Source organism: SAR324 cluster bacterium, assembly GCA_029245725.1.
Taxonomy (GTDB): domain Bacteria; phylum SAR324; class SAR324; order SAR324; family NAC60-12; genus JCVI-SCAAA005.
Window position 1 is genome coordinate 1 of sequence record JAQWOT010000018.1, and the last position, 49,261, is coordinate 49,261.

General features: G+C 49.8%; 43 protein-coding genes. 16 read left to right on the forward strand and 27 right to left on the reverse strand.

The genetic code is table 11. The annotated features are described in order from the left end of the window. Nucleotides 1–559: DUF4384 domain-containing protein (locus P8O70_00455; GenBank protein ID MDG2195353.1), on the forward strand; the 559-nt coding region annotated here is incomplete at its 5' end. A gap of 98 nt (nucleotides 560–657) precedes the next feature. Here the strand turns inward: P8O70_00455 and P8O70_00460 are convergent. The 5 genes from P8O70_00460 to P8O70_00480 all read right to left on the reverse strand — a co-directional run bounded on the left by P8O70_00460 (nucleotide 658) and on the right by P8O70_00480 (nucleotide 4,778). Then, nucleotides 658–831, reverse strand: coding sequence for a hypothetical protein (locus tag P8O70_00460; protein MDG2195354.1), 174 nt, complete (start codon nucleotides 829–831; stop codon nucleotides 658–660). Then, on the reverse strand, nucleotides 828–1,970 hold the full coding sequence (locus P8O70_00465) for a YeeE/YedE family protein (GenBank protein MDG2195355.1): 1,143 nt from the start codon (nucleotides 1,968–1,970) through the stop codon (nucleotides 828–830). Before P8O70_00465 ends, P8O70_00460 begins: the two co-directional genes overlap by 4 nt. A 13-nt stretch (nucleotides 1,971–1,983) precedes the next feature. Then, the gene (locus tag P8O70_00470) at nucleotides 1,984–2,961 is read right to left on the reverse strand and encodes a rhodanese-like domain-containing protein (protein ID MDG2195356.1); all 978 of its coding nucleotides are present in this window, start codon (nucleotides 2,959–2,961) and stop codon (nucleotides 1,984–1,986) included. Between the two features lie 78 nt (nucleotides 2,962–3,039). Further along, nucleotides 3,040–3,639, reverse strand: coding sequence for a gamma-glutamylcyclotransferase (locus tag P8O70_00475; protein ID MDG2195357.1), 600 nt, complete (start codon nucleotides 3,637–3,639; stop codon nucleotides 3,040–3,042). A 161-nt stretch (nucleotides 3,640–3,800) separates the two neighbouring features. Beyond that, nucleotides 3,801–4,778: a rhodanese-like domain-containing protein gene (locus tag P8O70_00480; GenBank protein ID MDG2195358.1), complete on the reverse strand. Its 978-nt coding sequence runs from the start codon at nucleotides 4,776–4,778 to the stop codon at nucleotides 3,801–3,803. Nucleotides 4,779–4,990: 212 nt separating this feature from the next. Here P8O70_00480 and P8O70_00485 point away from each other — a divergent pair, with 212 nt between their 5' ends. The 6 genes from P8O70_00485 (at nucleotide 4,991) to meaB (ending at nucleotide 10,473) form a co-directional block, all read left to right on the forward strand. Next, nucleotides 4,991–5,323 carry a hypothetical protein gene (locus P8O70_00485; protein ID MDG2195359.1) on the forward strand — a complete coding sequence of 111 codons (333 nt, stop codon included), beginning with the start codon at nucleotides 4,991–4,993 and terminating at the stop codon, nucleotides 5,321–5,323. Between the two features lie 195 nt (nucleotides 5,324–5,518). Beyond that, entirely contained in the window at nucleotides 5,519–6,511 is a 993-nt protein-coding gene (locus tag P8O70_00490; GenBank protein MDG2195360.1) for an aldo/keto reductase, read from the forward strand. A gap of 86 nt (nucleotides 6,512–6,597) precedes the next feature. Next, complete coding sequence (scpA, locus tag P8O70_00495) at nucleotides 6,598–8,748, forward strand: methylmalonyl-CoA mutase (GenBank protein MDG2195361.1); 2,151 nt, start codon at nucleotides 6,598–6,600, stop codon at nucleotides 8,746–8,748. Between the two features lie 73 nt (nucleotides 8,749–8,821). Beyond that, nucleotides 8,822–9,043: a hypothetical protein gene (locus P8O70_00500; GenBank protein MDG2195362.1), complete on the forward strand. Its 222-nt coding sequence runs from the start codon at nucleotides 8,822–8,824 to the stop codon at nucleotides 9,041–9,043. A 173-nt stretch (nucleotides 9,044–9,216) separates the two neighbouring features. Next, complete coding sequence (locus P8O70_00505; protein MDG2195363.1) at nucleotides 9,217–9,429, forward strand: type II toxin-antitoxin system VapC family toxin; 213 nt, start codon at nucleotides 9,217–9,219, stop codon at nucleotides 9,427–9,429. A 57-nt stretch (nucleotides 9,430–9,486) separates the two neighbouring features. Continuing rightward, nucleotides 9,487–10,473: a methylmalonyl Co-A mutase-associated GTPase MeaB gene (gene meaB / locus P8O70_00510; protein MDG2195364.1), complete on the forward strand. Its 987-nt coding sequence runs from the start codon at nucleotides 9,487–9,489 to the stop codon at nucleotides 10,471–10,473. Between the two features lie 114 nt (nucleotides 10,474–10,587). Here meaB and mutL read toward each other — a convergent pair whose 3' ends face one another. From mutL to pnp, 3 genes are all read right to left on the reverse strand, one after another. Next, nucleotides 10,588–12,510 (reverse strand): DNA mismatch repair endonuclease MutL, encoded by a 1,923-nt coding sequence (mutL, locus tag P8O70_00515; protein ID MDG2195365.1) that lies wholly within the window; start codon nucleotides 12,508–12,510, stop codon nucleotides 10,588–10,590. Between the two features lie 95 nt (nucleotides 12,511–12,605). Next, on the reverse strand, nucleotides 12,606–13,454 hold the full coding sequence (locus tag P8O70_00520; protein MDG2195366.1) for a hypothetical protein: 849 nt from the start codon (nucleotides 13,452–13,454) through the stop codon (nucleotides 12,606–12,608). An 88-nt stretch (nucleotides 13,455–13,542) separates the two neighbouring features. Continuing rightward, nucleotides 13,543–15,621, reverse strand: a complete 2,079-nt coding sequence (gene pnp / locus P8O70_00525; protein MDG2195367.1) for a polyribonucleotide nucleotidyltransferase — start codon at nucleotides 15,619–15,621, stop codon at nucleotides 13,543–13,545. A gap of 59 nt (nucleotides 15,622–15,680) precedes the next feature. On the opposite strand from pnp, the gene P8O70_00530 reads away from it, so the two are divergent. Further along, the gene (locus P8O70_00530) at nucleotides 15,681–15,869 is read left to right on the forward strand and encodes a hypothetical protein (protein ID MDG2195368.1); all 189 of its coding nucleotides are present in this window, start codon (nucleotides 15,681–15,683) and stop codon (nucleotides 15,867–15,869) included. On the opposite strand, the gene rpsO is transcribed toward P8O70_00530, so the two are convergent. The 9 genes from rpsO to P8O70_00575 form a co-directional block, all read right to left on the reverse strand. Next, the gene (rpsO, locus tag P8O70_00535) at nucleotides 15,852–16,118 is read right to left on the reverse strand and encodes a 30S ribosomal protein S15 (GenBank protein ID MDG2195369.1); all 267 of its coding nucleotides are present in this window, start codon (nucleotides 16,116–16,118) and stop codon (nucleotides 15,852–15,854) included. The two genes, P8O70_00530 and rpsO, sit on opposite strands and share 18 nt — an antisense overlap. A 13-nt stretch (nucleotides 16,119–16,131) precedes the next feature. Beyond that, complete coding sequence (gene truB, locus P8O70_00540; GenBank protein ID MDG2195370.1) at nucleotides 16,132–17,025, reverse strand: tRNA pseudouridine(55) synthase TruB; 894 nt, start codon at nucleotides 17,023–17,025, stop codon at nucleotides 16,132–16,134. Beyond that, nucleotides 17,003–17,371, reverse strand: a complete 369-nt coding sequence (gene rbfA, locus P8O70_00545) for a 30S ribosome-binding factor RbfA (GenBank protein ID MDG2195371.1) — start codon at nucleotides 17,369–17,371, stop codon at nucleotides 17,003–17,005. Before rbfA ends, truB begins: the two co-directional genes overlap by 23 nt. Next, on the reverse strand, nucleotides 17,372–19,987 hold the full coding sequence (infB, locus tag P8O70_00550) for a translation initiation factor IF-2 (protein ID MDG2195372.1): 2,616 nt from the start codon (nucleotides 19,985–19,987) through the stop codon (nucleotides 17,372–17,374). It abuts the gene before it with no gap. 23 nt (nucleotides 19,988–20,010) lie between these two features. Then, nucleotides 20,011–21,372 (reverse strand): transcription termination factor NusA, encoded by a 1,362-nt coding sequence (nusA, locus tag P8O70_00555; GenBank protein MDG2195373.1) that lies wholly within the window; start codon nucleotides 21,370–21,372, stop codon nucleotides 20,011–20,013. Nucleotides 21,373–21,420: 48 nt separating this feature from the next. Next, nucleotides 21,421–21,885, reverse strand: coding sequence for a ribosome maturation factor RimP (gene rimP / locus P8O70_00560; protein MDG2195374.1), 465 nt, complete (start codon nucleotides 21,883–21,885; stop codon nucleotides 21,421–21,423). An 82-nt stretch (nucleotides 21,886–21,967) separates the two neighbouring features. Next, on the reverse strand, nucleotides 21,968–23,989 hold the full coding sequence (locus tag P8O70_00565; protein ID MDG2195375.1) for an ATP-dependent helicase: 2,022 nt from the start codon (nucleotides 23,987–23,989) through the stop codon (nucleotides 21,968–21,970). A 316-nt stretch (nucleotides 23,990–24,305) separates the two neighbouring features. Beyond that, nucleotides 24,306–25,046, reverse strand: a complete 741-nt coding sequence (locus P8O70_00570) for a YdcF family protein (GenBank protein MDG2195376.1) — start codon at nucleotides 25,044–25,046, stop codon at nucleotides 24,306–24,308. A 94-nt stretch (nucleotides 25,047–25,140) separates the two neighbouring features. Then, the gene (locus P8O70_00575; GenBank protein MDG2195377.1) at nucleotides 25,141–26,343 is read right to left on the reverse strand and encodes an ATP-binding protein; all 1,203 of its coding nucleotides are present in this window, start codon (nucleotides 26,341–26,343) and stop codon (nucleotides 25,141–25,143) included. 658 nt (nucleotides 26,344–27,001) lie between these two features. On the opposite strand from P8O70_00575, the gene P8O70_00580 reads away from it, so the two are divergent. Beyond that, complete coding sequence (locus P8O70_00580) at nucleotides 27,002–27,466, forward strand: CYTH domain-containing protein (protein MDG2195378.1); 465 nt, start codon at nucleotides 27,002–27,004, stop codon at nucleotides 27,464–27,466. An 11-nt stretch (nucleotides 27,467–27,477) separates the two neighbouring features. On the opposite strand, the gene P8O70_00585 is transcribed toward P8O70_00580, so the two are convergent. The 6 genes from P8O70_00585 to P8O70_00610 form a co-directional block, all read right to left on the reverse strand. Further along, nucleotides 27,478–27,699, reverse strand: a complete 222-nt coding sequence (locus tag P8O70_00585; protein ID MDG2195379.1) for a hypothetical protein — start codon at nucleotides 27,697–27,699, stop codon at nucleotides 27,478–27,480. Continuing rightward, nucleotides 27,696–28,748, reverse strand: a complete 1,053-nt coding sequence (gene rlmN / locus P8O70_00590) for a 23S rRNA (adenine(2503)-C(2))-methyltransferase RlmN (GenBank protein ID MDG2195380.1) — start codon at nucleotides 28,746–28,748, stop codon at nucleotides 27,696–27,698. Before rlmN ends, P8O70_00585 begins: the two co-directional genes overlap by 4 nt. A 76-nt stretch (nucleotides 28,749–28,824) precedes the next feature. Further along, on the reverse strand, nucleotides 28,825–29,217 hold the full coding sequence (gene gcvH, locus P8O70_00595; GenBank protein ID MDG2195381.1) for a glycine cleavage system protein GcvH: 393 nt from the start codon (nucleotides 29,215–29,217) through the stop codon (nucleotides 28,825–28,827). Between the two features lie 104 nt (nucleotides 29,218–29,321). Then, a complete protein-coding gene (gene gcvT / locus P8O70_00600; GenBank protein ID MDG2195382.1) occupies nucleotides 29,322–30,431 on the reverse strand; it encodes a glycine cleavage system aminomethyltransferase GcvT in 1,110 nt (369 codons plus the stop codon). A gap of 43 nt (nucleotides 30,432–30,474) precedes the next feature. After that, complete coding sequence (locus P8O70_00605) at nucleotides 30,475–32,121, reverse strand: carboxyl transferase domain-containing protein (protein MDG2195383.1); 1,647 nt, start codon at nucleotides 32,119–32,121, stop codon at nucleotides 30,475–30,477. An 88-nt stretch (nucleotides 32,122–32,209) separates the two neighbouring features. Then, nucleotides 32,210–33,265, reverse strand: coding sequence for an LptF/LptG family permease (locus tag P8O70_00610; protein ID MDG2195384.1), 1,056 nt, complete (start codon nucleotides 33,263–33,265; stop codon nucleotides 32,210–32,212). Nucleotides 33,266–33,526: 261 nt separating this feature from the next. Here P8O70_00610 and P8O70_00615 point away from each other — a divergent pair, with 261 nt between their 5' ends. Genes P8O70_00615 through ligA form a run of 3 tightly spaced genes read left to right on the forward strand, consistent with a single transcriptional unit; the run spans nucleotide 33,527 to nucleotide 38,673 of the window. Beyond that, a complete protein-coding gene (locus P8O70_00615; GenBank protein MDG2195385.1) occupies nucleotides 33,527–36,418 on the forward strand; it encodes a hypothetical protein in 2,892 nt (963 codons plus the stop codon). Between the two features lies 1 nt (nucleotide 36,419). Continuing rightward, nucleotides 36,420–36,623, forward strand: a complete 204-nt coding sequence (locus P8O70_00620; protein MDG2195386.1) for a hypothetical protein — start codon at nucleotides 36,420–36,422, stop codon at nucleotides 36,621–36,623. A gap of 49 nt (nucleotides 36,624–36,672) precedes the next feature. Then, on the forward strand, nucleotides 36,673–38,673 hold the full coding sequence (ligA, locus tag P8O70_00625; protein ID MDG2195387.1) for an NAD-dependent DNA ligase LigA: 2,001 nt from the start codon (nucleotides 36,673–36,675) through the stop codon (nucleotides 38,671–38,673). Here ligA and P8O70_00630 read toward each other — a convergent pair. The 4 genes from P8O70_00630 to P8O70_00645 all read right to left on the reverse strand — a co-directional run bounded on the left by P8O70_00630 (nucleotide 38,631) and on the right by P8O70_00645 (nucleotide 43,179). Continuing rightward, on the reverse strand, nucleotides 38,631–39,491 hold the full coding sequence (locus P8O70_00630; GenBank protein ID MDG2195388.1) for a hypothetical protein: 861 nt from the start codon (nucleotides 39,489–39,491) through the stop codon (nucleotides 38,631–38,633). The two genes, ligA and P8O70_00630, sit on opposite strands and share 43 nt — an antisense overlap. Before the next feature lie 5 nt (nucleotides 39,492–39,496). After that, a complete protein-coding gene (locus P8O70_00635; GenBank protein MDG2195389.1) occupies nucleotides 39,497–41,110 on the reverse strand; it encodes an FMN-binding glutamate synthase family protein in 1,614 nt (537 codons plus the stop codon). A gap of 30 nt (nucleotides 41,111–41,140) precedes the next feature. Further along, nucleotides 41,141–42,742 (reverse strand): PAS domain-containing protein, encoded by a 1,602-nt coding sequence (locus P8O70_00640; GenBank protein MDG2195390.1) that lies wholly within the window; start codon nucleotides 42,740–42,742, stop codon nucleotides 41,141–41,143. A gap of 62 nt (nucleotides 42,743–42,804) precedes the next feature. Then, nucleotides 42,805–43,179 carry a response regulator gene (locus P8O70_00645; GenBank protein ID MDG2195391.1) on the reverse strand — a complete coding sequence of 125 codons (375 nt, stop codon included), beginning with the start codon at nucleotides 43,177–43,179 and terminating at the stop codon, nucleotides 42,805–42,807. Nucleotides 43,180–43,548: 369 nt separating this feature from the next. Between P8O70_00645 and P8O70_00650 the strand changes: the two genes are divergently transcribed. The 4 genes from P8O70_00650 to P8O70_00665 all read left to right on the forward strand — a co-directional run. Further along, nucleotides 43,549–45,567: a sigma-54 dependent transcriptional regulator gene (locus P8O70_00650; protein MDG2195392.1), complete on the forward strand. Its 2,019-nt coding sequence runs from the start codon at nucleotides 43,549–43,551 to the stop codon at nucleotides 45,565–45,567. A gap of 114 nt (nucleotides 45,568–45,681) precedes the next feature. Then, nucleotides 45,682–47,073: a deoxyribodipyrimidine photo-lyase gene (locus tag P8O70_00655; protein MDG2195393.1), complete on the forward strand. Its 1,392-nt coding sequence runs from the start codon at nucleotides 45,682–45,684 to the stop codon at nucleotides 47,071–47,073. A gap of 2 nt (nucleotides 47,074–47,075) precedes the next feature. Further along, the gene (locus tag P8O70_00660; protein ID MDG2195394.1) at nucleotides 47,076–48,455 is read left to right on the forward strand and encodes an MFS transporter; all 1,380 of its coding nucleotides are present in this window, start codon (nucleotides 47,076–47,078) and stop codon (nucleotides 48,453–48,455) included. Between the two features lie 90 nt (nucleotides 48,456–48,545). Continuing rightward, nucleotides 48,546–49,261: hypothetical protein (locus P8O70_00665; protein ID MDG2195395.1), on the forward strand; the 716-nt coding region annotated here is incomplete at its 3' end.

The window sequence follows — 49,261 nt, forward strand, 5'->3', positions numbered from 1 at the left end:
CTACCAAGGTTTGAAGGCCGAACCGTCGCAGATCAGTTTTGAGGAGCAGCTCCAAAACAATCCAGATCTTTTGCGCAAGAGGGATTTTCGGGTATCGATCCGGAGCAATAAGGGACACCAAGATTTGATGTTTGAAGAGGGTGAGCTCATTGAGATCTATGTGAAAGTCAACAAGCCCGGTTACTTCTACATCGTTGGGCATACCTTTACTGGAGAAGAGCCTTTTTCGTATCTGCTGGAATTGCAGGAAGAAGCGGATCCACCACGGAGCTTTGTTCAATTTGTCAATGCGGATGACGTCAATCGATGGATGAGCTTGGGAGAGTTTGAAATTTACCCACCGCTGGGGTTGGAGCATCTTCAGGTGATTGCTTCAAAAGAAGACTTGGTTCAGCGGTTACCAGAATATCGTTTTGATGAGAGCTCTGAGTTTTACCTAGTAGGCAAAGGACCAGCAGATGGATTGGCCAAAACCCGAGCGGCTAAGCGTCCGAAAAAGAAAAAACCTGAAAACTATAGTGCTGAAGCAGTGCTGACCTATACTTCCATGTCAAAGTAATTGGTGGAGCCCTACCAGATCCGAGCTTCCCTAAAGTGATGTGCCTCAAGCAATGATATTAGCTGAACAAAGGAAACATCTGAGGGAATTGCCTAATTTTACTCCAAAGGAGTCGCACAAAAACTACCGGAGGCTTGGGTGCCTGAGCCAAAGGCCAGTGGAGGAGGTGCTCGGAAGGGGTCAATCGGGGCACTGAAGAGCAGGTCGAGGAACAGCAGACCAAACAGTCCAAGCAACAGCACACCGATGGTGTGGGAACGTTTGAGCGTCATCGACTTCCTCCGATCAGGTGGTTGCGCAGTCGTACTCCGATTATTGAGCCGGCAAAGGCCGCAGCAAACCAGACCCAACCATGCAGACTGCCGGTCGAGATGCCACTAAAGAAGGCTCCAACGTTACAGCCATAAGCCAGACGGGAGGCATAGCCCATCAGCAGGGCGGCTATTGCTCCAGCGATCCAAAGTCGAGTAGGCAGAGAAACCTGAGCGGCTAACGGCCCCTTCCAACGGGCAGCAATTCCAGCTCCCAACAATAAACCGAAGTCTGTCACCGAAGTGATGTCCAGCAGCAAGCTCTGAGTCAAGCGCTCAGCGTTGCTGGCAACGCTCCAGAAGGCAAAATTTGCCAACTCTATTCCTGACCAATGTGCCAGCTTGGCACCCCATAGTCCTAGACCATAGGCCACCCCCCAGGGCTGCCCAGCCACCAACAAATTGAGTACAGCCAGCCCCGCGAGGAAGCCAGCAGCCAATAAGAATTTACGTGGCAGAATACGATCGTTCGAAGGCATCCATTGACGGAACCACCAGGCGAGTCCTGCAAGCAATCCCAGGGTCAGGAGGATCGCGCCGAGTGTTCCTAGCCAATCACTCAGTGCTATCGGCTCCAGTTGTCCCAAGGCATGCCACTCCGGCAGATGCAAAGTACCAAGAAAACTCCCAGCGATGAAAAAAGGTAAGGCCCAGAGACCCATCAAGTTGCCGCTACCAGCGTTGACCAGGGTGCCAGAACCACAGCCCAGCACGACCTGCATTGCAGCTCCAAAGACAAAGGCCCCGAAGATCATCGCGACCCCCACCGGAGCTGTGGCTCCTGTCAATTCACCCGCTGCGATGTCCAAGAGCAGCAGGCTTGGTAGAGTTGCCAGCCCAAGGGCTAGTAGTTGTGCCTGAATGCCTTGGGTGTTGCGCTCCAAGATCGCTCTTCGCCAAGGACCAGCAAAACCAAAACCCAGGCCTTCCAAGGTAATGCCAAAGCCTAGCCCGATAGCCAGCAGAATTCCTTGTCGTATTCCAGCATAGATGGCCAGCAGCAGAATCAGCAGGACCATCCCGAAACTCAGCAAGATACGAAGTCGCCTTTGTCCTGCAGGGTTCGCAGACCCATCAGTGGTTGCCGTTGTGGAACTCATCAGAATCGTCAGCTCAGAAAGTGTTCGTAAACCACTGCTTGGTATTGAGCCAAGCCCACTTCAAGCGCCCTGGTACGTTATCCATTGGCAGACCAGCAGCAGACCACTCAACCATTGACTCTGGGTAGAGCTTGACGCCTTCCTGCCCAACCACTTCACTCAGCACGAACCAGTTGGTTGCTGCCCAGTGCCCGGTATTGCAAAAGGAAACAGTCACTTGCGCTTGATTCAAGCCATGTTGCTGCACCAGTGTCTGCAGTTGTTCTGGAGCTTCCAACAGCGGTCCTCCGGAGCGAAACCATTGCTTGTTGTCAAAGTCATCGGCTCCAGAAATTGTTCCTGGCTTTGCTGCGGCACCGTGCCACTTTTCTCCAAGAAAGAACGCTTCTGGGCGAGCGTCGAGTAACTTGGTGTTCGAGCGATTGAGTTGCTGTTCCACATCATTGGTTGAAGCTAGCCAGTCAGCTTGAATCATAGCTGGATAACTGCTGGGACTCACTTTCGTTACCTCTTTGGAGATAGTTAATCCTGCCTGTTTCCACGCAGTGAATCCACCATCCACCACTGCCAATTGCTGAAGGCCGGCTGTCTTCAGGGTCCAGTAAACCCGAGCTGCTGCGCCGAAGTCACTATAGGAATCGCCTTTGTGTAGGACTACCGTCGGGGTGTCTGCTGTCAGACCGAGGCCTTGAACGAGGGTAGTTAATTGGCTTTGAGAAAGGAATTTACCAGGATTCTCAGCAGGCCCCCGCCAATTTCCATAGGGTGAAGAGAGTGCACCAGGGATATGACCAGCATTGTAGGAACTATCTGGATCAGGTGCATTTGGCGGACGGATGTCAATGATGGTGACAGTTTCTGAGTAAGCTTGGAGTATTTGATTTAACTCATTGGCTGAGAGCAACGGCTTCCAGCCGGAGACCGAATTAGCAAAAGTGAAGCTACTAGCTAGAACCAGCAGTAGAGTAGAGAAAAGAGAGCGTATGTTCATGTTGGTTCTCAGTGAAAAAATCAAAAATAGACCAATTGATTATAGAAAAATTATGCATGGTTTGTAGGTAGATAGCCATCAGCCTCCAAGACCTCTTTGAGAAGCCTGCTGAGACTGAATTTCCCTGACGCATTGATAGAGATTTTCTAACTTGGAGTCATGAATTTGAGCTTTGTGAAGGTACTGAATCGTTTGCTTTAGGTACTCAACACATGGACCCCGTTTTCCTTTGGCTTCCAGAATTCGTTTTCCTTTGGCTTCCACCTGCATTGTGGGGCAGACGTATTTGGGATGATCCAGTCTGACGACGAAGGCAATCGCTTCCAAGCTCCCTATCGCTGATTCAACACGAACCCATTGTGGTTCATAGGCCTCCGTGATCATCTCCCTTTCCCAAATTTGGACCAGTTGGGTGTCCTTCAACTCCGGAGGAATCTGCAATGCCCGACCAATACAGGACCTACCTGGTTCAAGTCCGAGGACTAATCCTGGAAATTCCTTGGTTCCTCGATGCTCCGTGCTCCAAAGACAAAAACTCCGATGGAATCCTTGAATTGTAGCCAGAATTGATTGATCAAAGAAAATTTCTGGATTCCACATCAAGGACCCATAGGCAAAAATCCAGATTTCCTGGTCAGGAGGTCGTTGATTCAGAATGCTTTGGAGGGAGAAATTCACTGGAGTCACCACAAAAATTTATGAATAAGATAGGTTTTTCAGCATTGTCGATTAGGTGTCGTTTGAGCAAAATTTTTACTTTTGAAGGATATCTTAACTCCTGCTGAGTTGTCACTTTCATTGGCTGAAAAAAACTTTGCAGGAGTCTCCTTTTCGAGTGTTCAGTTGAACTTGGATACGAGCCATTGCTTGGTAGACAACCAGGCCCACTCCAGGCGATTGGGAACATTATCCATTGGCAGATTGGCGGTGGACCATTCAACTAATGATTCGGGATATAGTTTAACATTCTGCTTACCAGCGATTTCACTGAGCACAAACCAGTTGGTAGCAGCCCAGTGTCCTGTATTGCAGAAGGAAACAGTGATTTCAGCCTGGCCGAGCTTATTCTCCTGCACCAGATTCTGCAGTCGTTCCGGGGATTCGAGCAAGAGACCACCGGAGTGAAACCAGCGCTCGTTATCAAAAGCCACTGCTCCAGCGATGGTTCCAGGTTTGCTGGCGGCTGGATGCCAACTCAGGCCTTCGAAAAAGGAGTCGGGTCGGGCATCCAGTACTTGGACTCCAGGCTTGTTGAGGTAGGCTTCGACTTCAGCTGTCTGTGCCAGCCAGTGAGGTTGGATTTGGGCAGGAAAGTCACTTGGCAGTGAAGTTTCCAACTCCATCGAGATCGGTAGGCCCGCCTGTTTCCAGGCCTGGAAACCACCATTGAGGATTGCCAGGTTGGCCAATCCAGCGGTCTTGAGAGACCAGTAGACACGAGCTGCTGCGCCAAAGTCACTGTAGGAATCCCCACGGTGTACTACGACGACAGGGGTATCAACATCCGCCCCAAGTGCCTGGACGAGCCAGGTCAGCTTATCCTGGGTGATGAACTTGCCAGGATTGTCGGGTTGCCCGCGCCAAGTCGCATAGGGAGAAGAGGTCGCACCGGGGATGTGCCCAGCATTGTAGGAGGCGTCCGGTTCCTTGGCATCTAAGGCCCGGATGTCAACGACAGTTGCAGCAAAGGGATCTTCTTCGAGAAGTTCATGCAACTCGTCTACGGAGAGGAGAGGCTTCCAGTGGGAAAGTTCACTGGCAAAAGTCACATTGGCAATCAAGGTGAGCAGTCCGATGAGTAAAAGATGCAGTTTCATCAGTTTTCTCCTGGAGAGAAGTTGGCAAAGCAGGGCAAAAAGATGGCCCAGAACATTAGCAAATGTGGGGAAGCTTTCCCCAGTGGGGAACGTTCTCGGTCAACGGAAACAACAGGCGAGGAGCGTTTTGGAGAGGAACCTGCGGGAGGCTCTAGAGCAAACGCACTCGCGAAAAATTCAGTGAGTGATCAGAATCGGGAAACGAATCAGGAATGCGTGAACAGGGTGTTCAGCAACAGCAGGTAGGGCAGCAACAGCAGGGAGTGACAGAGGCAACAACGGCAGCAGTCTGGGAAAGTCTCGAACGCCTGGAGTGGGAAAGCGGTATATGGAGTAGAGAGTTCATCTTTCTATCTGATTTGAAAAAGTTTTTGGAGAAATTGGCGCTGGGGCCAAGGATGCGGCTAGGCCGCTGTGAAGAGGACCTGTATCAACAACAGGTCAAACGACAACAACAATCGGCCGGGGTACCGAATCGAATGTCTTTGCATGAGAAAGGCATTGCTGTTGTCCAAGAAGAAGGAATTTTAGAAAAAGAAATGTGATCATCTCGGAGGCCGAGCACAAAGGCAAGTATTTTTTGCAGGTGCTAGAATACTTAGGGCAATGTGTCCTCGGTTATCGGCTTTTTTCACCAATCTTTCTCAGGTGTTGAGAATGGTTTGATCTTCTACTGACTATTGTCGAAGATTAGAAGAAATCTGATCTTTCTTCTCAACCACACATGCTTTGAAGGACACATGCCTTACGATGCCGCTGATAAGCGTTACGAATCTGCTCACTATCGTCGCTGTGGGAAATCTGGACTACACTTGCCCGAGGTGTCCTTAGGACTCTGGTACAACTTTGGTGGAGTCGATCCTCTGGAAAATATGCGAGAGATGCTCCGACGTTCTTTTGACCTCGGAATTACGCACTTTGATCTTGCCAACAACTATGGTCCCCCTCCTGGTTCAGCTGAAACCAATTTTGGACGAATCTTTGCCGAGGACTTCAAGCCCTATCGTGATGAATTAGTGATCTCCAGTAAAGCTGGCTACTACATGTGGTCTGGGCCCTATGGAGAATGGGGCTCTCGCAAGTACCTGGTGGCAAGCTGCGACCAGAGCCTCAAACGGATGGGACTCGACTATGTAGACATTTTCTACAGCCATCGGCCTGACCCGAATACCCCCTTGGAAGAGACGATGGGAGCGCTGGACTACATCGTTCGTAGCGGACGAGCGCTCTATGCTGGCATCTCAACCTATTCCCCGGAGCAGACACGCGAAGCTTCACGCCTCCTGAGAGAATTGGGAACTCCCTGTTTAATTCATCAGCCACGCTACAACATGTTTGATCGTTGGATTGAAGATGGCCTGCTTGATGTACTCAAGGACGAAGGGATTGGCTGCATTGCGTTCTCACCTCTTTGTCAGGGAATTCTCACCAACAAGTATCTATCTGAAGACTGGAGTGGAACTCGCGCTGACAAACTGAAGAGCGCTTTCCACTGGGGTGATGAAGTGACCCAGAAGCGCCTTGCGCGTGTACGTGAGCTACAGACGATGGCCGATGAACGTGGACAGACGATGGCCCAACTCGCGATCGCCTGGGTATTGCGTCAGCCACAGATGACCTCGGCACTGATTGGTACCAGCAAGGTCTCACAAATCGAAGACGCTGTGGGTGCACTCAGCAACACGCGACTCAGCGAAGAAGAACTATCCAGGATAGAAACTATTCTCAGCTAGTCTGTTGAACGGAGGTACTATGAGGTACCTCATCTGTCTCAATGAAGTTGGCAGCAAGGACTGTCAACGCTTCTGAGGGAGCAGCCATGGGAGAAGCATTACCAACGCTAAAAGATTGGGAAGAACTGGCACGCAAGGAACTGAAGGGTCGGGAGGTATCGGAGTTGGACTGGCACACAGCTGAGGGTATCCGGCTGAAGCCACTCTATACCGCAGCTGATCTGGAAGAACTGGAGATGTCCAATACGCTGCCAGGCTTTTTCCCATTTCTGCGGGGCCCTAAAGCAACGATGTATGCGGGTCGGCCTTGGACCATTCGGCAATATGCAGGTTTCTCGACAGCTGAAGAATCAAATGCCTTCTACCGTAAGAACCTGGCTGCTGGACAAAAAGGACTGAGCGTAGCCTTCGACCTGGCAACCCATCGGGGCTACGATTCAGATCATCCACGGGTCGTCGGGGATGTAGGCAAGGCGGGCGTGGCAATCGACTCCGTCGAGGATATGAAGATCCTCTTCGACCAGATCCCACTGGACGAGATGTCGGTCTCGATGACCATGAATGGGGCGGTGTTGCCTGTTTTGGCAGCCTATGTCGTTGCTGCAGAAGAGCAGGGAGTCTCCCAGGAACGGCTGAGCGGAACCATTCAGAATGACATCCTCAAGGAGTTCATGGTCCGCAACACCTACATCTACCCTCCTACTCCTTCGATGCGGATCATTGGTGATATCATCGCCTACACTAGTGAACACATGCCCCGCTACAATTCGATCAGCATCAGTGGCTATCACATCCAGGAAGCTGGCGCAACGGCTGTACAGGAACTGGCCTTTACGCTAGGGGATGGCCTGGAGTACGTGCGTTCTGCACTGCAACGTGGAATGCCTATCGACCAATTTGCACCACGCCTCTCCTTCTTCTTTGGCATCGGCATGAACTTCTTTATGGAGATCGCCAAGCTACGAGCTGCCCGTTTCCTGTGGGCTGAACTGCTCAAGCCTTTCGCTCCCCAAAAACCCCAGTCAATGATGTTGCGAACCCACTGTCAGACCTCTGGCTGGAGCCTGACCGAGCAGGATCCTTTCAACAACATCGTACGGACCACAATTGAAGCAATGGCAGCCACCTTGGGTGGAACACAGTCACTGCACACTAACTCCTTCGATGAAGCCCTGGGATTACCGACAGAAACTTCAGCCCGGATTGCTCGTAGCACCCAACTGATTCTTCAGGAAGAAGCTGGCATTTCCAACATTGTTGACCCTTTTGGTGGTTCCTACTTCATGGAATCACTGACAAATGCACTCATCCAGGAAGCTCAGCAAACATTGCAGGAAGTCGAGGAACTCGGAGGCATGACCAAGGCTGTTGCCTCTGGGATGCCCAAGCAACGAATTGAAGAAGCAGCAGCTCGTCGGCAGGCTCAGATCGATCAGGGCAGGGAGGTCATTGTTGGTGTGAACAAGTACCGCTTGGAGCAGGAAGAGCGAGTTGAGGTGCGTGACATCGATAACTCCGCAGTACGAGAGGCGCAGATCCACAGGTTGAACCAAGTCCGACAGAATCGGGATAACACGGCTGTGAAGGAAATCCTGAGTCAGTTGCACGAAGCAGCTGCCAGTGATCAGGGCAACCTGTTGGCGCTTTCGATTGAAGCGATCCGTATCCGTGCTACAGTCGGTGAAATCTCAGATGCGATGGAAGAGGCCTGGGGGCGCTACAATGCGCCAATCCGTTCAATTGCTGGGGTGTACGGCAGTGAATATGCCGAAGATTCTGACTTTGCAGACGTACGTGAGGAGATCAATCAATTTGCAGTAGATGAAGGTCGTCGACCAAGAATCATGGTGGCCAAGATGGGTCAGGATGGGCACGATCGTGGAGCTAAAGTGATCTCCACTGCCTTTGCTGATCTAGGTTTTGATGTGGATATCGGGCCACTGTTTCAGACTCCAGAAGAAGTTGTTCGGCAGGCCATCGAAAATGATGTCCACGTGATTGGCATCTCCAGCCAGGCGGCCGGACACAAGACACTTGTACAGCAACTGATGCAGGTGTTGCTTGCAGAGAAGGTGGATGACATGGTTGTAGTGGTTGGGGGCGTCATTCCCCCGCAGGATTATGAGTACCTTTACCAGCAAGGGGTGGCCTGTATCTTTGGACCAGGTACCAAGATTCCACAGGCTGCTCATGAGGTCTTGAGCGCTGTCCGTGAAAAGACAAAGGTCGCTGCGTGAGAATCTCTGACTGATACAGACGATGTTTCGCCAAAGTAAACAAAACTGAACCTGATATGTTTGAGATTCAATAATGGGAACAATCATATTAGAGGCTCAAGTAGAACCAACTCGGTGGATGGAAGTTCACTTGCCTGAAACTATGCCTATAGGAAAAAGAGTCCGTGTGACTATTGAGCCCTTGCATCCCCTCGATTGGGAACTAACGGAAGAAGAGCAACAAGTTTGGGAGGATTTTCCTCAATTTTGTAAAGATCATCCCCTCCGATTGTATCCCGATGAGAACTCGAAGTGAACTTTCTTCTTGATACCAACATTATCAATTATCTTCTATGAGGGGACGGAACCGTTCGAGATCACTTTGATACCGCAGCTGGTAGATTTTTATTGAGCCCTGTTGTCGATTTCGAGATTCGACGCTATCTGCTGCTCAAACAGGCCACTCGCAACCTCTGACAATATGAGGCTTTGGTCGAATCATGGGTCAAGTTAGAGTTGAATCATTCTGACTGGGAACAAGCTGTGGTTTGGTGGGCTGAACTACACAAAAAAGGACATTCGATTGCTGACGCTGACTTACTAATTGCCGTTCATGCCTTTGCAAATCAGGCGACACTGGTTACCAAGAACCTAAGACACTTTGAATACTTGGATCTGATTCTGATCGATTGGACCGTCTAACTACTGCTCACCTGACTCAACGCTCCAAATCTATTTCTTCGAACAAATCCTGAGTTCATGAAGATTCCCTCCCTTTCTGCAATTCGTAATGGTGATCGTCGTGCAATGGCCAAGGCGATCACCCTACTGGAGAGTACACACCCAGAAAAACTTGATCAGGGCCAGGCACTGCTGGAGGAGTTGTTGCCGGGGACCGGCAAGTCCTTGCGAATTGGCATTACTGGGGTTCCAGGTGTGGGTAAGAGCACCTTCATTGAAGCCTTTGGAATGCGACTGATCGAAGCGGGATATCGGGTCGCTGTACTGGCTGTGGATCCAAGTAGCCCAATCACCGGTGGAAGCATCCTGGGAGATAAGACGCGGATGCAACAATTGTCCTCACACCCACAGGCATTTGTACGTCCTTCACCCTCATCCGGAATACTGGGTGGGGTCGCTCGTAAAACTCGGGAGACGATGTTGCTCTGTGAAGCAGCGGGCTATGACGTGATTATTGTTGAGACGGTAGGAGTTGGGCAGTCGGAGACCATGGTTGCTTCAATGGCTGATCTCTTCCTGGTGCTGATGCTACCCAATGCTGGAGATGAGTTGCAGGGAATCAAGAAGGGAATTCTGGAGTTGGCGGACCTGATCGTGATCAACAAGGCTGATGGTGATCAGAAGACCTTGGCTCAACGAGCTGTTCGAGAGTATCGAAACGCTCTCCATTTGCTCAAGCCGACCCAGGCTTCGCGGCAGGCAAAGGTGCTTCAGTGTAGTGCCCTGGAACAAACAGGGCTGGTTGAGCTATGGGAGACAATGCAAGACTTCCAAGAGATACTGAAGACCTCGGGAGAGTGGGAAGAGCACCGGAGTCATCAGGCTGTTCGCTGGATGTGGAGTCTGATTGATGAAGAGTTGCACCAAAGTTTTCGAAAGCATTCCCAGATCCAAGCTGATATTCCCAGAGTTGAGAAGGCCATTCGTCAAGGGAAGCAACTACCAACTCGAGCCGCCCGATCTTTATTGGAAGTTTGGCTCTCTGGTAATACCCAAGATAAATAGTCTAGAGGTCATCAAACCTACTGCTGGGATCGCTGATCAAGAATCGCTTGGTGGCTTCTTCTGCTATAAGCGAGGTACTACTTGTGAGAGAGAGCAGAAATTTTGGTGTGTTGCTCAAAAGCGCTGTCGAAATTTACGTTCCAGTTCAGCAGTGGGTAAGGAAAACCAGAGGGGAGACCCGTCAAGGGAGCGGTTGTCGAGATCTAACTGTTCAAATTGGTCTAGTAACAACTGCTGATCGCTTGCGGTAAGCAGTTGCATTTCTGGGAGAGCGGCTTGTGTGGCCAAGACAGTCCAGAGATCCTGCTGAAGTGCGTCTGGGCGACTACGTTTCCCTAAGAGAGCACTGCGGTTGAGCATCTCTCGCAAAAAAGCTTCTGCCCGAGACAAAGCCAGTAGTCTTGGTTGCTGTTGCAGGGCAAAGGTCCTTCCTCCAAAAGGTTCCCAGACAAACCCACCTTGACACATCAAAGCTTCCAATCCTGCCAATAATGTTACCTCCTGAGGTGCCAGGTGCAGCAGCAACGGGGTACTCCGCTCAGAAACTTCAATATTTTCAGCCAGGAAGTCGCTCCGGTAGCGTTCATAGAGTAACCGCTCGTGAACACGCTGGCTGTGAAAGAGTACTAATCCGTCTACATCTGTAGCCAGTAGATAACAACCCAATACTTGCCCATGTGGTTGCCATCGAGTTGGAGTTTCTGGAATAGGCCACAGCTGAAGGTTTTCTATGATAACCGGATCACTCGTGGTTTCAGCTTTAGTAAGAGCTTCTTCTTGCTTTGGTGATGGGGGGGCGGTCGTGGCAACAGGAGAAGCTTCTGGTTTGGAGTCAGTATTTTTGGTAGGTGGGGGAAGGGTTGGATTGTGCTTGGCTCGGGCGAGTCGCTCCTTAGCAACTCGTTGCACAGAGGATTGTTCCTGAACCTGTTGTTGCAGTGGTAGCTCATCTACTAGTGGCAATTCTGTCTGAGGATCCCGTATTGGTCGAGATGTCGTCTTTCCTTCCCGACCAAACAGGCGCAGCTCGGTTTGTTGCTTAAGGCTTCTGCTCAGCTGATCCTGGAGGATTGTATGCACAACCTGGCTGTTGCGTAGTCGAATCTCTGTTTTTGCAGGATGGACATTGACGTCCAACTCACCTGGATCAAGATGCAGCGAAAGGAAGAATGCTGGATGTTGTGATTTGCTTAGGAAGTTGCCATAGCCTTGGTAGATTGCCCGCTGTACTGCTGGACATCGTACAGAGCGGTCATTGACAAACAGGTATTGCCAACGCTTGCTGGTTCGTACTTTCTCTGGGATGGAGAGCCAACCTTGGTAATTTAGGTAATTTTCTCGATGTGAGACTTCCTGAAGGCTATCTCGAAACTCTTCACCAAAGAGTTGAAAGATTCGCTCTTCCAAGCTGTTGGCTGGTCCCAGGTTGAGCAATAGTTGCTGGTTATGAACGAGTTTGAACTGACGTTGGGGGTAGGCCAGTGCCTGATTGGTCAATCCTTGCTGAATGTGCTGTAACTCCGTAGTGGTTGTCTTCAGAAACTTAAGCCGAGCCGGTGTGTTGAAGAACAGCCGCTCGATCTTGATGCGTGTTCCTTGTGGAAATCCTACCTTGCCGATTTCATCCAGCTGTCCCCCCTGCATCAGCAAACGTGTCCCACTCTCCTGATCATCAGGACAGGTCAGCAACTCGAAGTGTGAGACTGCAGCAATTGAAGCCAAAGCTTCTCCACGAAAGCCAAGCGTGCCAATGCGGAACAAGTCTTCATCCGAATAAATCTTACTAGTGGCGTGACGTTCCACGGCAAAGCGAGCATCGGTCTCATTCATTCCGCAGCCGTTGTCGAGCACCTGAATCAGGTCTTTTCCTCCATTCTTGACGGTCACCTGAATCTGGGTAGCTCCAGCGTCCAACGCGTTTTCTACCAACTCCTTGACCACAGAAGCTGGTCGCTCAACCACTTCCCCTGCTGCAATCTTGTTGATCAGCGATTCAGGGAGAATGCGGACTTTCTGATTGAGAAAAGAGGAGGTCATAGCAAACAGTAAGTCAAAAAGAGAGGAAGAAAAACTGCGAGTGGGACAAAGTAGGGAGAGATTTGGGCGAGAGGGAGTCCCGCCCAGGAATAGGGTCAGTCTACCAACACGACGACGCGGGCTTCTCTCAGGAAGTTGAGATTTGCCGCCAGTTGGCGAATGCGAGCTGCGTCCTGATCAGAGAGGACAATGTCCGTCTTGTTTTTGCCAGCGACCCCGACAGCTTTGACTTTCAGGGGATTACCTGCTACTCGGTCGTTAGTTTCAGCTTGTTCCAGATCCTTGACGTAACCGGCCATTCCATGCTTGAGGACAAATTCCTGCTCCACATAGGCCGAACCATAGAGTTCATTCCCGGCTTCATCAAAAACCCGTGGTGACATTGCTGGTTGAGCTTCTGTTCCTCGCGCATCGATGATCAAGCCAGTGTAAACTCGCCCCATATCGATTGGAGCGCTTGATCGGGAATTGGAAGAGAGTTCTACTGGTGGAGCAATTTCCACTGGGATCTGGAAGAGAGCTTGTTGCGGAACCACCTGTTGGAGTCGGGCTTCCATGCGGACACGAACGCTGCCGTCAGAGAAGTAGCGTGGTGCACCAACAGGGCGTAAGCCGTAGATCATACCCTGAACATTGGAGCGGATTTGATCATCGGTCAACATCGCGTCTTGTAGCGTGGTATTTGAACTGACGTTGATTCCTTTGATCATCTCCAGAATATTACGGGCTGCATCCATCCGGGCTGCTCGTTGGGCGCTAGCGTTTTGTTGGGCAGAGGTTCCCGCTTTCTTTGCGGGTACGCCTAGGCCATCGGCAATGACGAGTCCTTGGTTCCAATCGACACAGGCCGAGTTCCCATCTTGCAGACAACGGTCATCTATCGAAACGCCCCAAGCTGTGCTGGCCAGCAACAGTCCAAGGCACGCGCTGATCCATGTCTTCATCTTGTCTCCTGGCTGAAATCGGTAGGTAGCAGCGGCCCAATCCGGCCACTAGGAAAGAGTGGGCGAATGCAGCTTTTGTGCGAATCGCCTATACGTCCTTGATGCTTAGCTGCAGCTTACCCCGTTTGTCAAGACCCATGGCTTTTACTTTGACAGTATCACCTTCACGAACGACGTCCGTGACTGCACGGACACGGCCTTCCGCCAAGTTGGAGATGTGTACCAACCCTTCCGTTCCAGGGAAGACTTCTACAAAAGCTCCGAAGTCAACCACTCGCTTGACAAGCCCATCGTAAACAGTGCCAATTTCCACGGTGCGTGTCAGATCTCGAACAATTTCCAAGGCAGCATCTACGGCCTTGTGATCTCCAGATGCAATGGAGACCAAACCATCGTCAGAGATGTTGATCTTCACCCCAGTTCGCTCGACGATGCTCTTGATCATCTTGCCACCAGGGCCAATGACGATGGAGATCTTGTCGGGTGGAATCTTGTGAGTGATGAAGCGCGGCGCATAGCTGGACAATCCGGCACGAGACTGCTCCAAGGTGTCTCCCATGATCTTGAGAATGTGCAGTCGACCTTCACAAGCTTGTTCCAGTGATGCCTTGACAATCTCACGGGTGAGTCCCTTGATCTTGATGTCCATCTGCAATGCGGTGATGCCTGTGGTAGTACCAACAACCTTGAAGTCCATATCACCCAGGTGGTCTTCATCACCCAGAATATCTGAGAGAATGCTGGTCTGTCCGTCGTCATAGATCAGCCCCATGGCGATACCAGCCGCCGCCGCCTTGAGAGGAATACCTGCATCCATCATTGCAAGAGAGCCGGAACAAACCGTTGCCATTGAGGAAGAACCATTGGACTCGAGTACTTCAGAGACTAGACGAATGGTGTAGGGGAACTCTTCTCTACTTGGAAGTAGATGACTGAGGCCACGCTCAGCAAGGTGCCCATGGCCGATTTCACGGCGCCCAGGCCCTCTAGGAGGTCGGGCTTCGCCAACACAAAAACTTGGGAAATTGTAGTGTAACATGAAATTTCTATAGCTCACCCCATGCAGCGAATCGATGAGTTGCTCATCTTCTTTAGTACCTAGAGTTACTACACCCAGTGCTTGGGTTTCTCCACGTGTGAAGAGCGCAGAGCCGTGGGCTCTTGGTAGAATTCGTACCTCACAATCAATCTGGCGGATATCTTTTGGGCCTCGTCCATCAATGCGAATCTGATCCTTCAGAATACGCTCTCGCATGACCTTTTTCTTGACCGAACTAATCGAACTCTTGGCCTGTCCAATGTTATCATTGCTAGGCTCACTGCCTTCAGGAAAGACCTCAGCAAGTACTTCATCAACAACGGCGTCCAGTCGCTGATAACGCTCCTGCTTCTCTGTGATCTGCAGGGCCTCTACCAATTTGGGCTGGCTGGCTGCAGTTACCTTGGTGTGCAACTCCTCATCAATTTCTGGTACAGCGACTTCACGTTTGGGTTTGCCACAGCGCTGCATCAACTCTTCCTGAATTCGAATGATTGGCTGGACCTGCTCCTGGCCAAACCAGAGGGCGTCAAGCATCACCTCCTCACTCACCTCTTTTGCTTCCCCTTCTACCATCAGGATAGCGTCTTTCGAAGCAGCCATGATGATATTTAACTCACTCTCTTCCAGCTCAGCGGGCGTTGGGTTGACGACAAATTCACCATTGATGCGTCCGACTCGGATGCCTCCAATTGGTTGATAGAAGGGAATGTCTGAAACACAGAGTGCTGCCGAAGCACCAATCATAGCTGCGATATCGGGGGCATTGTCCTGATCGGAGCTGAGCACAGTGGCCATGATCATGGTTTCTGCCAGATAGTTTTCATCGAAGGATGGACGTAGGGGACGATCAATGAGCCGAGAGGTTAGGGTCTCTGACTCGGAGAGGCGGCCTTCACGCTTGAAGAAACCACCGGGAATACGTCCAGCAGCGTAAGCTTTCTCGACGTAGTGAACCGATAGAGGAAAAAAGTCAGCACCAACGCCGCTACCTTTGTTAGCAGTGGCGGCAACTAACACAACAGTGTCACCATAGCGAACCAAGATAGAGCCGTTGGCTTGTTTAGCGAGTTTTCCTGTCTCGAGTGTAAGAGTGGCCTTACCGAAGGCCGTAGATACGGTTTCCATAGATTCTCCTGATTTTTCAATATATTAGGGATCGAAAGAGAGACCAATCGCAGTGCATCATGGGGAAGCAGCCTTGGGACGAACAACCAGACAAAGGTTGGAGAGGGTGTTGCGTTGGAATGATGGCTATTAAGCAGGCAGCGAATGGAATCAAGAATTGCAGGTTGTTTCCTGAGAGGAGATTGGCGGAAGAACGAACCCTTTGTGGGCTCGTTCTAGCAGGTGGCTATTTATCTGCGGATGCCTAGCTTTTGGATAATTTCCTGGTAGCGATCCACATTTTCCGCCTTGAGGTAGTTAAGAAAGTTGCGCCGTCGACCAACTAGGCGCAACAGCCCACGGCGAGAGTGAAAGTCCTTTGGTTGCTGCTTGAAATGCTCAGTCAGATAGACGATTCGGGCTGTCAGCAGGGCAATCTGGACTTCTGTTGAGCCACTGTCGTGCTCATTCTTGCCATAGGTGTGAATCAGTTCATTTTTCTGTTCCTTGGTCAACATGCAGAGATACTCCTCAGATCAATACTTTATTCGGTTGAAAACAGGGGCCTCGCTCTCCCAGATGCAGAGAACCAAGTGCCCAGAGTTCTTGTTCATCACCAGCCTGATACCAGGCTTCAGTGGTATGGTCATTAGGAACGGCTGATCCTGAAGTTAGGCTCAGCGGGACGGTTTGTCCTTGTCGAATACGTTCCCGATCTTCCAGAGGCAAACGCAGCGCAGGGAAGTCACTCAGCACTCTGGAAGAATCCATCCATGGGTTGACTTCCTGAGCCAGTTGCTCAGGAGTTTTGGCTTCCTCGATCACGAATCGAGAGCCACATCGCAGACGGCTCAAGGCAGATAAATGGGCGCCAACACGTAGATCCTGGCCCAATTGCTCAGCTAGTGAGCGAATGTAAGTGCCCTTTGAACAATGCACGGTGATCTCTACTTCTGGTGACGCAAAGCGCTCTAGCCTCAGTTGCTCCAGAAAGACTCGCCGCATCGGTAACTCTGGTGCTTCTCCACGACGGGCCAGTCGATAGGCCGGTGTGCCTTGAAGCTTGACCGCTGAGTGGACTGGGGTCTGTTGATCTTGCCACCCCAAGTGCCTCTGCAGCCACTCGTTCACCATCGTTTCATTCACGGAACTTGGATCCCGTTCAGCCAGTATCTGGCCTTCTGCGTCAAAAGTATCAGTGCGAATGCCAAAACGAACTGTCGCACGATACACCTTGTCCTGTTCGTTGAACAGGGAAATCAATTTGGTCGCCTTGCCCAAGAAAACTGGGAGTACTCCAGTCGCCAATGGGTCCAAAGTGCCCAAGTGCCCAGCTTTTTTTTCCTGAAACTGACGACGGACCCAGCGAATTACATCAAAAGAAGTCCAGCCACGGGGCTTGTCAATGTTCAGAATCCTCAGCACGGTCTGTCTTCTTTACCTTCTGCAGTGCCTGATCGATCTCCATGCTATAGTCAAATCCAGCATCATAGAGAAAGCGTAACTTGGGAGTCAGTCGAGTTTGCAGCACTTTGCCCAGGCAACGGCTGAAGAATCCAGTAGCGTGGTTGAGCGAGGTGACGACTTCTTCTACTTGCTCACTTGGGAAAAAGCTGACGTATACAGTAGCAAAGGAATTGTCTCGGGCGGCTTCAACTCGGCTGATGGTCACCAACCGAAAGCGTGGATCTTTGCTCTCCTGTAACAGGATCTCTGCCAGCTTTCGTTGCAGTAACACATTGTTTGGCTCTGCTGATTTGTTACCACGCATCTAGAGAGTTGCCGCTTCTTCGACTTCGATGAAGGCCTCGATGACATCACCTTGCTGGACATCCTGAAAGTCCAGAACGATTCCACATTCGTAATTCTGAGCGACTTCACGAACATCATCCTTGAAGCGTTTCAAGGAAACAACGTGTCCCTTGTGAATTTCTGTTTCATCGCGCAGGACACGGGCCTTGCAGTTTCGTATAACCTTACCTTCTGTGACTAAACATCCAAAGATATTACCGATACGATTGGCGTTGAAGATCTGATCCACGCGACAACGACCGATCACTTCTTCACGAATCTCTGGAGCAAGCATGCCTTGTAAGGCAGCACGGACATCATCGATAGCGTTGTAAATTACATCATAGAGGCGTAGGTCGACGCCCTCACGAGACAGTGTTTCACGGGCCTTTGCGGCTGCCTGAACATTGAAGGCGATGATGATCGCATCCGAGGCAGATGCCAGCACAACGTCTGTTTCTGTGACGTTGCCAAGACCTGTGTGCAGAAAGCGCACAGAGATCTTTTCATTGCCCAGTTGAGAGAGAGAGTTGCGCAGAGCTTCGACAGAACCTTGAACGTCTGCCTTCAGTAGCAGGTTGAGTTCCAGACTGCCAGCCTCTTCCAGTTGACTGAAAATATTTTCCAGATTCGTCTTCTGCTGCTGAGAAACATTGGCTTCCCGTTGATTTTCCAAACGTTGCTGCACCAGTTGTCGGGCAGTACGTTCATCGTCCATTACGATGAACGTTTCTCCAGTGGTCGGCACGTCGTCAAACCCGGTAATCTCTACAGGAACAGCAGGAGTCGCTTCTTGAATCGGCTGACCGTGATCATTAAACATCGCTCGGACCCGTCCGCAGGTTGTTCCAACCAGGAAGAAATCTCCGATACGCAGTGTTCCTCGCTGGATGAGTACAGTTCCCACCGCTCCCTTGCCACGACTGATCTTGGACTCGACAATGGCTCCACGGGCTGGCCCATCGTAGAAGGCCTTCAACTCCAACACTTCTGCTTGCAAAAGGACCATCTCCAACAAGTTATCGATGCCATCCCCGGTTTTGGCAGAGACTGGAACCATGATCGTGTCTCCACCCAATCCTTCGGCGACGAGATTATGCTCTAGCAACTCTTGCTCAATACGCTGTGGACTGGCATCTGGCTTATCCACTTTGTTGACGGCAACAATTAGAGGAACTTCAGCCGCTCGTGCGTGATTAATCGCTTCAATGGTTTGTGGTTGCACCCGGTCATCAGCAGCGACCACAAGAATCACGATATCCGTAACGTTTGCTCCTCTGGCACGCATGGCCGTGAAGGCTTCGTGACCCGGAGTATCAAGGAAAGTGATGTTGTGATTATTATGGTGAACGTGATAGGCACCAATGTGCTGGGTAATGCCGCCAGCTTCCCCTTCGGTAACTTTCGCTGAACGAATCTTGTCTAGCAGAGAGGTCTTACCATGATCGACATGGCCCATGATGGTAACGATCGGAGCTCGCTCCCGTTCATCAGTGCCATCGGCCACTTCGAAGACCTGCTCTTCAAGATTGGTGGTCTCCTGTTCTACTTCTACATCAAATTCAGCAGCAATCAGCGCGGCAGTTTCTCCTGGAATGCTTTGATTGATGGAAGCCATGACTCCGTTTTCCATCAGGCGCCTTAGGATATCTGTTGCTTTGATTCCGATTAGACTAGCGAGGTCTACAACGGTTATGGCATTGCCAATCTTGATGCTCTTTTTGCGAGGATTAAAGACGTGTTTGGCAATTTCTGTCTGCTCACGAACCCGTTGGCCTCTTCGACGCTCACTCTTACGTTGTTTTCGTCGAGGTTGGTCGTCATCCTCGTTATGGTTGACAACTACAGGCTCGTTGTTTTCTCGTCGCTGTTTTCGTCGAAGGGCTTCACTCTCGGATTCTTCACGGCGATGATGGCGAGCTTTGCTTCCTTTTTTCTCAGACTTTCGCTCTCGCTGCTTCCGTTCTTCTTCCTCTTGTTTTTCTTTATGAGAGGCGGTGGATATACTGTTAGGATCTGCTGAGGGTGGAGAAGGAGGTGGTAGTGGAGCCGCTGCTACAACAGTTCCAGCTTCCAAAGGTGCCGATTCAATCTCAGACACTCCTACCTGTTTTGCAGTCCCTTTTTCTACAGAAGCGTCTGCTGGCTGAGCTTCTACTGTAGTTTCTACAGGAGCTTCTTCAGGTTCACTCGCTTCTTGCTGGGCCTCAACAACGGGTTCGGGTGGAGGTGCCTCTTGCCGGTCACCACCGACTCGAATGATATTTTCTTCTTGTACCTCTTCGGATCGTCGTCGTCGGATACGCCTTGGGCGTTTGCCTCCGATCAGTGTGTCACTGTCAAGTTCGAGAGTCCCCTCTGGATTTGTATCTTCGCGGCGTGTGGAAATGATTTGTGCCGGACTTTCTTTAGCAGGGCGATTCGGTGGTGGACTGGCAGGGCTACCAATCTTCTTACGAATGATCGCAATCTGCTCGTCGGAGAGCGCATTAAAGTTACTGGAAACAGGGATTCCAAGTTTACGGATTCGCTGTAGCAGTTGCTTGGCTGGCAGATTCATCTCTTTGGCCAGCTCAAACACACGCATGTTGGACATAGGATTCTGGACTTCTTGGGGTTTCAGGAGGGTTTCTCCTCAGTAGTTTCCGACGGATCTGCTGTTTGTGCAGATGTGTCCGGTTCTGTGTCAGTTTCGGTTGGTTCAGTAACCGTTGTTGCTACTTCGGGATCTTCTATCGCAGGATCAGCCGATGCAGCTTCTGTTTCAATCTCCTCCCCTAGTGAGTCTTCTGATTTAGTTGCTGCTACATCTTCATTCCTGCGAGCTGCTGCTTCAGCAGCAGGAGTTCCTGCAGCATGCAGGCCGCTGGTAATACCGGTGTAGAGCAGTTCTCGCTCTTCCTTGCCTCGTTCCAATTCACGAGTTAGTTGTTCTTCAATGCTGGGTGCCTCTTCCTCATCGACAGAGATGTTGATCTTGTAGCCAACAAGTCGGGAGGCCAGACGAACATTTTGTCCTTTGCTGCCGATGGCCAGGGAGAGTTGATCCTGCTTGACAATCACGTCAATCTCTCCGGCTTCCTCATCAATTACCAATTCATCAATCACTGCGGGTGCTAGTGCGTTAGTCGTGTAGACAGCCACGTCTTGATTCCAGCGGACGATGTCGATTTTCTCTCCGTAGAGTTCGTCGACGATGTTCTGCACACGGCTACCGCGAATTCCTACGCAGGAGCCAACGGGATCAACGTCTGGATCTGTGCTGTAGACAGAAATCTTGGCACGCTTACCAGGCTCTCGGGCCGCACTGACGATTTTGACAATACCATCATAAATTTCTGGCACTTCCATTTCGAAGAGCTTGATCAGTAGTCCAGGATGAGTCCTAGAAATCGAAAGCTGGGATGGTTTCTGAGGATTATTGTTTACATCCATCAGATAGACCCGAAGGTGGTCTCCGTAGCTGAAGTTCTCTCCGGGAATTTGCTCTCGGCGGAACAGATAGGCGTCAGTCTTGTCCAAAAAGCGCAGCGCAATCCGGCCGTTACTCTCAGAACGCAGTACAGTGCCAGTCAACACTTCGCCAACTCGCTTCTCGAAGGTGCTGACGATCATTTCTCGCTCTGCTTCACGGATGCTACCGAAGATGATACTGCGTGCTGATCGGGCAATCCGATTGAACTCTCGTTCGTCAATCAGGTACTCTACCTCATCACCGATCTGTGCCTCTGGATCGATTTCCTGAACCTCATCTAGTGAGACCTCGTTGTCAGCATCATCGACAATATCTACTACTTCCTTGTACTGGAAGAGTTCGATCTGGCCCGTACGCTTGTTGAAGCTGCCCTCAATGGATTCGTAGGGAAGCTTCCGTTTGGCAGCTTGAACAATGGATTCAACCACCAAGCGGATCATGATGTCACGGTCCAAGGCCTTTTCCTTGGAGACTTCAGTGATGACTTCGAGCAAGTTGTCTCGCAACAGCGACCTCACACAGTGAGAAGTAAAGGAAGTCGGCGCCTGAGGAGGTCAACCGAACAGTACAGGGTCAAGGTGTGCCTGACGAATTTCTTGAAGCGGAATCTCAAGTAGCGGTCCTTGTTCCACCTGCAGCACGATGCCCTGATCATTGATAGTCTGCAGAGTTCCAGTCCAGCGCTTGTGTCCCTGCTGGCTATTGTGCAGCAAGAGCGTGATGCGCTCTCCTAAAAAACGCTGATAGTGCGCCAAGGTACGCAAGGGACGATCCACACCGGGCGTGGAGACTTCTAGTCGATAGGCGCCCCGAATAGGATCCTCATCCTCTAGGATCGGCTCGATGGCTCTATTGACCAGCACGCAGTCATCCAGATTGACTCCCTCCGGGCGATCAATCCAAAGGCAGAGGACTTGTTCCTTGCCTTCTCGTCTCCAGTCTAGTTGCAGGATTTCGTAGCCGAGTTGCTCAAGTGGAGGGGTCAACAGTTGCAGCAGCCGATCGGGCAGACGAGCCATGCGCAGGTATCAGAACAGAACGCTAAATTGATAAACTGAAATAAATACCACAGCTAATCAGAATTGTCGATGGTTTTTCCGTCTAGAACTCAAAGGAGGGTCGAGAGAATCCCCAGTTAGCGTGGTCAGGCTCATGGGTGACCTGCTCATAAAGCTCATCCGGCAGCTCTTCAAGAAAGCGAGAACGTCCGCTGTGACTGGGGCCGTAGTAGTTGGCGCTAATAGCCGGAGCGGTCAGGATTAAGTGTCGCTGGGCACGGGTGAGAGCAACGTAGAACAACCTCCGTTCTTCCTCCAATTGTTCGTTGCTATTCATGCTGCGTTGGTGAGGGAAGAGTCCTTCTGTCAATCCGATCAGAAATACGACTTCCCACTCAAGTCCCTTGGCCTGATGAATCGTGGTCAGGGTTAAGTGTTCCTGATCCTCCCATTCCATCGATTCTCGGTCGCTGACCAGGCTGTTGCCAACAAGCGAGAGTTCATTGAGGAAGGAATCCAGATTTGGATAGTTCCCAGCGAATTCCAGCAGGGATTGCAGGTCAGCCTCACGCTGTGGAGCGTTCTCATAGGTATTGCGTAGAACTTCACAGTAGAAGTTAAGGTAGACGATCTCGAGCATGCGAGACACAGAGGTTTCCGGAACCAGCATTTGTCGAAAACACTCCTGCAGTTGATTCCAGTCTTCTCTTGCCTTGGCTGGAATCAACTTCTGCAGAGCTTCGTTATTCTGACTCAAGCGGACGGCTTGCTGTTCCTGAAAAATGTTATAGATCTTGTGGGCTGTGACGTTCCCAATACTACGTACCTGCTTTAGCACCCGCATCCAGGAGATCTCATCCAGAGGATTGAAGAGTACCTTGACGAAAGACAGTAGATCCTTGACGTGAGCCTGTTCGAAGAACTTGATTCCTGAATGAATCTGGAAGGGGATGCCAGCTCTGGTCAGAGCAACTTGCAGGATGGCCGCTTGGGCATGAGTCCGGTAGAGCACAGCCATCTGATCCAGCGGAATCTCCTGGTCGTGGATCTGCAGGATCAGCTTGAGCAGAACATCGGCTTCTGCCTGTGGATCCCAGACTTGGTGGATCTGAGGGAGTGTCCCATCTGTCAGTTCAGTGAAGAGATTCTTTTCGAACTGCTCTTCGTTGTAATTGATGCTTTCATTCGCCACCTGCAGGATCTGCGGGGTACTGCGGTAGTTCTGTTCCAACCGATAGACCTTCGCTTGGTAATATTCTGGGAAATCAAGAATGTTCCGGAAGTTGGCACCACGCCAGCTGTAGATGGACTGTGCATCATCACCCACTACCATCAGGTTCCGATGAGGACGAGACAGGTAGTCAAGGATCTGAGCCTGAACCCGATTGGTATCTTGGTATTCATCAACCAGCAGATGCTGAATTTGCTGACAGAGTGGCAATTTGTCGTGATGTTGACGCAGCAGGTCCAGCCAGTTTTCCAATAGATCATCAAAATCCATCACCTGATTGCGTCGCTTCTTGGTGCGGTAGCACTTGAGAATTTGGAGCATCGACTCGAGGTGCTGTTCCAGGTAAGTATAGGGACTTCGCAGCAGATAGGCTTCCAGCCCAAAATCTCGTTCAGTATAAGGTCGTTGCTCCAGTAGCACAGCCTCACAGGTCGTATTGAAGGCATTGGAAAAGACATTGCCGAGTACGGAAGCGTTGGGGAAGTGCTTGGAGGGTTTACCCATCACTTCGGCCAAGGCTGCTTTAAGCAGATCCTGTGAATCGCCACTGTCAAGAATGCTGAAGTTGTGTTCATACTGCACTTGGGTGGCGTAGCGGCGTAGGAATCGGCTGGCAACACTGTGGAAAGTGCCGTGTAGTAGTCGAGGTCCACGATCCTGCTCGGGCATGAAGTGTGAGGCCCGATGTGCCATCTCGTTGGCAGCTTTATTGGTGAAAGTCAGCAGTAGGATTGAATTGGCGGGTACTCCATTTCGCAGGAGTTGTCCTACCCGATGAGTAATCACCCGAGTTTTACCACTACCAGCCCCGGCAATCACAAGGGCTGGTCCTTGCTCGTGGAGGACGATCTGGCGCTGAGCTTCATTGAGAGAATCGAGCAGTGGATTGTTCATGCGGACAGTTGTTTATGGATTCAGAGGCGGAGTGTCTTTAGCCTGGTGCCCAAGTTCCTGCAAAAATACGTAGATTGAAAATATACTGGTTCCAGCTAGTGAATCAACTGGGGGATGGCATCGCCTACAGCAACTGCGCTTTAGGATTGCACATTAAAATACATCAGTCTCTCACAACTACAGCCGTTGTGGCAATCTATCACAAAAAATTTAGCAGTGCCCATCACGATGATCTGTGAGGAGATGGTCTCTACCTAGTTGAAATGGGTAGGATTACTTGTGTGCTACAAGCAAAGCTTAGGTTGGGTGAAATCTGTTAAGTTCGGATCCAGTAGTACAGGCGGCCGATGTACTCTCGAATTCCAGATGAGGTCCAGAAGAAGGCTTCTGCATTTGGCAGAAAAGAGAGCCAGTCATAAGGGCGATAGAGAAATTTAAAATCGGTTGGATAGGCCTCATTGACCACCCCTGCCTGGTTAAAAAGTAATTGGGCCCTTGTTAGATGGAAACTGGAGGTTACGAGGATCGCGCTGGAAATTCCGTGGGTCTTGGTCAGCTCAAGAACGGCTGCTGCCTCATCTGCGGTGTTCTCGACGATCTCTGTTAAGAGAATCCGATTGGGATCAACTCCCATTTGGATTGCCAGTGCTTGGAGTCTTTCTCCTTCCGGTGGCAGATCCATCCAGGGAATTTTTCCACGAGTAAAGATGATCGATTCCGCCTTGCCCGCCTCTAGTACCTGAAGTCCTGCAAAGAAGCGATCAGCATCATTCCACTGGGTTACCCACTCTTCTTCTGCTTTGAATCCATCGAGCATCCCACTCAAAACAACCACGGCTTGGTGGTTTTTCAGAGCTTCAACAGACTTGTAGGGATGCTCCGCTTCTAAGCCTTTCCAAATCAGAAAAGAGGTAAGAGGCAAAGAGAAGATCAATAGAAAGACGAGCGCCAATGCGATCCATTTGATTTGACGCCACCACAAGCCGATCAGGAGTAGTAGGCAGACTAATCCGAGTGGAGAAACAATGAGCGGTAGAAACTTGTGGAGATAAATCAACGATGTTTACGTGAAGAAGTGACCAATGGATGCAATGCCTTCGAGGAAGACTGATTGGTAACCATCCTCTCTACGTTTATAGATGGAAGATGGTTCAGGCTGCTGGGTCTTTATCTGACACTTTGTCAACTAAATCAACCAGTTGTGGCAGGTAGAGTTTGAAGCAGGCTCCTCCTGATGTGTTTTCTGCTTCCAGATTTCCTTGCAAGTGAAGAATTGCTAACATTCTGCTCATGTAGAGCCCAAGGCCAGTACCATTACGGTCCATCTTGGTGGTGTAGTAGGGCTCAAAGATTTTTGTGAGACCGCCTTCATTGATTCCTCCCGCGTTGTCTTCCACTTTGATCAAGTAGCCACCACTACCTCGCTCAGAAATCCTGATATTGAGCACTCGGAGAAGCTTGTCCTGGCGATCTTCCAAGGCTTCGATGGCATTTTGGATCAACTCCTTGCAGATGGAACGGATAAAATTCCCATGTTGAGTCGTTATTGTAGTCAACCCTTCGTTGGCAACGACACAGCGGATCGAGGAGGTTTCCAAGCGTTTCTGCACGTCAGCGATTAGGGCCTGGATGATATTCACCAGATCCATTGATTTCCGAGGTCGTCTGACATCAGAAAATACTTGGCGTACCTCGTTGATAGTATTGGAGAGATGCTGAGAAAGTCGCTGAATTTCTTCCAAGTTTTCATTCAGATAGCTATCTCCCTGATTGTTCAATTGATTATGAACTTCCAATTTGGACGCTACAACAGAAATCGTACTCAGTGGTTGTCTCCAGTGGTGCGCCAACAGATTGAGCATTTCTCCCATGGAGGCTAGGCGGTCTTGAATTTTCTGATACTCTTGGCGTTGCCGATCCGTAATGTCCTGAGTGGTTCCAAAGAGGGCAATCACCTCATTCTGGGCATTGAGAAGAGGTGCCACGTGCGCGGAGAACCACTTTGTCTCTCCAGTAGTCTGGTCGATGGCTCGATAATCAAATTGTACTTCAACCTTCTGAGTAATCACCTTGATGCGTGCATTTTCGGAAATATTCTGATCCTCTGGAATACACATCTTTTCAAGGAACTCTTCATAATAGACGGTTGCACCAATAGGAACTCCATGCAGGTGATACATCTCTTCACTGACCAAAATCTGCATGGTGGCCAGGTCAATAGTCCAGATCCCAGCTTTGGTTAATCGCTGAAGTTGAGCAAAGAGCTCCTGGGGATGTTGAATCCCTTCTACGTTCGGTTTTGCCGACTGGATTTTCTGTAGTATCTGAACAGGATTGTTGGTGGTTTGTGTCATTTCTCCCTAAATGGTCTCTGAATTTCAGCGAGTAAAATCAATTGACTTATTGATCAGTATTTTTGGCAAGCAATAAAAGTTCAAAAATTAAGATTTTTTTTTCAGATGAAATACAGAATATCTAGTTTAGATTGGCTTAACTTAAAGTTTTTTGTGAAAATCAAGTAATAAAATTTGTTATCTTAAGACATACACTTTATTTGGATTAGTTTTTGACATGTAAGGTTTGACTTTCCTGTCATAATTGTTTCATAAAAAACATGTAATCCAATAATTATTGGATTTCTTGGTGAGGCTTTTTATCGAAAAAATTGGGCTTTCCTTCTAAAAATAAAATACGCGAATCAAAAACTATTTGAAAATAGTGAGTACTTGGTAGAACTGCCAGAAAGAAAGCTTAACCTTCAGATATCAGTTGCCCTTAAGGAAAAGCAAATGGTTTGTGGAGATTGTTAAAAATAATCTGATCGTTTGCAAACAAGAAATTCAGTAATTTTGCTAGAGAACAACAAAACTATTTGTAGCATTTTGTGTCAATTGAAAAGAATACTAGCTGTAAGTTCGTGTATTTGTACGACTAAATATGTTATTGTTTGACGACTGCTGAGGTAACCAATAATTCTCTGAAAACAATCTGAATCGGCGAAGGAGGTTTGCTGTGGGAATGGAAATCGAGCGAAAGTTTCTCTTGCTCAATGAAGACTGGAAGGTGGGTGCTACGGGTACTTTTTTACACCAAGGGTATCTGAATCGCCACCCACAGCGCAGCGTTCGAGTACGCGTGAAGGGGCAGCAGGCCTTTATGACGATCAAGGGAATGGTTTCCGAAATCTCACGATTCGAGTACGAGTACCCAATTCCACTGGATGATGCTGAGCACATGCTCAAGGAATTGTGTGAGCCACCAACCCTGGAAAAGACTCGTTATCTAGTGAAGTATGAAGGAATGTGCTGGGAAATTGATGAATTTCACGGAGAAAACGCGGGCTTGGTGGTCGCAGAAATCGAATTGGAAAATGAGGAACAACCCTTTGCAAAGCCACCTTGGCTTGGCGAAGAAGTGAGTCAGGATTCTCGCTACCTGAATATCAACCTCTCTCGACACTCTTATTGCCAATGGTAGCAACTGGCTACTTATTGATTCCTACCCCGTACATGCAGGTCGATCTGCATCTGGGTCTGATCGAGAACAGTCTTCTGTAGGTGCTGGACCATCTCTTTCTTGGCCTGCCGTTGCTCCTGATTACCACGGTAGCGGATTTGTTCCTTGAGCAGCTTGTCGAGATCCAGATCGGACTGAGCCGTATCCTGCTCTTCGTCAAGCCTCCACAGTACACCAAACAAACGAATTTTCATCCGACTTCCTCTTCTACGGCTAGGCCTTGTTCACTGCGTAGTTGGCCACATGCCCCTTGGATATCCTGCCCCTTGGAGATACGTAGGGTTGCAACCACACCTCGATCCAGCAAGTAACGTTGAAAGCGCTGAATCTGCTCCCAATCAGAGCGTTGGTACTCACTGTCTGGTGCAGCATTGAAGGGAATCAGGTTGATCTTGAACTTCACTCCATGCAGTAGGCGGATCAAGGCTTTGGCGTCATCAATTGAATCTGTGATGCCCTTGAGCAGAATGTACTCAAAAGTGATGCGCTTACGGGCCTCAAGTGGGAATTCTTGGCAGACCTGAACCAACTGGGCCAGGTTGTAACGCTTGTTGACAGGCATCAAACGCCCACGAACCGTATCGGAGGAACCATTCAGTGAAATCGCCAGGTTCGCCTTGACTCGTTCCTGACCAAAACGGCGAATCTGAGGCACCAGTCCAGAGGTTGAGACTGTGACACGGCGCTGTGAGAAGTTGAAGCCGTACTCATCAGTGAGAATCTCCAAGGCCGTCATGACCTGATCATAGTTGTGGAAGGGTTCTCCCATTCCCATAAAGACAATGTTGCGGAGTGGTAATCCAGTAGCGTCTCTTCGAGCTTCAACCACTTGCTCCACGATCTCACCAGCGCTCAGATTCCTGATCAGTCCCATTTTGCCTGTCACGCAGAAAGAACAACCCATCGCACAGCCCACCTGAGAGGAAACACACACCGTATGATGATCGTGGTGTGGCATCAGCACAGTCTCGATAGTCTTACCATCTTGCAGGCCAAGGAGGTACTTGCGTGAGTCATCCTGCGAAACTCGTTCTGCAACTCGGGTCAGGCGGGGAAGGTGGAAGTTGTCGATCAGCAATTGACGGGTGGACTTGGCCAGGTTGCTCATTCCGTCCCAGTCACTGACATCTTTTTGGTAGAGCCAGGTGAAGACTTGGTCTGCTCGGAAAGGGCGTTCGTTGTGCTCGGAGAACCAGTCGCGCAGGCGAGCCCGTGTCCAGTCTTTAAGATTGTGAGGGGTCATTGTGAATCAAATACAGACGACTGGAACGGGCGGGAAAGTCCGAAACAGAGGTGGGTAAGATGAAAGTAGTCGGCAATCAACCGGCTTCTTCGAGCACAAACTGATCGTACTCTTCATCGTCCAGCAAGTTGTCTTGCTCGTCCGGTTCGCTGAGTGCTACACGGATCAACCAGCCTTCATCGTAACAATCTTCGTTGATCGTCTCTGGTCGATCAGCAAGCTCTGAATTGATATCAGTTACCTTGCCGGACATAGGCGAGAACAATGAAGAGACAGCTTTGACAGATTCGATAGTGCCAAATTCTTCGCCAGCTTCCAACTCATCACCAACCGAGGGAAGCTCAACATAGACAATGTCTCCCAGCGACTTTTGCGCATGGAAGGTAATACCAATTTCGGCCTGGTTGCCATCTAGCCGAATCCATTCGTGCTCACGCGTATATTTAAGATCTGACGGGGTCTGAGACATTTTCCCTCTTGGGCATCAATTCCACCTTGGAAGCCAGCAGTTACCTGCCATAAACAAATTAGTAACAGATCCTAAACAGAGAAACCGATTTGTCCAGAAAAAAATCAAGTAGAGCGGGAAATCTGATAAAAAGGCAACCTCACAACTTCTGCAGCTAGCCGTCGCTTACGCACCTGTACAAGGAAGGTGCTGCCGATCTCGGACAACTCCGTGGGAACATAAGCCATCCCAATAGGAGCGTTGAGTGTTGGCGAAAGAAGGCCGCTCGTCACGCTGCCAACAGTCTGCTCTTCTTGATTCAGGATCGGGAATCCATGACGGGGAATACCAAATTCCTGCATCTGAAAACCTACCAGCTTGCGCTGTGGATTCTCTTTGGAACGTAGTAGGGCTTCTTTACCAATGAAGTCACCCTTCTCAGGTTTGATGATCCAACCCAGTCCCGCTTCGTATAGGGAAATATCCTGACCTAGTTCGTGCCCATAGAGATGTAGTCCACCTTCCAGGCGCAGACTATCTCGTGCGCTCAGACCACAGGGTTCGATGCCAAAAGAGGCACCGCCTTCCAACAGTTTTGTCCAGATGGCTTCTGCGTGCTGTGGTGACAGATATAACTCAAATCCATCGCTGGCAGTGTAGCCAGTACGGCTCAACAGCACAGGGCAGCCGAGTAATTCTCCTTCCAGAAAGCGATAGTAGCGCAAGTCTCGAACAGGCAAATCACTGATTGATTCAAGCACATCCACAGCGAGAGGGCCCTGCAGCGCGAGTAAAGCGTAGTCACTGCCCACATTGCGTAGGTTGGCACCAAACCGAGAGTTTTGTTCTTGCAACCAATTGAAATCCTGATCCTGGTTGGCTGCATTGACGACCAGCAGGTAGTGTTCTTCGGCCAGATGATAGACGAGCAGATCATCCCAGGCTCCTCCTGTTGGAGTAGTCAGTGCGTTGTAGCGTGCGGCACCAACTGGGATTTTTGAAATGTCGTTGCAGGTCGTGTATTGCAGCAAGTCCGCTGCGCTCGCCCCTTCCACCAGCAGTTCTCCCATGTGGCTGACGTCAAAAAGTCCCACAGCTTCTCGAACCGCTTGATGCTCCTGCTTATCACTCTGATAGCGCACTGGCAAATGCCAGCCACCAAAGTCGGTCATGAAGGCACCGGATTGCAGATGCCAGTCATGTAGTGGGGTCTTATTTAAGGTAGTCGAACTCATGGTTTGATCTCTCTTGAAGTGGAAACGAAGTAGCAGAAAGAGTCTATTCTCGGTGAGCACCAGCCATTGGTTTCGGTTCGTAGTGGCGCATTGTGTAGGCCAGCGTTTGCCCAAGGGCTTTACGGCTGAAACCTGGAGGCACCAGCTGTGAAACGGAGCCGAGCCGTAGCGCCTCTTCTGGGTTGAGCAGCTGCTCTTCGTAGCGTGTGGTTAGTCCGGCAAGAGCTTGATCACGAATGGCTGCTGCTTCCAAGTTAGACATTCCAGCTGCCACGTTCTGCTCATATTGCTGATGGATATTTCGGAAATCATCCTTATAAATATACTGCCGTCCAGCCGGTCCCATTACGGCGATACGCGCAGTTGGTAGAGAGAAGACAAAGTCTGCACCAATGTGGTAGCTGTTCCAGGCACAATAGGCACCACCAAAGGCGTTGCGTACAATCAGCGTCAGCCGTGGAACCCGCAGGTCAATGATGGCGTCCATCATCTCACGACCAGCTTGCACAATTCCCAAAGTTTCCTGCTCAGATCCTGGTGCAAATCCCGTAACATCCATCAGGAAGACAGTGGGGATGTTGTAGAGATTACAGAAGCGCACGAACTTGGCGACCTTGCGCGAAGCATGAACATCAATATTGCCGGAGTTGAAAGCGCTATTGTTGCAGATAAATCCAGCAACATGTCCACCCAGACGAGCAAAGGCTGTGATCACTTGTCGGGCTCGGGAAGGTTGAATTTCGAAATAGTCCCCGTGGTCTACAATTTGTTGCAGAAAAAGTCGCATATCCAGTTGGGTGTTAAAGCCCGTTACTGGGTTGGAAAAAGTTTTTTCGAGCAGAACTTCTTCCTCTTCCACCTTCTCATCGAGTGAACCGAAAGAGTTGCTAAATTGGGAAAGTGAGTGATTGTTATCGGGCAGATAACTGAGCAATCGCAAAGACAGTCGCAAGGTGTCCAACTCATCTGGGGCTTCCAGGTCAACGACTCCGCTCTGAGTATGTACCTTAGGGCCACCTAGATCATCTGGCGCGATGTCTTCTCCGAGTGCTTCACGCACAACGTTGGGGCCCGTGAGGCCAAAAAATGTCTGCTGAGGCTGAATCAGGAAAGAACCTTGTCGAGGTAAGTAGGCGCCACCACCGGCATTGTAGCCAAACATCAGCATGATGGAGGGAACAATTCCGCTGATTCGACGCATGGCCGCGAAGGCTTCTGAATACCCATCCAGCCCACCCACACCAGCTGGCACAAAGGCTCCTGCCGAGTCGTTCATGCCAATCAACGGCATTCCATGCTCGGCAGCCATCAGAATTTGACGGGCAATCTTGGCACCGTTAGTGGCGTCCATCGAACCTGCACGAACAGTGAAATCATGACCATAGAAGGCGACATCACGTCCCTGGATGTTAAGAATTCCTGTGACGATTGAAGCTCCATCGAGTTGAGGGCCCCAATTCTGAAAAGTAATGTGGGGTTCCTGTTCAGTCAGGACCCGGATACGCTCCCAGACCGTCATCCGATCCTTGCTATGCTGTGTCCGAATCCGGTCTGGTCCACCTCCTCGACGAGGTAATTCGATCAACTCCTGACCACGTTGTACCATCCGAGCATAGGTCGAGACGGAAGCATCTGACTCGGTTTGTTTTGTCGCAAAGGGGTTGTCCAGACGGTAGCGTTCCAAGATCATTCTCCGGGCAGGAAAGCAAATGAAGGGCAGTTGTCAACCTGTGATTTCTACTGAGCCTTGTGCCTTAGGGCAAGCCAAAAGCCAGGCACTAGCTCCGGCTCCATCGGGCAAGTGCCAGGATCAGAACTAGGAATAGTAGGCAGTTGCCCCACGCTGCCAGAAAAGGTGGTAAGGCCCCTGCGTGACCGACTGCCAGAAAGATTTGGTTGAGAATCCAGGAGATGATGCCAAGAAACACAGCGATTGCTAGGGACTCAGCTGCCTTGCTCTGGCGATGATGAGTTGCTGCCAACAGGGCGCCCAAGGCAACCATCAGGAAAAGTTGGGCTGGGTAGGCTAGTTTCTGAAACAATTCAACCCAGTGGCTCGTAGTGTCCAAGCCTTCCTGTTGTCGTTGTTCAATATCTTGCCAGAGTTCTAGCACTGGAAGATAGTGTGGATCTCTGCGCGGCTGAAAGGAGAGCAGTGGTAGGTCACTGGTGGATAGTTGTCGTGATTCCTGTTCTTCCAATCGCATTCCTGATTCATCGAATTGCCGTTCAGCAACAGCTTGTAGTTCCCAGCCTTCCGGTTTTCGTTGCGCTTTGTTGGCCTGTAAGGATTCCTGAAGTAGATGCCGGGGCTCTCGTAGCCAAGAGAAGCGAGCCAATTGCTCAACCTCACCGTCAGGTTGACGTGGACCAAAATATACAATAGCTTGATCACCGTCTAGCTTCCACTGTGCCGGCAAACCGGTAGCCACTCCTGCATTACCCCAGTGTTTCTGCATCCAGGGCTGAGCATAATTCTGCAATAAATAACCAGCGATCGCTATACCACAGGCAGTAATCAGGAAGGGCCGAATTAACTGCCAGGAGCCAGCCCCGACCGCTCGCATAGCAATCACTTCTGAGGTTCGACTGAGTGTGCTGAACGCTGTAATGGTTGCGAGTAGCACCGTTACAGGAGTGGTCAATTCCAGCAACAAGGGCAGCAACAGAGCTGTCTGACGTAGGAATGCTAAAAAGCTGGACCAGCTGTCAAAGGCTTGATTGAGATCGTTGACTAGGTTGCCCAGTGAGGTGATGGCTACGAAAGCCAACAGGAAGAGAGCGAAAAAACGCAGGAACTCAAGGGCAAGGTATCGTGAAAGAATGGAAAACATGAAAGTGCAGCAGTTTTTGCCTACTCTGAGAGATTAATCATTGCAGATTGTCCGCAGCCAGCAGATCATCCTTGGTTGTTGGAACTGATCCTGAGAAGATAGACCTGCCTTCGTTAGAAATCCACGGTTTTTGGGAGTGCTCTTGTCAGAAGGCATAGTACTGGAAAAACCGAGGAAGATCAGCTAGTCTTCGTCTCTTCCAAGCTGATTCATAGGCAATTGGAAGGCCATTTGTACCTGGAAACGCCCTAAGGAAACGAGATGTCAAATTCAGTCCTGGTCTTTGAAGAAAATAAGGCAATACAAGGACTGATTGCCTCGACGATCAGTGATCAGGTCGAGCTTTGGCAGGAGAGTCGCCCTGATGCCTTCCTGCAGTTGGCAGATCGTTATTCTCCCAGCCTGATCTTCATCAGCAACGCTGACCAGCAGCAAGACTACGCCCTTTGTCGGCAACTGCAGCAGCACCCGTCTCTGAGTCAGGTGCCCAAGGTGTTGCTAGTTAACGCCAGAGATGATGTCAACGAGTCTCTGCTGGAGCAATTTGGGCTTCAAGGGATGATTCGCAAGCCTTTCGAGGCAGCAACGTTGCAGGAACACATCCAGCGCTATCTGCCCAGTGTGGAACTGCAGAGTGAACCGTTGGATTCTGCAGAAGAAGTCAATGTCTTTGATGATGAGATGCTTGGTCTGATTCAGGACAATGGCGAGTCAGTGGATGAGACGATGTTCGATGAAGATACTGGTTGGAGCGGCTCTGCAACAGGTGAACTGCCAGAAGAAGATGAACTCGATGAAGAGTCCCCAGTGAGCTTGCCCAATGTGTCTGATCAAGCTGCTGCTCCCAAGCAAATCCACCCTCCTGTGGTGGAAGAGGATTCTGTTCCGGATGTAGATTTTGCAGAGGACATTGCAGAGGAAGAAGATTTGAATGCAGACGAAATAGAGATCGTTCCGTCTGTAGCAGTAGCAGAAGATCTTGGTGCGGAAGAAACAGAAATAGCGTTATCCGCAGAGACTGATTCATCCGATGAAGATGAAGAGATTCAGTCATTGGATGAATTACTCGGTGCAGAGGCTGCGATGGAAGAGCAGCCCGGTCTGGTTCAACACGATGATATGGTCCTGAATGCAAATGAAGGACTGAGTTTGGTCGATCTTGAAGGTGAGATCATGGATTCCGAACAAAATGAGATTGAGGAAACTCTAACAGACGAAGCTGAAACAGATACTGCTGCTGGAGAGGATCTGGATTTAGAAGAATCGGAGGGACCCTTCGCTGATCTGGATTTAGATCTTGATGAGGACGAAGAACTTCTCGACTCTTCAGCAGAGGAGTCTACGGAAGGATTGGGAGATCCTGAAGAAGAGCCTGTCTTCACAGACTCGGATAGTGCTTTTGATATTCCTCCTGCGGCAGAATGGTCTGAAGAGGAAGAACTGGATACAGATGCTTCAGAAGAACTTGAGTCCACAACAAACGATAGCGGATTTGAGATTCCACCGTTGGAGTTGGACGAAGAACAGGATCTAACAATGTTGGCAGAGGAATGGGAGGAACCACTTTCTTCCGTGGAGGGAGATGATGATATGGAGATTCCACCACTGGAAATGAATGAAGAAGAGGAAGAACTGCTGGTTGGTGACTGGCAAGAACCTGCTGAAGTTTCTTCTCAAGAACTTGCTGAAACAAAAGATGTGGCACTTGCTCTGGACGAACTGGAGGAGGACGAAGCTGATTTTGCTCTCTTCGAAGAAATCGATGAAGATGATTGGAAGGAAGCCGCTGTAGCCGCCAAAGCAGCGGTAGAGGCTACTCCAACGGTTGTGCCTGCGGTGTCACCTCCAGTCAAAGATGCTTATCGTGGACCGATTATCACCTCAGCACAGGGGCTGATAATGGAAAACGTTGATATTCATCAAAACGATTTCGATGTTGATTTGGATATCTGGAGCCGAACTCCTGATGTGGATCAGGTTCTGCGCGACGATGTCACTCCCCTTTCGCTGAATGAGAATGATTTTGATCCGGTACTGCCTGCTTTGTCAACGATAGAGGTCATCCAGGGACCCTTGCGTACTCGCTACACTCCGAATGTGCGCGAAATGGACTATTATCTGGCTGCTACCACTCTAGAAGATGAGGAACTAGCAGAAACACTGACGAACAATGATAGTGTGTTGCTCACAGAATCAGGAGAAGCAACGGGTGACGGAGGACTAGCCGCAGTAATAGAAGACTTTGAGGCAACAGCAGCACTGGCTATCGGTGCTGATGATGAAGAATTGGAAGAATTCCGCCTCACTCTGGATGAAGACGATGAGTTGGTGCTAGAGCCCGAAGAGGAAGAGTTTACCCTAGTTGAAGAAGAGCTTCCGGACTCCTCAGCAATAGATCTATCAGTTGAAGAAGAGGAAGATAACTTGTCAGCAGATGAGGTAGAACATCCGGATCTGTTTGCCGAAGCAGACTTGCTTCTGCTGGATGCTGCTGAGGAAACAGATGTGACAGAACCCGAGCCAGCACAGGAAGAAGTCATTAAAGAAGAGACTCCGGTTGTTGAGAAGAAAAAGTGGCGACGCCAGGTCTTTGAGCAAGATCTTGAAGAGTTACAGCCCCCTGCTCCAGTTGTCGAAGAGATTGCTCCTGAAGAAGAAATTGAACTGCCGATTGTTGAGGACGAATTCTTAGCTGCTGCGGAGGTGGATTCTTCAGAAGAAGTTGATGAGGAGGATGAACTGGCAGCAGAGTCAATGCTCAGCGAGCTGGAAGATCTTGATCAGGAGATGGCAGATTTGGAACAGCAAGAGGTTGAATTGATAGAAATACCAGAAGATGGAGCACTGGTTACCTTGGATGACGAGATGTCTGGTGACCTAATGGCTGAAGGTGAGCCAGAGGTTTTGGAAGAAGAGACGTTTGAGGACTGGGGTGATGCAGTAGAGGCTCTGGAAGATGAATCCGATAGTCCACCACCAGTAGAAACTCCTGCCGTTGCTACTTCGACAGCGACCGAAGTTCCAGCAGGCATGGGATCATTAGATACAGTGATTGAGGGTATGATTACACGATCTGTACAGAAAGCTGTCGCAGATGCAATGCCTCAGATCGTTGAGCGGATTGTTCAGGAACTTCGACAGCCCCGTCCATGAAATGGCCCGTCCCATTGTTCAGGATTATGAAGCGATCCAACTGAGCCAAGCTATCACCGATCGTAAGCAATTACGATTGGTGTTCTTGGATGGAGATACCCTTGTCGAGACAGTCCGCTGGCACACTCCAGCCTGGATTGGTCTGCGTGACGGCAAGGTCATCAACAAGCAGGCCCTCAAGTTCTGGGAGCCGCTTGATCCCTAAAGATCCACCTGTTCGTCACATCCCGCACTGAAATCCCAACCAAACCAACATGACACAGGCGTCCACTGTCCAGCGTATGCAGGAGCTCACTGAGTTAATCCATGGGCACAACGTACGCTACTATCTGAGTACTCCCACGATTAGTGATGAGAGTTTCGATGCTCTGGTAAGGGAATTGGCGCAACTGGAGGCCAGCTATCCAGAACTTCGTGATCCTTCCTCTCCCCTGCTGCGTATCACCGCAACTCCACTGAGCACTTTTCCCTCACGTTCCCATCGAATTCCAATGCTCAGCCTGGGCAATGCCTATTCTCTTGAAGAAGTTGTAAATTGGGACACTAGCTTACGACGCCTGCTGGAGGTAGCCCAAGTAGAGTATGTCGGCGAATTGAAGATTGACGGACTGGCGGTATCGCTGATTTATGAACGAGGCCGTCTGGAAGCTGGGGTCACCAGAGGGGATGGCCAAGTTGGGGATGAGGTCACTCCAAACCTGCTGACAATTGCCAATCTGCCATTACAGTTGCCAGAGCCAATCAATCTGGAAGTCCGTGGAGAGGTTTATCTGCCCCATCTCAGTTTTGAAAAACTCAATTCTCGAAGGCAAGCAGAGGGTGAACCTCTCTTCAAAAATCCACGTAACGCAGCTGCAGGCACACTGCGGCTGTTGGATACAGCAGAAGTTCGTCGCCGTCGGTTGCAAATCCTGATTTATGCAGTTGCTCAGGGCTCAAATAAAACCTCTCACTATGCCAATCTTCAGTGGCTAGGAGAGCTGGGTTTCCCAATCAATCCAGTGACACGCCTCTTACACGACTGGGATTCAGTCAAGAACTTTCTGGAACATTGGGAGAGTGAGCGTCGTCACCTCGATTACGATGTGGATGGGATTGTGCTGAAAGCGAATTCATTGGAAGACCAGGCAGCTCTTGGAATGACTGCCAAATCTCCACGCTGGGCTGTCGCCTTCAAGTTTACTGCAGAACAAGCAGTTTCCACACTGCGTGAGATTGAAATCGGGGTAGGCCGAACAGGAGTTCTCACTCCAGTGGCTCTTCTGGATCCAGTGGAATTGAATGGGACGACGGTGTCGCGAGCAACCTTGCATAATTACGATCAGATTGAGCGACTTCAGCTCTGCTTGGGAGATCAGGTGCTGGTGGAGAAAGGGGGAGAAATCATCCCAAAAATCGTGGCTGTGCACCTGCCTGCTCCTGTGAGTGAATCTAGGCCGATTGATCCACCAACAGCCTGTCCAGCCTGTGACAGCCTAGCAATTCAGTACCCAGGTGAGATCGACTGGCGTTGTCCAAATCCGGAATGTCCCTCACAGCTACAAGAACGGTTACTACACTTTGTCTCTCGCCGAGCAATGGACATTGATGCCGTCGGTCCAGCACTACTGGATCAACTACTGAATCGCCAATTGGTACGGAGTGCTGCGGATCTTTACCGATTACAGATCGAAGACTTGACACCCTTGGAAAGGATGGGACTCAAGTCTGCACAGAATGTGGTGCTAGCCATCGACCAATCAAGACAAAGACCACTCCCTCGCTTTTTGCACGCGCTCGGTATCCCTCATGTGGGTGAAAAGACTGCCCAATTGCTGGCACGCAACTACGGTTCATTGGAGGCTCTTCAACAAGCAGATCAGGAAGAATTTGCAGCAATCCATGAGATTGGCCCAGTGATCGCTGAAAGTGTGGCCCGCTACTTCCGTAGTACAGAAACCAAAGCATTGCTTCAGGAATTCTGGGACGCTGGGGTAAGACCACAGGAACTACAGGTGCAACAGGCTCCTGATTCACTACTAAAAGAAAAAACCGTGGTGCTTACAGGAACGCTCTCGGAGCCAAGAGATGTTTGGCAACAGCGCCTGGAAGACGCAGGAGCCCGGATTTCTGGGAGTGTTTCTAAGAAAACAGATTATGTTTTGGCTGGAGAAAAAGTGGGTTCCAAGCTGGAGAAAGCTAAGAAGTTGAAAGTCCCTGTGATCAGTGAGGATCAGGCTCGGAATTGGTTGAATGGTTCATCCAATAACGAATGATAGCCTTCCTGATAAGTGGGATAGCGCAGCAACAGTCCTGTAGATTGGAGACGCTGATTTGAAATTCTACGCTCGAGGAAGGTGACAGCTGCCTCAGGCTCAGCAAGCAACCCATGATTTTCTGGTGACAAGGCTGCTGGACGTTGTTTCGCACACCACTGAGCAACTCGCAGTGAGGGTAGTGATTGATGATCGACAGCATTAATGCAGGAAGGTAGTTCTGGCTGCAAAATCAGCAGGTGTATCAACCGTGCGAGATCTTCCACATGAATACGGTGAGTAGGCTGGTGTGGAGACATAGGCATTGCTTGGCCATTGCGCAGTCGTTGCCAGAGATTACGTTTGGGGCCGTAGATACCTCCTGGACGAACCACCTGTAAATCGAACGTCTCTCCTAAGAGATCTTCTGTTTGTTTTCGTAGCTCGCCAGAAAGAGAGTCTGGCTCTTCTCTAGTGTCCTCTGTCCAGACTCCTGCTCGTTTAGGATATATTCCTGTTGTTGAAATGTAGAGCAAGCGCGAGCAAGCTGGCCGATGTTCACGCATCCAAGCGGACCACTGCTGTAAGTGATTTCGGTTGGCTTCCAAATCACGGATGGGTGGGATGGTCAAGATGAGCGTTGCCGATTGCACTGGCAGGACTTCCCAGCTAGAAGTCTGAGTCCAGTCAAAGGGTAAGACCGGCAGCGGCTGTTGTGTGAGAATCGCAGGATATGACGAGGTACGGCAGGTCCCCCAGGATTGTGGTGACCAAGGAACCAAACGCGCTAGGGTAGAGCCCAGATAGCCTAAGCCAAGAATACCAACGGTTGGCTCCATCAGATTTAGTGCCGGACAGAATCGAAAGAAGAAGATTGTGCAGAAGCGACTGCACGTGCATAGGATTTGGGCATGTCAGACTGTAGCAAACTAGCTGGCTCCAGATATTCGTAGATTTCCCCGTAGTGCTTGATTTCTGTCGAACTGACCCGTCGCATCAGATGCCAAGGTCGCAGATTGTCTGTATCTTTCAGACCCATTGCTCCAATGATCTCGCAGACACTCTTCTCCAAATTCTTGTGCAGGTTATAGACACGCACTTTCTTGTCTGATGGGTCTAAACCATACATCAGTGTCCGATCTGTCGTCGCAACTCCCACTGGGCAGCGATTCGTGTTGCACTTGAGTGCTTGAATACAACCAAGCGCCATCATCATTGCCCGAGCTGAGTTACAGAGGTCAGCCCCAAGCGCCAGACGCTTGACGATGCCGAAGCCTGACATCACCTTGCCGCTGCTGATGACTCGAATATCCTTACGGAGGTCAAATCCAGTGAGTGCGTTGTGTACAAAGATCAAACCTTCACTCAGAGGGCTACCAATATTGTTAGTAAATTCCAGTGGGGCTGCACCGGTTCCGCCCTCTCCACCATCGACAGTAATGAAATCAGGCTTGATCCCAGTTTCATGCATCGCCTTACAGATGGCCAGAAATTCACGTCGTTTACCCACACAGAGCTTAAAGCCGACCGGCTTGCCCCCTGATTTCTCTCGCAGTAACTGAACAAATTCCATCAATTCCAAGGGAGTTGAGAAAGCTGAATGCCCCGGGGGTGAATTGACGTCCTGCCCCATCGGAACACCACGAATTTCTGCAATTTCCTTGGTTAGTTTAGCTGCAGGTAGAATTCCACCGTGTCCAGGCTTGGCTCCCTGAGAGAGCTTTATCTCAATCATCTTTACCTGGTCCTGAGATGCTTTCTCTGCAAATTTTTCAGCGCTGAAGCTCCCATCATTGTTGCGGCAGGCGAAGTAACCTGTACCAATCTGCCAGATCAGATCACCACCTCCCTGATGATGAAATTTCGAAATCCCCCCTTCTCCGGTGTTATGAGCAAAGTTGCCCATTTTGGCGCCACTGTTGAGAGCCAGTACGGCATTAGCACTCAGAGAACCATAACTCATTGCAGAGACGTTCAGCAGACTGGCCGAGTAGGGCTGTTTACAATCCGGTCCACCCACTGCGACACGCAGATCGGTTTGGTCCAAGTGAGCAGGCTTTAGCGAGTGGTTGACCCACTCATAGCCCACTTCGTAAACATCTTGTTGAGTTCCGAAAGGCACCGTGTCTCGGGCATTTTTGGCACGCTGATAGACTAGGCTTCGTTCCAAACGGTTGAAGGGGCGGCCTCCTGTGTCAGATTCAACAAAGTACTGATAAAGCTCGGGGCGGATTTCTTCCAGCAGGTAGCGCAGGTGGCCAATGATTGGGAAGTTTCGAGGAACAGTTTGTGATTTCTGAAAGACATCACGGAGACCGAGTAGAATGAGTGGTGCACCAATGACTAGAGTCCATAGAATTTCCAGGTAGATCGGAGTAACTGCGGCCAGCATACCGAGATAGAGAATCGTGAGAACATAAAATACCTTCCGTACACTGATAGGTGAATCAGCAATCATGAAAACTCCTTAAGGATGAAAGTTAGTTGCTCAGTTTTGTTTGGTGTGGGAATCTTCATCGAGAACTGCCAGTGCCCGAATCGAGGACGGGAGCGAGAAATAGAAACGAGAGCCTTCGCCCAAGGTGCTCTCAGCCGAGATCTGTCCACCATTCTCACGAACAAGCTCGTCACAAAGAATCAACCCCAGTCCAGTGCCTTTTTCATTGGCGGTGCCAACTGTGGAAAATGAGGTCTCGATCTGAAACAGGTCACTCAGGCGCTGGGAAGCAATCCCAACACCACTGTCTGCGACACAAATGATGATCATCCCATCCTGCTGACTCGCATAGACCTGAATCTTTCCCTGTGCCTGAGTGAACTTGATTGCATTAGAGATCAAGTTCTGCATCACCAAAGAAAGATGGGTACGGTCAGCGTAGACCAGCATCTCAGGATCTAGTGAACAGTCAAAATGGATCTTCTTAGCCAACAGGTTGCCCTGCAGGAGGCTTAGCACCATTTCAACTCGCTCACGCAGCAAAAGTGGCTCTGGTTGATAGCCCATACGACCCGACTGCAACCGGGTCCATTGCATCAGGTTTTCAAGTAGGTTGAGCAAGTTCTGCGCACCTACATGAATGTGGTTTCCGTAAGACCGAATTTCTTCTAGCGTGAAGTCAGAAAGATCACTAGAAAGAATTTCAGCAAAGCCTAAAATCGAATGAAAGGGACTCTTCAGATCGTGGGAGATGATTGAGAAGAATTTATCCTTATTGGCGTTTTGTCTCATCAGCGCCTGCTCAGAATCTACGAGCCGAGCATTGAGTTCCTCCAATTCTTCTGTCCGCTGACGGAGGGTCGCCTCCATCTGCTTTTTTTCGGTGATGTCTGACTGAATTCCAACGTAGTGTGTAGTTTGTCCTCCCTCATCTTTGATAGGGGTAATGGAAAGTTTGTTCCAGAAGGGGCGTCCATCAACGGCATAATTCAGCAACTCGACCGTGCACGAGGTCTTGGTACGAAGCGCCTGGCGGATTGTTTCAATAGTGTTCTGGTTTGTTTCTGGGCCCTGAAGGAAACGGCAGTTGTGACCCAGCACTTGGTCTAGTTCATAGCCAGTAATTTTTAAAAATCCGCTGTTGGCATAGATGATTGGATTTCCATTCTGAGTTGCATCTGTGATTGTAATCCCCTCGTCAGCAGCTGCCATAGCTCGGTTTCGAAGTTGTAGTCCCTGCTCTGTCAGGGCACTTTGTGAAATGTCTTCATGGGTAGCCACCATCCAGGTACGCTCATCGAAACTGAAGTGTGTGAGGGATAGTGAAAACCAGCGTTGTTCCGTATCGCTGTGGCAGGGATACTCTACTTGAAAAGAGTTCCTCTCCCCAGACAGCAATTGCTGGATCGCTTCAGCTACATTTCTCGCATCTTCTGTCTGGGGCCCAATAGCTTCTTGACAGATTCCCAGGTAGTTACATCCTATCCCCCAATTGGGATCTTTGTATTGATTGGCTATGCCGAAGCGCCGCCAAGCATCGTTGACCGCAACAATCACTCCCTGCTCATTGAGGATAGCAAGATGGATAGGAAGGGAATCCAAGGTCTCCTGAAAAAATTTTGTGGAACTACGAAACGGGAGAGCTTTTTCCATGAGGAATTTTGTAGCGTCAGAAGCGCTACCGACGAGCGGATGGCGGAGAGAAGAAGGATTCCTTAGGCGAGATGTTTCTCGACTTGCTGCCGTAATTGACAGGGTGCAATCGGCTTCCGCAAGTATCCTTGTGCTCCGGCCTGCAAAGCGGCCTGCTCACGGCCACTTTCCTGCTCAGCAGAGAGGAACAGTACCGGAGTTTCATGATCGTAGCGACGCAACTCTTCACAGAGTTCTATGCCGGTTCGCCGAGCCAGATTCTGGTCCATCAGAATCAGGTCGGGTTGCGTCTCTGCAACCATGTTGTGAAATTGATCTTCCTGTTGCAAACAGATCAATTTCCAAGTTGGCCTACGAAAGACAGCCTGAACTAAATCCAGACTAGGGCGCTCGTCGTCCAGCGCTAAGATGATTTTAGGTTTAATGAAATTATTCACATTTTGCCAATATAGAAATGTTGGTTAGCGAAGAGCAAACTAATTTTTAGATAAACTTATTGTTTTTTTACTAGGCATATCTAGAAACAGATCAAATTTTCTCTTATTTTTATGAAATTTGGTTTCTACCATGCAGTAGAACCTCCTTCAGCGTTAGAACTCCGACCAATCGCTACATACCCTGTGCCAATTCAGAGTTGGAAGGTGAAGAAGTTCAGATGCTTAATTTATGGGGTTTGGCTCGGTTGAAAAACTGATGTTGGCTAGGGAATGCTAGCTCAAAAAGAACAATAAACTTCTTTACCTAATTTTTTATCATTTTTTAATAAAATAAATTTTCCAAAATAAAATTATCTTGAAAATAAAATTATGAAAATTTTGATAATTGATGATGAACCTTACGTAGAGGCACTGATCAAAGGATGGTTTCGCTCTTCAGGCCATGAATTGAACTTTTTGCAGAGTGGGGCTGCGCTGATGCGTGAGGGAGCCACCTTTGTCAAAAAATATGACGTAGTGATCATTGACAAGCAGTTACCAGAGGTTGACGGGCTCCAAATTGGTAAGCACCTCAAAGAAAACTACCCCGAATTGGTGACGATCATGGTCACAGGCTTTGAAAGTACAGACACACTGGTATCAGCCTTTCGGGACAGTCATTTCGATGACTACATTTCAAAGCCTTTTGATTCGCACAAGCTACAGGACTCGCTTTTACGAGCACAGCGACTGGTCGAAGAGCGTCATGCTCTCACCAGTGAGTACAAACTGAACGAGTCACTACGACTACAGACTATTGAAACTCCAAAACAACTGGTGGGGCAATCGCCCCGTTTTCTGGAGATGATGGCACTGATCAAAAAATTCGCCCCATTAGATGGTCCAATCTTAATTCGTGGGGAGACGGGGACAGGAAAGGAATTGGTAGCTCGTGAGATCTACAAGCGTAGTCGTCGCCAGCACGGCTCCTTCGTGCCCGTGAACTGTGGTGCCATTCCCGCTGAACTCTTCGAGAGTGAGTTGTTTGGTCATGAGAAAGGAGCGTTTACTGGGGCGATTGGCAAAAAGGAAGGCTTGGTCAAATTGGCGGATGGTGGGACCCTTTTTTTAGATGAAATTGGTGATACGCCCAGGGCCTTACAGGTCAAACTTCTACGCATGTTGCAGGAGGGAGAGATCCTCTCGGTTGGCAGTAATCGTCAGCAAAAAGTGAATGTCCGTGTAATCAGTGCGACCAATCAGAAGTTGGAGGATCAGATCAAGGTCAAAGACTTCCGGGAAGATCTACTCTATCGATTAAATGTGTTTACGATTTACCTACCACCACTGAGAGAGCGCCAAGAAGATCTGCCCATGTTGATCCAGCACTTCATTCAGAAGAACAGTACGTTAAATCCGCGTGTGGTTGGGGTGGACCCAAATGCGTTGGAGATGCTGAGTCACTGGCCTTGGGAAGGTAATATCCGTGAATTAGAGAACGTGATCCAGCGTACCTGTGCCTTGGCGGAGTCCGAGCATTTACGCCCAGAAGATTTCAAGGAAATTTACCATGAGTTGGTCAAGGGACACCCAAAGTTTGTGGTTCCCAAAGACAATGGTAACGAAGAAAGTGGTGAAGTCAGCGGTAGCACGGGTAGTCCCTTTACACTGATCAATAGCAATCGAAGCTTCGCCAAGCACAGTGAACAACTCTGGCATGTTTTTCGAGAAAACAATTGGAAGCTTTGGCAACTGGACAATCGTGACGAAGTCCGACAGATTCTGACAGAATGGTTGGAAACAGCGACTTATGTAAAAGTTGGACACTTTGGCAGAATCCAGACTGCTCGTGATCAGGTTCTGCCGGTACGGATCAGCTATCTCAATCCTGAAACTTGCCGAATCGAACAGATTGCCATTAATTTCGGTTTCTACTGCGAAGATTCGCTGGCTGAAGCGCCAGTTTCTGCCAGCTTCGAATTTGCCAGAGAGAATGGTCAGTGCCATCAGATATACCAACCCGTCAAGAAAGGTTTGCCTGACACCTATTTCTTCAACCTATTATATCGCAATCGTCATCGTAACCAGACGATCAGCATTTCACCTCAACACATCATCCGAGCGCTGGTTCTACGGTACGCACAGATGGATACGCCAGTGCGTCCGCTGAAGAAAGTATTTAATAATGTAATGGAATTTCTGATTGATGAAGAGGTTGTTGAGCAATTCCCCTACTTGCCACATGACGGCTTAGAGGCAATGCGAGGTTGCCTTTGTAGCAAGGCCCACGTGTTCTCAGGCTTTTCAAGTCGGCTCAAGGCCAATCCAGATCTCGTAGCCCAGGAAGTGCGCAAGGTCTTCCCAGACTATTCCCTGCCCTTCACGATGCAGCAATCGCTGGCCCAGTGAGCTTGCAAAAACACAGCTGATCAACTGCCACGCCACTATTCCAGTCACTGGGAATTCTGACTTTCCGGGTGACTGGCTCTTCACCGACTTTCTCACCCCGTCTTTGGAGTTTTCATGTACACCGCCTCAATCTTCCTGTTCCGGCGAGACCTGCGTCTATTTGATAATTCTGCATTACGTCAGGCCTTGCAGCGTTCCAGCACCATCTGGCCGATCTTCTGTTTTGATCCTCAACAGGTAGAAGAGCATTCTTATCGAAGTCTGCCTGCTCTGCGTTTCATGTTGGAATCTCTTGCAGATCTGCAGCTTCAATTGGTCGAAACTGGTGGAAGGCTCCTGTTATTCAGAGGGAAGCCTCAGGATTTATTACCAGAGTTGCTTCAACAAAGTGGAGCACAGGCTGTGTTCGTAAATCGAGATTTCACTCCATTTAGTCAGCAACGAGATGCAGATTTGGAGAAAATTGCAAAAAAACAGGGGGTCACTTGGCACAGTGTGGATGATTTGCTGCTGCATCCACCTGAAAACACTCGGAAAGCTGATGGCAATTCCTACACGGTCTTTACTCCGTTTTATCGAAATGCTGCTCACTTGACTGTACCGCTTCCAGAACCGCTCCCAAAGGCACAGTGGGGAACTTCTGTTTTGCCACTTGAGTCTGACAGGGGACAGGACTTGATGTCGTTTCAGATGGAAGCCCATCACCCAGAAACCCCAACAGGTGGTCGCAGTGTGGCGCTGGCAATTCTGGCAAAGGCTTCTCGATTTACAGACTATGGTGAAAAACGAGATTTTCCTGCGATAGCGCAGGGTACAACTCGACTTTCTGCTCATCACAAGTTCGGCACAGTTTCGGTGCGAGAAGTCTTTCACCACCTACTACCCACGTTGGGTAGCTCAGATCATCCTTTGTTACGCCAACTCTACTGGCGGGACTTTTTCACTCAGATTGCTTTTCATTTTCCAAAAGTATTCGGAAACGCTTTTCAATCCAGCTACAACGATCTCCCCTGGTCTACTAACGAGCAACGTTTTGCAGCTTGGTGTGAGGGTCGGACGGGCTTCCCCATTGTCGATGCCGGTATGCGTGAACTGAACAACACTGGCTATATGCACAATCGGGCTCGAATGATCGTAGCGTCTTTTCTGACCAAGGATCTGCACATCGATTGGCGTTGGGGGGAACGTTACTTTGCTCAGCGCCTGGTAGATTATGACCCATGTGTCAACAATGGTAGCTGGCAGTGGGCTGCCTCTACTGGATGCGATGCTCAACCTTACTTCCGGATCTTCAATCCCTGGCTGCAGCAGAAGAGATTTGATGTCCAGTGTGAATACATTCATCGCTGGATTCCTGAGCTGCGAGGCATTTCTCCAACCCGACTCCATCGTTGGGATAAAGAAGCTGATACCTTGGGAATTCAAGATTATCCTGCTCCGATGGTGGAGCATAGCCAGGTCAGCCAGCAGGCCAAGGAACTTTTTGCGCAACATGCCCGGAGATAGTGTTGCCCACAGCAACAATTCCAACCACTACTCGAATCGGCTATTCTATTGCAGAGACAGGCATCAATGCTGTTGAGACACTACTACGCCTCTACTTGCTGATCTTCTATACAGATGCGGTTGGGCTAGCGCCGGGTTTGGCTGGGTTGGCGGTTGCGCTGGGCCTTTGTTGGGATGCGGTGACTGATCCTCTAATGGGCTACCTCTCTGACCGCTGGTACAGTCATTTGGGAGGCAGGCGTCCTTTTTTACTGCTGGGTGGCTTGCTTCTCGCCATCAGTGTCTATCTTCTCTTTTCCCCACCATCGCTAGAAACTACGACAGCAAAGTTCGCTTATCTGCTAGCAGGGTTTCTCTTTCTCAACACGGCGATGACGATTCTGTCTGTGCCTCACATGGCAATGGCGACAGAGATGACTGTGGAACCAGATGAACGTTCCACCCTGTTTGCAATTCGTTTTGCTTGTGGAAACATTGGGGCAATCCTTGGTGCTGGATTACCAGGATTTTTTGCAAGTGGTGAGAGTTTAGAGCCAACTGATCAACAGCTTGCCATGAATGAAATGAGCATTTGGCTTGCCGTGATTGTGTGCGGTACTGCAGGTTGTGCCTGGGTAGCTACAGCCAAGCAACCGATGCATCGTGTAGCCACTCACGTTGAATTGAAGCAGAGTCTGATTCAGTTATGGCGTAACCCAACTTTCCGACCGTTATTGTTGGCCTATATCGTGGCTACCTTTGGGGTGGCCATCAATGGTGCCCTGGCACTTTACTATTACCGCTATCGGTTGTTGTTGGAAGAGCATGAAGTTCAGCTCATTCTAGTAGTCTTCATGCTGGTACTGACCCTCTCTTTAGTAGGTTGGGTGCTACTTTCCAGAAAGCTGGGAAAACTACGACCCCTCCTGCTAGGAGTCTCACTGCTGGGCTTTTTCAGCTGTGTGACCTATCCTTTCTTTCCACCAGGTAATCTCTGGGTACCTTTGTTGGTGGGAGGTGTGCTGTTGGGTAGCTGTGTGGGATCAGTGGTATTGCTAGACTCCTTGCTGACAGATGTGATTGACTATGACCAGGTCCGTACCGGTGTACTCCGATCAGGAGTCTACTTTGGAGTGTGGCGACTAGGCGCCAAAACTGCACGTGCCCTCGCTGTCGCAGGCGCTGGTTTGTTGTTGGAAGTAATTGGGTTTGTGCCCAACACCGTACAGTCGGCAGAAGTGTCGGAAGCACTGGCTTGGCTATTTGGTCCGGGAGTTGGGGTGTTTCTCGTATTGGCAGCCTTGCTGCTGTGGCCATATCGTTTTGATGACGCTAAACAACGTCAGGTTCGGCGGATTTTGCAACGCAAAGAGCTACTTGCAGCAAAAGTGTCGCAGGTGTAGATTGTTCCAAATTGATCAAATTCTGCTAACTCACTACCATCTCTGATTGCAACAAATCAGTTCCTTTCTCAACGCATTGAGCAAACTCACATGTCTTGGAAACGTTGGTTTCTAACTGGATGTCTTGGACTTCTTGCAGGGTTTACAAACGCACAGACGGATCGCCCCAGCGCCCTGTTGACCCTGCACAGCAATCACCCCGTCCCTAGTTTGCAGGAACAGACTTGGCTGTTAGAACTACAGCGCCTGCTGCAGAGCCGCTATTATCTCTGGGTCGCGGCAGAGACTCCTGTTTTGACAAGTGCTCCGATGAAGACAGCAGCCAGCTTTGGTTTCCACATGCAGCCACAGGCTGAGGAGATGCGGTTAGAAATATCCCGTAATCTTGCTGATGTGTTAGTCCAGTATGTAGTATTTTGTCCGGAACCCTGCGCTGGTGCTGGTCGAACAGAAGCTCTGAGGACTCTACTCGCCTTTGTAGAACCAAATGCGAGTGAACTGTGGGCTGCGTTACTACCACCTATCCCCGAATGGAAAGGAATTACTCCACAGCGAAACACCGTAATTTCTTCAGTTGCTCGTTCCAATCCTGAGAGAAAGCCAGCAGTCCAACGCCAGAAGAGTTCCACACAAAAGCAGTCCATTGAGGTGGCACCTGCAGATCAATCAGCAACTTTGGAGGAGAAACTAGTAGCTCGTGCGGATGACCGTCTGCCAGCCAACTCAGCAAAAAAAAAGGCTACAACTCCAACTGCCAAGGCCAAGCCACCTGCCAAGAAAAAGATGTCCCGTAAGGCTGCTAAGCA

Coding starts and splice junctions, on each gene's coding strand:
- P8O70_00460 (MDG2195354.1), bottom strand. CDS start 831: ATGACGCTCAAACGTTCCCACACCATCGGTGTGCTGTTGCTTGGACTG.
- P8O70_00465 (MDG2195355.1), bottom strand. CDS start 1,970: ATGAGTTCCACAACGGCAACCACTGATGGGTCTGCGAACCCTGCAGGA.
- P8O70_00470 (MDG2195356.1), bottom strand. CDS start 2,961: ATGAACATACGCTCTCTTTTCTCTACTCTACTGCTGGTTCTAGCTAGT.
- P8O70_00480 (MDG2195358.1), bottom strand. CDS start 4,778: ATGAAACTGCATCTTTTACTCATCGGACTGCTCACCTTGATTGCCAAT.
- P8O70_00485 (MDG2195359.1), top strand. CDS start 4,991: ATGCGTGAACAGGGTGTTCAGCAACAGCAGGTAGGGCAGCAACAGCAG.
- P8O70_00490 (MDG2195360.1), top strand. CDS start 5,519: ATGCCTTACGATGCCGCTGATAAGCGTTACGAATCTGCTCACTATCGT.
- scpA (MDG2195361.1), top strand. CDS start 6,598: ATGGGAGAAGCATTACCAACGCTAAAAGATTGGGAAGAACTGGCACGC.
- P8O70_00500 (MDG2195362.1), top strand. CDS start 8,822: ATGGGAACAATCATATTAGAGGCTCAAGTAGAACCAACTCGGTGGATG.
- meaB (MDG2195364.1), top strand. CDS start 9,487: ATGAAGATTCCCTCCCTTTCTGCAATTCGTAATGGTGATCGTCGTGCA.
- mutL (MDG2195365.1), bottom strand. CDS start 12,510: ATGACCTCCTCTTTTCTCAATCAGAAAGTCCGCATTCTCCCTGAATCG.
- P8O70_00520 (MDG2195366.1), bottom strand. CDS start 13,454: ATGAAGACATGGATCAGCGCGTGCCTTGGACTGTTGCTGGCCAGCACA.
- pnp (MDG2195367.1), bottom strand. CDS start 15,621: ATGGAAACCGTATCTACGGCCTTCGGTAAGGCCACTCTTACACTCGAG.
- P8O70_00530 (MDG2195368.1), top strand. CDS start 15,681: ATGGGGAAGCAGCCTTGGGACGAACAACCAGACAAAGGTTGGAGAGGG.
- rpsO (MDG2195369.1), bottom strand. CDS start 16,118: ATGTTGACCAAGGAACAGAAAAATGAACTGATTCACACCTATGGCAAG.
- rbfA (MDG2195371.1), bottom strand. CDS start 17,371: ATGCGTGGTAACAAATCAGCAGAGCCAAACAATGTGTTACTGCAACGA.
- infB (MDG2195372.1), bottom strand. CDS start 19,987: ATGTCCAACATGCGTGTGTTTGAGCTGGCCAAAGAGATGAATCTGCCA.
- rimP (MDG2195374.1), bottom strand. CDS start 21,885: ATGGCTCGTCTGCCCGATCGGCTGCTGCAACTGTTGACCCCTCCACTT.
- P8O70_00565 (MDG2195375.1), bottom strand. CDS start 23,989: ATGAACAATCCACTGCTCGATTCTCTCAATGAAGCTCAGCGCCAGATC.
- P8O70_00575 (MDG2195377.1), bottom strand. CDS start 26,343: ATGACACAAACCACCAACAATCCTGTTCAGATACTACAGAAAATCCAG.
- P8O70_00585 (MDG2195379.1), bottom strand. CDS start 27,699: ATGAAAATTCGTTTGTTTGGTGTACTGTGGAGGCTTGACGAAGAGCAG.
- rlmN (MDG2195380.1), bottom strand. CDS start 28,748: ATGACCCCTCACAATCTTAAAGACTGGACACGGGCTCGCCTGCGCGAC.
- gcvH (MDG2195381.1), bottom strand. CDS start 29,217: ATGTCTCAGACCCCGTCAGATCTTAAATATACGCGTGAGCACGAATGG.
- gcvT (MDG2195382.1), bottom strand. CDS start 30,431: ATGAGTTCGACTACCTTAAATAAGACCCCACTACATGACTGGCATCTG.
- P8O70_00605 (MDG2195383.1), bottom strand. CDS start 32,121: ATGATCTTGGAACGCTACCGTCTGGACAACCCCTTTGCGACAAAACAA.
- P8O70_00610 (MDG2195384.1), bottom strand. CDS start 33,265: ATGTTTTCCATTCTTTCACGATACCTTGCCCTTGAGTTCCTGCGTTTT.
- P8O70_00615 (MDG2195385.1), top strand. CDS start 33,527: ATGTCAAATTCAGTCCTGGTCTTTGAAGAAAATAAGGCAATACAAGGA.
- P8O70_00620 (MDG2195386.1), top strand. CDS start 36,420: ATGGCCCGTCCCATTGTTCAGGATTATGAAGCGATCCAACTGAGCCAA.
- ligA (MDG2195387.1), top strand. CDS start 36,673: ATGACACAGGCGTCCACTGTCCAGCGTATGCAGGAGCTCACTGAGTTA.
- P8O70_00630 (MDG2195388.1), bottom strand. CDS start 39,491: ATGGAGCCAACCGTTGGTATTCTTGGCTTAGGCTATCTGGGCTCTACC.
- P8O70_00635 (MDG2195389.1), bottom strand. CDS start 41,110: ATGATTGCTGATTCACCTATCAGTGTACGGAAGGTATTTTATGTTCTC.
- P8O70_00640 (MDG2195390.1), bottom strand. CDS start 42,742: ATGGAAAAAGCTCTCCCGTTTCGTAGTTCCACAAAATTTTTTCAGGAG.
- P8O70_00650 (MDG2195392.1), top strand. CDS start 43,549: ATGAAAATTTTGATAATTGATGATGAACCTTACGTAGAGGCACTGATC.
- P8O70_00655 (MDG2195393.1), top strand. CDS start 45,682: ATGTACACCGCCTCAATCTTCCTGTTCCGGCGAGACCTGCGTCTATTT.